The sequence below is a fragment of the Pasteurella canis genome (assembly GCF_900454865.1).
Classification (GTDB): Bacteria; Pseudomonadota; Gammaproteobacteria; order Enterobacterales; family Pasteurellaceae; genus Pasteurella; species Pasteurella canis.
Map to the genome: position 1 here is coordinate 346,028 of NZ_UGTV01000015.1, position 57,671 is coordinate 403,698.

The 57,671-nt window shown below is 36.9% G+C and carries 46 protein-coding genes, 3 tRNA genes and 3 rRNA genes (2 of these 52 running past the window's edge); 34 read left to right on the forward strand and 18 right to left on the reverse strand.

Annotation, left to right across the window (positions count from 1 at the left end):
• From DYE19_RS02310 to rrf, 5 genes are all read left to right on the forward strand, one after another.
• Positions 1-945 (forward strand): 16S ribosomal RNA (locus DYE19_RS02310); it begins 597 nt to the left of the window's first position.
• Between the two features lie 81 nt (positions 946-1,026).
• A tRNA-Ile gene (locus DYE19_RS02315) sits at positions 1,027-1,103 on the forward strand.
• A 56-nt stretch (positions 1,104-1,159) separates the two neighbouring features.
• Positions 1,160-1,235: transfer RNA gene (locus DYE19_RS02320), tRNA-Ala, on the forward strand.
• A 385-nt stretch (positions 1,236-1,620) separates the two neighbouring features.
• Positions 1,621-4,518, forward strand: a 23S ribosomal RNA gene (locus tag DYE19_RS02325).
• 171 nt (positions 4,519-4,689) lie between these two features.
• A 5S ribosomal RNA gene (rrf, locus tag DYE19_RS02330) occupies positions 4,690-4,805 on the forward strand.
• The 16S, 23S and 5S rRNA genes sit together here with 2 tRNA genes alongside, the layout of an rRNA operon.
• 589 nt (positions 4,806-5,394) lie before the next feature.
• Here the strand turns inward: rrf and DYE19_RS02335 are convergent.
• A tRNA-Leu gene (locus DYE19_RS02335) sits at positions 5,395-5,479 on the reverse strand.
• Positions 5,480-5,817: 338 nt separating this feature from the next.
• On the opposite strand from DYE19_RS02335, the gene hutX reads away from it, so the two are divergent.
• The 4 genes from hutX to rpsO all read left to right on the forward strand — a co-directional run bounded on the left by hutX (position 5,818) and on the right by rpsO (position 10,318).
• Positions 5,818-6,309 (forward strand): heme utilization cystosolic carrier protein HutX, encoded by a 492-nt coding sequence (hutX, locus tag DYE19_RS02340; protein WP_115322248.1) that lies wholly within the window; start codon positions 5,818-5,820, stop codon positions 6,307-6,309.
• 22 nt (positions 6,310-6,331) lie between these two features.
• Positions 6,332-6,850, forward strand: coding sequence for a heme utilization protein HutZ (gene hutZ, locus DYE19_RS02345; protein WP_049213874.1), 519 nt, complete (start codon positions 6,332-6,334; stop codon positions 6,848-6,850).
• 54 nt (positions 6,851-6,904) lie between these two features.
• Positions 6,905-9,871 carry a TonB-dependent hemoglobin/transferrin/lactoferrin family receptor gene (locus DYE19_RS02350; RefSeq protein WP_115322478.1) on the forward strand — a complete coding sequence of 989 codons (2,967 nt, stop codon included), beginning with the start codon at positions 6,905-6,907 and terminating at the stop codon, positions 9,869-9,871.
• Between the two features lie 177 nt (positions 9,872-10,048).
• Positions 10,049-10,318, forward strand: coding sequence for a 30S ribosomal protein S15 (gene rpsO, locus DYE19_RS02355; RefSeq protein WP_021035622.1), 270 nt, complete (start codon positions 10,049-10,051; stop codon positions 10,316-10,318).
• Positions 10,319-10,453: 135 nt separating this feature from the next.
• On the opposite strand, the gene apbC is transcribed toward rpsO, so the two are convergent.
• Positions 10,454-11,566, reverse strand: a complete 1,113-nt coding sequence (gene apbC, locus DYE19_RS02360; protein WP_115322479.1) for an iron-sulfur cluster carrier protein ApbC — start codon at positions 11,564-11,566, stop codon at positions 10,454-10,456.
• 181 nt (positions 11,567-11,747) lie between these two features.
• Between apbC and metG the strand changes: the two genes are divergently transcribed.
• From metG to tnpA, 5 genes are all read left to right on the forward strand, one after another.
• Entirely contained in the window at positions 11,748-13,790 is a 2,043-nt protein-coding gene (gene metG, locus DYE19_RS02365) for a methionine--tRNA ligase (protein ID WP_115322480.1), read from the forward strand.
• A gap of 133 nt (positions 13,791-13,923) precedes the next feature.
• Positions 13,924-16,077, forward strand: coding sequence for a bifunctional 23S rRNA (guanine(2069)-N(7))-methyltransferase RlmK/23S rRNA (guanine(2445)-N(2))-methyltransferase RlmL (rlmKL, locus tag DYE19_RS02370; protein ID WP_115322481.1), 2,154 nt, complete (start codon positions 13,924-13,926; stop codon positions 16,075-16,077).
• A 166-nt stretch (positions 16,078-16,243) separates the two neighbouring features.
• The gene (locus DYE19_RS02375; RefSeq protein WP_115322482.1) at positions 16,244-18,100 is read left to right on the forward strand and encodes an ATP-binding protein; all 1,857 of its coding nucleotides are present in this window, start codon (positions 16,244-16,246) and stop codon (positions 18,098-18,100) included.
• 151 nt (positions 18,101-18,251) lie between these two features.
• Positions 18,252-18,842 carry an HI_1492 family protein gene (locus DYE19_RS02380; RefSeq protein WP_049213880.1) on the forward strand — a complete coding sequence of 197 codons (591 nt, stop codon included), beginning with the start codon at positions 18,252-18,254 and terminating at the stop codon, positions 18,840-18,842.
• A 176-nt stretch (positions 18,843-19,018) separates the two neighbouring features.
• On the forward strand, positions 19,019-19,483 hold the full coding sequence (gene tnpA, locus DYE19_RS02385; RefSeq protein WP_005738721.1) for an IS200/IS605 family transposase: 465 nt from the start codon (positions 19,019-19,021) through the stop codon (positions 19,481-19,483).
• 141 nt (positions 19,484-19,624) lie between these two features.
• On the opposite strand, the gene suhB is transcribed toward tnpA, so the two are convergent.
• Positions 19,625-20,428: an inositol-1-monophosphatase gene (gene suhB / locus DYE19_RS02390; RefSeq protein WP_049213881.1), complete on the reverse strand. Its 804-nt coding sequence runs from the start codon at positions 20,426-20,428 to the stop codon at positions 19,625-19,627.
• 346 nt (positions 20,429-20,774) lie between these two features.
• Between suhB and trmJ the strand changes: the two genes are divergently transcribed.
• The 8 genes from trmJ (at position 20,775) to fdx (ending at position 27,143) form a co-directional block, all read left to right on the forward strand.
• The gene (trmJ, locus tag DYE19_RS02395) at positions 20,775-21,491 is read left to right on the forward strand and encodes a tRNA (cytosine(32)/uridine(32)-2'-O)-methyltransferase TrmJ (protein WP_115322483.1); all 717 of its coding nucleotides are present in this window, start codon (positions 20,775-20,777) and stop codon (positions 21,489-21,491) included.
• A 75-nt stretch (positions 21,492-21,566) separates the two neighbouring features.
• Entirely contained in the window at positions 21,567-22,031 is a 465-nt protein-coding gene (gene iscR, locus DYE19_RS02400; protein ID WP_049213883.1) for a Fe-S cluster assembly transcriptional regulator IscR, read from the forward strand.
• 53 nt (positions 22,032-22,084) lie between these two features.
• Positions 22,085-23,299: an IscS subfamily cysteine desulfurase gene (locus DYE19_RS02405; RefSeq protein ID WP_049213884.1), complete on the forward strand. Its 1,215-nt coding sequence runs from the start codon at positions 22,085-22,087 to the stop codon at positions 23,297-23,299.
• Between the two features lie 143 nt (positions 23,300-23,442).
• Complete coding sequence (gene iscU / locus DYE19_RS02410) at positions 23,443-23,829, forward strand: Fe-S cluster assembly scaffold IscU (RefSeq protein WP_049213885.1); 387 nt, start codon at positions 23,443-23,445, stop codon at positions 23,827-23,829.
• Positions 23,830-23,893: 64 nt separating this feature from the next.
• Positions 23,894-24,217: an iron-sulfur cluster assembly protein IscA gene (gene iscA, locus DYE19_RS02415; RefSeq protein WP_049213886.1), complete on the forward strand. Its 324-nt coding sequence runs from the start codon at positions 23,894-23,896 to the stop codon at positions 24,215-24,217.
• Positions 24,218-24,260: 43 nt separating this feature from the next.
• A complete protein-coding gene (gene hscB / locus DYE19_RS02420; protein WP_115322484.1) occupies positions 24,261-24,779 on the forward strand; it encodes a Fe-S protein assembly co-chaperone HscB in 519 nt (172 codons plus the stop codon).
• A 147-nt stretch (positions 24,780-24,926) separates the two neighbouring features.
• Positions 24,927-26,786: a Fe-S protein assembly chaperone HscA gene (hscA, locus tag DYE19_RS02425; protein WP_115322485.1), complete on the forward strand. Its 1,860-nt coding sequence runs from the start codon at positions 24,927-24,929 to the stop codon at positions 26,784-26,786.
• Between the two features lie 21 nt (positions 26,787-26,807).
• Complete coding sequence (gene fdx / locus DYE19_RS02430) at positions 26,808-27,143, forward strand: ISC system 2Fe-2S type ferredoxin (RefSeq protein WP_049213889.1); 336 nt, start codon at positions 26,808-26,810, stop codon at positions 27,141-27,143.
• Positions 27,144-27,206: 63 nt separating this feature from the next.
• Here the strand turns inward: fdx and mtgA are convergent, their stop codons facing one another.
• The 7 genes from mtgA to DYE19_RS02465 all read right to left on the reverse strand — a co-directional run bounded on the left by mtgA (position 27,207) and on the right by DYE19_RS02465 (position 32,560).
• Positions 27,207-27,944 (reverse strand): monofunctional biosynthetic peptidoglycan transglycosylase, encoded by a 738-nt coding sequence (gene mtgA / locus DYE19_RS02435; protein WP_115322486.1) that lies wholly within the window; start codon positions 27,942-27,944, stop codon positions 27,207-27,209.
• Complete coding sequence (gene trpR / locus DYE19_RS02440; protein WP_049213891.1) at positions 27,922-28,230, reverse strand: trp operon repressor; 309 nt, start codon at positions 28,228-28,230, stop codon at positions 27,922-27,924. Before trpR ends, mtgA begins: the two co-directional genes overlap by 23 nt.
• A 28-nt stretch (positions 28,231-28,258) precedes the next feature.
• Positions 28,259-30,319 carry a transglycosylase SLT domain-containing protein gene (locus DYE19_RS02445; RefSeq protein ID WP_115322487.1) on the reverse strand — a complete coding sequence of 687 codons (2,061 nt, stop codon included), beginning with the start codon at positions 30,317-30,319 and terminating at the stop codon, positions 28,259-28,261.
• A gap of 147 nt (positions 30,320-30,466) precedes the next feature.
• On the reverse strand, positions 30,467-30,763 hold the full coding sequence (locus DYE19_RS02450; protein ID WP_115323564.1) for a YciI family protein: 297 nt from the start codon (positions 30,761-30,763) through the stop codon (positions 30,467-30,469).
• 19 nt (positions 30,764-30,782) lie between these two features.
• Entirely contained in the window at positions 30,783-31,235 is a 453-nt protein-coding gene (gene yciA / locus DYE19_RS02455) for an acyl-CoA thioester hydrolase YciA (protein WP_049213893.1), read from the reverse strand.
• Between the two features lie 2 nt (positions 31,236-31,237).
• The gene (locus tag DYE19_RS02460) at positions 31,238-31,792 is read right to left on the reverse strand and encodes a septation protein A (protein WP_115322488.1); all 555 of its coding nucleotides are present in this window, start codon (positions 31,790-31,792) and stop codon (positions 31,238-31,240) included.
• Between the two features lie 6 nt (positions 31,793-31,798).
• On the reverse strand, positions 31,799-32,560 hold the full coding sequence (locus DYE19_RS02465; protein WP_115322489.1) for a hypothetical protein: 762 nt from the start codon (positions 32,558-32,560) through the stop codon (positions 31,799-31,801).
• A 282-nt stretch (positions 32,561-32,842) separates the two neighbouring features.
• Here DYE19_RS02465 and DYE19_RS02470 point away from each other — a divergent pair, with 282 nt between their 5' ends.
• Positions 32,843-33,457 carry an OmpW family outer membrane protein gene (locus tag DYE19_RS02470; RefSeq protein ID WP_115322490.1) on the forward strand — a complete coding sequence of 205 codons (615 nt, stop codon included), beginning with the start codon at positions 32,843-32,845 and terminating at the stop codon, positions 33,455-33,457.
• A 64-nt stretch (positions 33,458-33,521) separates the two neighbouring features.
• On the opposite strand, the gene recN is transcribed toward DYE19_RS02470, so the two are convergent.
• A complete protein-coding gene (gene recN, locus DYE19_RS02475; protein ID WP_115322491.1) occupies positions 33,522-35,198 on the reverse strand; it encodes a DNA repair protein RecN in 1,677 nt (558 codons plus the stop codon).
• A gap of 85 nt (positions 35,199-35,283) precedes the next feature.
• Positions 35,284-36,201, reverse strand: coding sequence for an NAD(+) kinase (locus DYE19_RS02480; RefSeq protein ID WP_115323565.1), 918 nt, complete (start codon positions 36,199-36,201; stop codon positions 35,284-35,286).
• Positions 36,202-36,365: 164 nt separating this feature from the next.
• On the opposite strand from DYE19_RS02480, the gene grpE reads away from it, so the two are divergent.
• Both grpE and DYE19_RS02490 read left to right on the forward strand, forming a co-directional pair.
• On the forward strand, positions 36,366-36,941 hold the full coding sequence (gene grpE, locus DYE19_RS02485; protein ID WP_049213898.1) for a nucleotide exchange factor GrpE: 576 nt from the start codon (positions 36,366-36,368) through the stop codon (positions 36,939-36,941).
• 187 nt (positions 36,942-37,128) lie between these two features.
• Positions 37,129-38,454, forward strand: coding sequence for an L-cystine transporter (locus DYE19_RS02490; RefSeq protein ID WP_115322492.1), 1,326 nt, complete (start codon positions 37,129-37,131; stop codon positions 38,452-38,454).
• A 72-nt stretch (positions 38,455-38,526) separates the two neighbouring features.
• On the opposite strand, the gene DYE19_RS02495 is transcribed toward DYE19_RS02490, so the two are convergent.
• Together DYE19_RS02495 and mnmC are read right to left on the reverse strand one after the other, a co-directional pair.
• A complete protein-coding gene (locus tag DYE19_RS02495) occupies positions 38,527-41,511 on the reverse strand; it encodes a TonB-dependent receptor domain-containing protein (protein ID WP_115322493.1) in 2,985 nt (994 codons plus the stop codon).
• Between the two features lie 180 nt (positions 41,512-41,691).
• Positions 41,692-43,704 (reverse strand): bifunctional tRNA (5-methylaminomethyl-2-thiouridine)(34)-methyltransferase MnmC2/FAD-dependent 5-carboxymethylaminomethyl-2-thiouridine(34) oxidoreductase MnmC1, encoded by a 2,013-nt coding sequence (gene mnmC / locus DYE19_RS02500; RefSeq protein ID WP_115322494.1) that lies wholly within the window; start codon positions 43,702-43,704, stop codon positions 41,692-41,694.
• Between the two features lie 151 nt (positions 43,705-43,855).
• On the opposite strand from mnmC, the gene fabB reads away from it, so the two are divergent.
• Positions 43,856-45,076, forward strand: coding sequence for a beta-ketoacyl-ACP synthase I (gene fabB, locus DYE19_RS02505; RefSeq protein ID WP_049213902.1), 1,221 nt, complete (start codon positions 43,856-43,858; stop codon positions 45,074-45,076).
• 87 nt (positions 45,077-45,163) lie between these two features.
• On the opposite strand, the gene cmoB is transcribed toward fabB, so the two are convergent.
• On the reverse strand, positions 45,164-46,129 hold the full coding sequence (gene cmoB / locus DYE19_RS02510; protein WP_115322495.1) for a tRNA 5-methoxyuridine(34)/uridine 5-oxyacetic acid(34) synthase CmoB: 966 nt from the start codon (positions 46,127-46,129) through the stop codon (positions 45,164-45,166).
• Positions 46,126-47,640, reverse strand: a complete 1,515-nt coding sequence (gene putP, locus DYE19_RS02515) for a sodium/proline symporter PutP (RefSeq protein ID WP_115322496.1) — start codon at positions 47,638-47,640, stop codon at positions 46,126-46,128. Before putP ends, cmoB begins: the two co-directional genes overlap by 4 nt.
• A 152-nt stretch (positions 47,641-47,792) precedes the next feature.
• On the opposite strand from putP, the gene rng reads away from it, so the two are divergent.
• From rng to DYE19_RS02530, 3 genes are all read left to right on the forward strand, one after another.
• Positions 47,793-49,268, forward strand: a complete 1,476-nt coding sequence (rng, locus tag DYE19_RS02520; RefSeq protein ID WP_115322497.1) for a ribonuclease G — start codon at positions 47,793-47,795, stop codon at positions 49,266-49,268.
• A gap of 181 nt (positions 49,269-49,449) precedes the next feature.
• Positions 49,450-50,898: a metalloprotease TldD gene (tldD, locus tag DYE19_RS02525; RefSeq protein ID WP_115322498.1), complete on the forward strand. Its 1,449-nt coding sequence runs from the start codon at positions 49,450-49,452 to the stop codon at positions 50,896-50,898.
• 123 nt (positions 50,899-51,021) lie between these two features.
• Entirely contained in the window at positions 51,022-52,218 is a 1,197-nt protein-coding gene (locus DYE19_RS02530) for an aspartate aminotransferase family protein (RefSeq protein WP_115322499.1), read from the forward strand.
• A 149-nt stretch (positions 52,219-52,367) separates the two neighbouring features.
• Here the strand turns inward: DYE19_RS02530 and DYE19_RS02535 are convergent, their stop codons facing one another.
• Together DYE19_RS02535 and ispB are read right to left on the reverse strand one after the other, a co-directional pair.
• Positions 52,368-53,066, reverse strand: coding sequence for an epoxyqueuosine reductase QueH (locus DYE19_RS02535; protein WP_049213908.1), 699 nt, complete (start codon positions 53,064-53,066; stop codon positions 52,368-52,370).
• Between the two features lie 325 nt (positions 53,067-53,391).
• Entirely contained in the window at positions 53,392-54,363 is a 972-nt protein-coding gene (gene ispB, locus DYE19_RS02540; protein ID WP_115323566.1) for an octaprenyl diphosphate synthase, read from the reverse strand.
• Between the two features lie 234 nt (positions 54,364-54,597).
• On the opposite strand from ispB, the gene rplU reads away from it, so the two are divergent.
• The 5 genes from rplU to cgtA all read left to right on the forward strand — a co-directional run.
• A complete protein-coding gene (rplU, locus tag DYE19_RS02545) occupies positions 54,598-54,909 on the forward strand; it encodes a 50S ribosomal protein L21 (RefSeq protein WP_115322500.1) in 312 nt (103 codons plus the stop codon).
• A gap of 20 nt (positions 54,910-54,929) precedes the next feature.
• Positions 54,930-55,187: a 50S ribosomal protein L27 gene (gene rpmA, locus DYE19_RS02550; RefSeq protein WP_049213910.1), complete on the forward strand. Its 258-nt coding sequence runs from the start codon at positions 54,930-54,932 to the stop codon at positions 55,185-55,187.
• Between the two features lie 63 nt (positions 55,188-55,250).
• Entirely contained in the window at positions 55,251-56,183 is a 933-nt protein-coding gene (locus tag DYE19_RS02555; protein ID WP_115322501.1) for a DMT family transporter, read from the forward strand.
• Position 56,184: 1 nt separating this feature from the next.
• Positions 56,185-57,102: a DMT family transporter gene (locus DYE19_RS02560; protein ID WP_115322502.1), complete on the forward strand. Its 918-nt coding sequence runs from the start codon at positions 56,185-56,187 to the stop codon at positions 57,100-57,102.
• 8 nt (positions 57,103-57,110) lie between these two features.
• Positions 57,111-57,671 carry the 5' end (the start) of an Obg family GTPase CgtA gene (cgtA, locus tag DYE19_RS02565; protein WP_115322503.1) on the forward strand. It continues 612 nt past the right edge of the window, so 561 of the gene's 1,173 nt are visible here — the first part of the coding sequence; it begins with the start codon at positions 57,111-57,113; the stop codon falls past the right edge of the window.

Below are 57,671 nucleotides of genomic sequence, written 5' to 3' on the forward strand. Positions count from 1 at the left end.
AGTGAGATGTGAAATCCCCGAGCTTAACTTGGGAACTGCATTTCAGACTGGGAGTCTAGAGTACTTTAGGGAGGGGTAGAATTCCACGTGTAGCGGTGAAATGCGTAGAGATGTGGAGGAATACCGAAGGCGAAGGCAGCCCCTTGGGAATGTACTGACGCTCATGTGCGAAAGCGTGGGGAGCAAACAGGATTAGATACCCTGGTAGTCCACGCTGTAAACGCTGTCGATTTGGGGATTGGACTTTATGTTTGGTGCCCGAAGCTAACGTGATAAATCGACCGCCTGGGGAGTACGGCCGCAAGGTTAAAACTCAAATGAATTGACGGGGGCCCGCACAAGCGGTGGAGCATGTGGTTTAATTCGATGCAACGCGAAGAACCTTACCTACTCTTGACATCCTAAGAAGAGCTCAGAGATGAGCTTGTGCCTTCGGGAACTTAGAGACAGGTGCTGCATGGCTGTCGTCAGCTCGTGTTGTGAAATGTTGGGTTAAGTCCCGCAACGAGCGCAACCCTTATCCTTTGTTGCCAGCGATTTGGTCGGGAACTCAAAGGAGACTGCCAGTGACAAACTGGAGGAAGGTGGGGATGACGTCAAGTCATCATGGCCCTTACGAGTAGGGCTACACACGTGCTACAATGGTGCATACAGAGGGCGGCGAGACGGCGACGTTGAGCGAATCTCAGAAAGTGCATCTAAGTCCGGATTGGAGTCTGCAACTCGACTCCATGAAGTCGGAATCGCTAGTAATCGCAAATCAGAATGTTGCGGTGAATACGTTCCCGGGCCTTGTACACACCGCCCGTCACACCATGGGAGTGGGTTGTACCAGAAGTGGATAGCTTAACGGAAACGAGGGCGTTCACCACGGTATGATTCATGACTGGGGTGAAGTCGTAACAAGGTAACCGTAGGGGAACCTGCGGTTGGATCACCTCCTTACCTAAAATGGGACGACAGCAAGTGTTCACACAGATTGTTTGATGAATTGTGTAAATTAGAGAAGTAACCTAAAATCCTGTTGGGTCTGTAGCTCAGGTGGTTAGAGCGCACCCCTGATAAGGGTGAGGTCGGTGGTTCAAGTCCACTCAGACCCACCACTCAATGATGAGTGATAAGCAAATGGGATTCTAGTTGATAGTATTATGATGTAAATGGGGATATAGCTCAGCTGGGAGAGCGCCTGCCTTGCACGCAGGAGGTCAGCGGTTCGATCCCGCTTATCTCCACCAAAAATCATCATTGCTAAATATTTTTGGTTAAGTTTTATTAAGCTTTCAAATAATTAATAACTTAATTATTTGATAAGTTGTTAGTTACTTAATCAATTAAAATATTTAGCAATGATGATAGTAAAACAACTGATATAAAGATGATGTAATGAGTTTTATATTAGGTTGTTTATTTTTGTCTATTAGTTCTTTAAAAAATTGGAAACAAGCTGAAAAACTGAAGAGACTTTCAAGTTTATTGCTTTGTATTTAGAAGTAAGTAATGTAAATATAAAGTGATGAATAACATGAAGTCTGAGTAGAAAAAATCTTGACTGAGAAAAGGCAGTCAAGTGTTTAGTAGTTAATAGCAACATTAAGTATAGAAAAGTACTTGAGGTTGTATAGTTAAGTGACTAAGCGTACACGGTGGATGCCTAGGCAATCAGAGGCGAAGAAGGACGTGCTAATCTGCGAAAAGCTTGGATGAGTTGATAAGAAGCGTTTAATCCAAGATGTCCGAATGGGGAAACCCAGTAGATGAAGAATCTACTATCATTATCTGAATAAATAGGATAATGAGGCGAACCGGGAGAACTGAAACATCTAAGTACCCCGAGGAAAAGAAATCAACCGAGATTCTGTAAGTAGCGGCGAGCGAAAGCGGAGGAGCCAGTAAGTGATAACAACAGAGACAGAGGAATTGGCTGGGAAGCCAAATCACAGAGGGTGATAATCCCGTACTCGAAGTCCAGGTTGTGGTACTAAGTTTACGATAAGTAAGGCGGGACACGAGAAATCCTGTTTGAAGATGGGGGGACCATCCTCCAAGGCTAAATACTCCTGATTGACCGATAGTGAACCAGTACTGTGAAGGAAAGGCGAAAAGAACCCCTGTGAGGGGAGTGAAATAGAACCTGAAACCGTGTACGTACAAGCAGTGGGAGCCCGAAAGGGTGACTGCGTACCTTTTGTATAATGGGTCAGCGACTTATATTTTGTAGCGAGGTTAACTGAATAAGGGAGCCGAAGGGAAACCGAGTCTTAACTGGGCGTTTTAGTTGCAAGGTATAGACCCGAAACCCGGTGATCTAGCCATGGGCAGGTTGAAGGTTGGGTAACACTAACTGGAGGACCGAACCGACTAATGTTGAAAAATTAGCGGATGACTTGTGGCTGGGGGTGAAAGGCCAATCAAACCGGGAGATAGCTGGTTCTCCCCGAAATCTATTTAGGTAGAGCCTTGAGCGGACACCTTCGGGGGTAGAGCACTGTTTCGGCTAGGGGTCCATCCCGGATTACCAACCCGATGCAAACTGCGAATACCGAAGAGTGATACTCAGGAGACACACGGCGGGTGCTAACGTTCGTCGTGGAGAGGGAAACAACCCAGACCGCCAGCTAAGGTCCCAAAGTCTATATTAAGTGGGAAACGAAGTGGGAAGGCTTAGACAGCTAGGATGTTGGCTTAGAAGCAGCCATCATTTAAAGAAAGCGTAATAGCTCACTAGTCGAGTCGGCCTGCGCGGAAGATGTAACGGGGCTAAATATAGCACCGAAGCTGCGGCATCAGAATTTTATTCTGTTGGGTAGGGGAGCGTTGTGTAAGCGGATGAAGGTGAATCGAGAGGTTTGCTGGACGTATCACAAGTGCGAATGCTGACATAAGTAACGATAAAACGAGTGAAAAACTCGTTCGCCGGAAGACCAAGGGTTCCTGTCCAACGTTAATCGGGGCAGGGTGAGTCGGCCCCTAAGGCGAGGCTGAAAAGCGTAGTCGATGGGAAACGGGTTAATATTCCCGTACTTGGATAAACTGCGATGTGGGGACGGAGAAGGTTAGGTTATCGACCTGTTGGATGGTCGTTTAAGGTGGTAGGTGGAGAGATTAGGCAAATCCGGTCTCTTATACAACACTGAGAGCTGATGACGAGGTGCTACGGCACTGAAGTAACTGATACCACACTTCCAGGAAAAGCCACTAAGCTTCAGGTTTATCTAAACCGTACTGAAAACCGACACAGGTGGTCAGGTAGAGAATACTCAGGCGCTTGAGAGAACTCGGGTGAAGGAACTAGGCAAAATAGCACCGTAACTTCGGGAGAAGGTGCGCCGGCGTAGATTGTAAATCCTCGCGATTGAAGGTTGAACCGGTCGAAGATACCAGCTGGCTGCAACTGTTTATTAAAAACACAGCACTCTGCAAACACGAAAGTGGACGTATAGGGTGTGATGCCTGCCCGGTGCTGGAAGGTTAATTGATGGTGTTATCGAAAGAGAAGCTCCTGATCGAAGCCCCAGTAAACGGCGGCCGTAACTATAACGGTCCTAAGGTAGCGAAATTCCTTGTCGGGTAAGTTCCGACCTGCACGAATGGCATAATGATGGCCAGGCTGTCTCCACCCGAGACTCAGTGAAATTGAAATCGCCGTGAAGATGCGGTGTACCCGCGGCTAGACGGAAAGACCCCGTGAACCTTTACTATAGCTTGACACTGAACATTGAATTTTGATGTGTAGGATAGGTGGGAGCCTTTGAAGATGACACGCCAGTGTTGTTGGAGGCGTCCTTGAAATACCACCCTTTAACGTTTGATGTTCTAACGAAGTGCCTGAAACGGGTACTCGGACAGTGTCTGGTGGGTAGTTTGACTGGGGCGGTCTCCTCCCAAAGCGTAACGGAGGAGCACGAAGGTTTGCTAATGACGGTCGGACATCGTCAGGTTAGTGCAATGGTATAAGCAAGCTTAACTGCGAGACAGACAAGTCGAGCAGGTGCGAAAGCAGGTCATAGTGATCCGGTGGTTCTGAATGGAAGGGCCATCGCTCAACGGATAAAAGGTACTCCGGGGATAACAGGCTGATACCGCCCAAGAGTTCATATCGACGGCGGTGTTTGGCACCTCGATGTCGGCTCATCACATCCTGGGGCTGAAGTAGGTCCCAAGGGTATGGCTGTTCGCCATTTAAAGTGGTACGCGAGCTGGGTTTAGAACGTCGTGAGACAGTTCGGTCCCTATCTGCCGTGGGCGTTGGATGATTGAAAGGGGCTGCTCCTAGTACGAGAGGACCGGAGTGGACGCATCACTGGTGTTCCAGTTGTCTCGCCAGAGGCATTGCTGGGTAGCTAAATGCGGAAGAGATAAGTGCTGAAAGCATCTAAGCACGAAACTTGCCTTAAGATGAGTCATCCCTGACTTAGAGTCAGTAAGGGTTGTTGTAGACTACGACGTAGATAGGTCTGGTGTGTAAGCGTTGCGAGACGTTGAGCTAACAGATACTAATTGCCCGAGAGGCTTAACTATACAACGCTCAAGTATTTTTAATACAAGACGACATGTTTCTGACTGTAGGGGTTGGAGAGAAAGGATAGTAGTTCAGCTTGTTGACAATTGAGAATCTTATACTGTACTGGATGAGGGTAGAGTATGAAGATGTGAAGAACGAGATGAGAGTAAATCATCAAACAGGATTATCTTGGCGGCGATAGTGCAGTGGACCCACCTAATTCCATGCCGAACTTAGAAGTGAAACGCTGTAACGCCGATGGTAGTGTGGGGCTTCCCCATGTGAGAGTAGGACACCGCCAGGTAGAAATGAGAGGCCCTAGGTAGAGATACCTGGGGTTTTTTGTTATGGGAAGGAGGGTGAGATAAAGTGGCAGCGGAAAAAATCTAGCTGGAATAAAATCAGATAAAGCTAAAGCAGACAAGACTAAGCAAACCAAATCAAACTAAAACAAAGCTCAGCCTCTTTTTACTTCAGCTTACTTCATTTTATATCTCTTTATATCTCTTCGTTTGTCATTTTACATCCTTTAGTTTAAGTTTATCTTTTCTTCTTTTTCTCTTTACTTTCTTGAGTCATCCCTGACTTAGAATCCGTAAGGGTCGTTGTTAGACTACGTTAGTTTCACTTTATTTCAATTATAAATGTATCAGTGAAGAAGCTTGTTTCAACTCTACACCATCTCAACCAATGTCTATTCAAATAGCCTTTCACTTTAGTCTAACTAATTACATACATATGAACGCTAATATGTAGATAAAATAGTGTGTACTGAGAGGTGAAGTGAGTATTATGGAGGCTTTGGTAAGATATAGAAGAAAAATATTTTATATATAAAAAAGTCACACTTTAAAAAAAAAGAGTGACTTTTTTATTTTGAAACTATTTATCAATGGTGCCTAGGGTCGGACTCGAACCGACACACCCGAAGGCGGTTGATTTTGAATCAACTGCGTCTACCAATTTCGCCACCCAGGCAGCAACGGTGAATAGTCTTCAAAAGTTGTTGGACATTATACCTATTCAATGGTTGGTTACAAGTAAAAAATTATAGTGTGAGTATTAATTGTACTTATTTTCACCGTTTCTATTTTCCATATTGATATTTGAACGTGTTGTAACTCAAATACCTATAAAAAATGGGTGATTGTGCCTCGATTTTTTATCCTAACTCTTCGATATTTATCATATTTTTTTCAAAAAGATGTAAGTTTTTTTTGAAAAAAGTGCCAATCACAAATATAATTAATAATTATTATCAATACTATTATTGAGTGGTTTTTTATAATAGTTTTTTTATTGAGGATCAAAAAACAATGACTCTTAAACAACAAGTTGCAGACTATATTACAGAAAATCCAATGGCAATTACATTGGATATGGCAGCGCATTTTAATCAGCCAGAAGGTAAGATTTTGTGTGCTTTGCCTGATGCTTTTGTACGCATTTTTGCTGGAATAAGAACAGAAGAAATTTTGAGTGAAGTGAGTAAATGGGGGACTTTTACGACTATCATCGAAAAAGAAGGTTCTATTTTTGAAATCAAAGATCGTTTTCCAACAGGCATGATTGGGCGAGGTTATTACAATTTAAATATGAAAGGGGATGAAGGCGCATTACATGGACATTTAAAGTTAGATAATATCGATAAAATTGCTTTTGTTAGTTTACCTTTTCGTGGTAAAGAAAGTTATAACATCGCATTTATCGCTAATAATGGACAAACTATTTTTAAAATTTATTTAGGACGTGATGAAGAGCGTCAATTATTTCCAGAACAAGTAGAAAAATTTAAACAATTTATTTAAGCAGTAAAACTAAGGAAAAACAATGATTACAAATCGTCAAGAAGTATTACAAAATCGTTTAGGACCAGAGATTCAAGAGTTAAAAGCACAGTGTAAAACCATTATGTTAGCAACAGTAGGAGAAGATGGTAATCCTAATGTAAGTTATGCCCCTTTTGCTATTACTAATGGAGAATATCAAGTCTTCATTTCAACAATCGCACGTCATGCTCGGAATTTACAAGAAGTACCAAAAGTTTCATTAATGTTAATTGAGGATGAAAGCAAAAGTCGTCAAATTTTTGCACGTCGTCGACTTTCTTTTGATGCAACTGTGCGAATTATTGAACGTGAAACAGATGAATGGAAAGAGAGTATTGCAGCATTAAAAACAAGGCAAGGTAATTTGATTGATGAGTTATCAAAAATGAAAGATTTTCATTTATTTAGTTTTAAGCCAACTCAAGGTTTATTTGTTAAAGGCTTTGGTCAAGCTTTCCAAGTGAGTAATGATGATCTAGTTAGTTTTGTTCATTTAGACGAAGGTCATTTAGACGGTTAGAAAACTTTTAGCATTATTATTTTAGGGTATATCCATTTATTTCAGGAAAATATTATGACAATTATAGCAAATAAAAAAGTCAAGCTTTCATTGATTACTTTAGCTGTATTTAGTTATTGTGGTTCCGTTTTAGCTGATGAAGAAACTGAGTCATTAGATACCATTACTGTAACTTCTCAACAAGATGCTATAGATATAAAAGAGAAAAAAATTGGTGAGACAGTAAAAACTTCTTCAGTTTTAACGCGTCAGCAAGTTCAAGATAGTCGTGATTTAGTTCGTTATGAGACAGGTGTCAGTGTTGTTGAAGCTGGTCGTTTCGGGTCAAGTGGCTATGCTATTCGTGGTGTTGATGAAAACCGTGTTGCGATTACTGTAGACGGTTTACACCAAGCAGAGACACTCTCTTCACAAGGTTTCAAAGAGCTTTTTGAGGGTTATGGCAATTTTAATAATACAAGAAATAGTGTTGAGGTTGAAACATTAAAAGTTGCGAAGATTGCAAAAGGCGCAGATTCAGTCAAAGTAGGTAGTGGCTCTCTTGGTGGTGCAGTGTTATTTGAGACAAAAGATGCCAGAGACTTTTTAACGGAGAAAGATTGGCATCTTGGCTATAAAACAGGTTATAGTACAGCAGATGATCAAGGGTTGAATGGAGTTACTGTAGCAGGTCGTTATAAATACTTTGATGTATTATTTATGCATACAAAACGCCATGGGCATGAGCTAGAAAATTATGATTATAAATATGCTATGGACATCCAAGGAAAAGAAAGAGAAAAAACAGATCCATATACGATTACTAAAGATAGTACTTTAGTAAAATTCTCTTTTTCTCCAACCGATAACCATCGTTTTACAGTTGCTTCGGACTTATATCAAACTCATACACGTGGTCATGATCGTTCTTATTCCCTACAGCCACAATCTAATTATTTAACTTATGATGAAAAAGAATCTCGTCATTCAAATGATAGAGTGAAACGTAAAAATTTATCATTTACTTATGAGAATTATACAGCGATACCATTTTGGGATACTTTGAAACTGACTTATTCTCAACAAAAAATCACGACCAGAGCGAGAACAGAAGATTACTGTGATGGTAATGAGAAATGTGATTCTTATAAGAATTCGCTAGGATTACAACTAAAAGATGGGCAAATTGTTGATCGCGAGGGCAATCCTATCTGGTTGGATCTAAAAGATGGTACTCATCAAATTTTAGATAAAAATGGTAATCCTTTTGTTGCTGATAAAGGAACAAATAATGCTGCTTTTATCGGTAAACGATTAAGTACATCTGATTTTTGGTTAGATTGTTCTATTTTTAATTGTGAGAAACCTGTAACAACTTATAAATATCGTTATTCATCTGATAAACCTGAAAAAGTAGATGTCATGTTAAATAAATTCATGGATGTTAATGGTAAAAAATTTGCTACTTACGACATGGGATGGGAGCGTCATCATATTATTTTACCTAATTCTCTGGGATATCGTCCTTTTGATTATAAAGAGCGTGATTTGAATACAAACACAAAACAAGTTAATTTAGACCTAACTAAAACTTTTTCTGTATTTGAGATTGAAAATAGTATCTCTTATGGTGGTATTTATTCAAAAACACGCAAAGAAATGATAAATAAGGCGGGTTATAATGGAACTAATCCAACTTGGTGGGCAGAAAGAACATTAGGACAAAACTTTTCAGGCCAATTAAGAGACTGTAAAACAAGTTCATCCTTTAACGGTCTTCTTTGTCCTCGTCATGAACCTAAAACCTCTTTCCTAATTCCTGTGGAGACAACAACCAAGTCATTATATTTTGCAGATACAGTTCAGTTACATGATATATTAAGTGTGGATTTAGGTTATCGTTATGATGCTATTAACTATCAACCAGAATATATTCCAGGTATAACACCTAAGATTGCAGATGATATGGTTAAAGGTTTATTTATACCTTTACATAAAATTGAACCTTGGGCTCCTAGCCCTTATTCTCCTAAATATAATGGAAGTACAGATCCTAAATACCTTGCTGATTTGGCTGAATGGAAAGCTAAAAAAGCAGAAAATGATCAGAATGCAGAAAAAAATATTGCTTATATCGCACAAGAAAAGAAATTTAAAAAGCATTCTTATTCTTTAGGTGCGACTTTTGATCCACTAGATTTTGTAAGACTTCAAGTAAAATATTCAAAAGGCTTTAGAGCACCTACCTCAGATGAATTGTATTTTACGTTTAAGCATCCTGACTTTACGATTTTACCGAATCCAAATATGAAGCCAGAAGAAGCAAAAAACCAAGAAATTGCTTTGACTTTCCACCATGATTGGGGCTTTTTCAGTACAAGTGTATTTCAAACTAAATATCGCCACTTTATTGATTTAGCTTATCTAGGATCACGAAATTTATCTAATTCTGTAGGTGGTCAGGCACAAGCAAGGGATTTCCAAGTCTATCAGAATGTAAACGTAGATCGCGCAAAAGTGAAAGGCGTTGAGATTAATTCTCGCTTGAATATTGGTTATTTCTTTGAGAAGTTAGATGGTTTTAATTTAAGTTATAAATTTACTTATCAAAGAGGACGTTTAGATGGTAATAGACCAATGAATGCAATTCAACCAAAAACCTCTGTTATTGGATTAGGGTATGATCATAAAGAGCAGAGATTTGGTGCAGACTTATATGTAACCCATATTAGTGCGAAGAAAGCTAAAGATACTTATAATATGTTTTATAAGGAACAAGGTTATAAAGACAGTGCAATTAGATGGCGTAGTGATGACTATACGTTGGTTGATTTTGTTACTTATGTAAAACCAGTTAAAAATGTGACTTTACAGTTTGGTGTATATAACTTGACTGACCGTAAATATTTAACTTGGGAGTCTGCTCGTTCAATTAAGCCATTTGGGACAAGTAACTTGATTAATCAAAAAACAGGTGCAGGTATTAATCGTTTTTATTCACCAGGTAGAAACTATAAATTGAGTGCAGAAATTACGTTTTAATTAAACTAGAGAAAGCCTGTTTAGCAGGCTTTCTTTTTTGCTCAAAGTTTGCGGTGAGTTTTTATAAAGATTTTATTGCTTTTATCCTCATCAATGCTAAAATTCACACTCCTTGTCGTGGCTGAATTAGAGATCGGCTAGCGATGTATGTTTAACTTAACTTTTAGGAGTTATCAAATGTCTCTAAGTACAGAAAAAAAAGCAGCAATCGTTGCTGAGTTTGGTCGTGATGCAAAAGATACTGGTTCATCAGAAGTGCAAATCGCTTTATTAACTGCACAAATCAACCATTTACAAGCTCACTTTGCTGAACATAAAAAAGATCACCACGGTCGTCGTGGTTTATTGCGTATGGTTTCTCGTCGTCGTAAACTTTTAGATTATTTAAAACGTACTAATCTTGAGCTTTACACTTCAACTATCGCTCGTTTAGGTTTACGTCGCTAATCTCGATTAGGATATATACCCTAAAAAAGCCCTCAATATTGAGGGCTTTTTTGTTATCTTGTATTAATAAAAGTTTTATAAAAGTCACCGCACTTTTCTGGAGTTAAATGTAAGTGCGGTCGATTTTAGCAAATTTTATTTCACTTCCTTAAACATGATTTCACTTGGAATTACTGAACCTTGCCAGTAAAGTTCTGAGGCAACTTTTTCTGCAAGTTGGATAAAAGATTGTGCAATTTCACTTTCTGGCGTAACCGAAACAGTTGGCGTACCTTTGTCAAGATCTTCACGTAAGCGAATATGTAATGGTTGTTGACCTAACACTTTAACATTGTATTTTTCTGCAATTTTTTCTGCGCCGCCTGTGCCAAAAATAGCTTCGTGGTGACCGCAGTTACTACAAATGTGCATTGACATATTTTCGATAATGCCGAGTACTGGTACAGATACACGTTCAAACATTGCAACACCTTTAATTGCATCAAGTAATGCGATATCTTGTGGTGTAGTGACAACAACAGCACCCGTGACAGGAATTTGCTGTGAAAGTGTTAATTGGATATCTCCAGTCCCAGGAGGCATATCAATCACTAAATAATCTAAATCTGGCCATAAAGTTTCTTGTAGTAATTGACTTAATGCGCTACTTGCCATAGGACCACGCCAAATCGTCGCACTGTCCGCCTCCATTAAGAAACCAATGGAGTTAGCAAATAAGCCATGTGCTTGGATTGGTGTGATATGTTTGTTATCAGGTGAGGTTGGACGTTGATCTGCAACGCCTAACATATGCGGAATTGATGGACCATAAATATCGGCATCTAAAATACCCACTCGAGCACCTTGTTTTTGCAGTGCAATTGCTAAGTTTACAGAGACGGTTGATTTTCCGACACCACCTTTACCTGAAGTCACCGCAATAATATTCTTCACACCTTTGACAGCAGGATGATTATTCGCACGTTTTAATGTCGCAATCTGATAATTTAATTGCCATTTAATTTCTTGGCTTTCGCTTGCTTTAAGTAATGATTCTGTCAGTGCTGATTTAAGTTGCTCAAATCCAGTATTCCATGCAAATGGCATTTGGATTTCGATACGTAATGTATTGCCGCCTTTTTCAATTTTTTTGATAGAGTTTAACGCCACTAAATCTTTTTGTAAGCTTGGATGTTGAAATTGTTTAAATATATTTTGAATCGCCTCTTTTTGACTATCATTTAAACTATCTGAAAATAAAATTCCCATTGATTTTATCCTGTTATTTTTCTGGCTCATTCAAGCCTTAGTTAATCACTCAACAATATTTAACCACGAACCTCTGCAACTGTTAAGCAGAAATGTGGAAAAGAACAGTTAAACTGGAAAAAATACCGTTGATAAGGTAACATAAGCGCCAATTTTTGAGTAAAAAATATAGGAATAATCAATGGCAAATTCAGCGCGAAATATTTTAGTTACTTGCGCCTTACCTTATGCTAATGGCGCAATTCATCTAGGGCATTTACTTGAGCATATACAAGCTGATATTTGGGTTCGTTTTCAGCGTATGCGGGGAAATAATGTACATTTTATCTGTGCCGACGACGCACATGGTACACCGATTATGCTGAATGCGGATAAATTAGGTATTACACCTGAAGAGTTAATTGCACGCTCAAAAGCAGATCATGTGGCTGATTTTGAGGGATTTAATATTAGTTATGATAATTATCATTCAACGCATAGTCCTGAAAATGAAGCGCTAACTGCGGAAATGTATAAAAAGTTACGTACTAATGGTTTCATTAAAAGCCGCACGATTTCACAATTATTTGACCCAGAAAAAGGGATGTTCTTGCCAGATCGTTTCGTGAAAGGCACTTGCCCTAAATGTAAGGCTGAAGATCAATATGGTGATAATTGTGAGGTTTGCTCTTCGACTTATAGCCCAACAGAATTGATCAATCCACGTTCTGTGGTATCAGGCGCTACACCTGTTTTAAAAGACTCAGAGCATTTTTTCTTTGATTTACCTGCATTTGAAGGCATGTTAAAAGAATGGATAAAATCGGGTTCATTACAACCAGAAATTGCTAATAAGATGCAAGAATGGTTTGAGTCGGGTTTACAACAGTGGGATATTTCTCGTGACGCACCTTATTTTGGTTTTAAAATTCCAGATACAGAAGACAAGTATTTCTATGTTTGGTTAGATGCGCCGATTGGCTATATGGCATCGTTTAAAAACCTATGCAATAAGCGCGGTCTAAATTTTGATGATTTCTGGAAAAAAGACAGCACTGCCGAGCTTTATCATTTTATCGGGAAAGACATCGTTTATTTCCATAGCCTGTTTTGGCCAGCTATGTTAGAAGGTTGTGATTTACGCAAACCTACTAACGTATTTGCGCATGGTTATGTCACCGTAAATGGTGTGAAAATGTCAAAATCTCGTGGTACATTTATCCAAGCATCCACTTATTTACGCCATTTAGCGCCTGAATATTTACGTTATTACTACGCTGCAAAATTAAACAACCGCATTGAAGATTTAGACTTAAATCTTGAAGATTTCGTACAACGTTTAAATGCTGATGTTGTGAATAAATTTGTTAATTTAGCTTCCCGTAGTGCTGGTTTTATTACAAAACGTTTTGACGGTAAATTAGCTGCAGAGATCGCTGAACCAGAATTATTAGCAGAATTTGTTGAAAAATCTGCACAAATTGCCACTTATTATGAAGAACGTGAGTTCAGTAAAGTGGTGCGTGAAGTGATGTTATTAGCGGATAAAGCAAATAAATACATCGACGATAAAGCACCTTGGGTGATTGCGAAAGAAGAAGGTCGTGATGCAGAATTACAAGCAGTTTGTTCAATGGCGTTGCAATTATTCCGCGTGTTAGCAATCTACTTGAAGCCAGTTATTCCACAAATTATTGAACGTGCAGAAGCGTTTTTACAAGATGAGTTGAGTTGGAAAAGCCTAAATAAACCATTATTAAATCATCAAATTTTGCCGTTCAAAGCTTTGGCACAGCGTTTAGACTCAAAACATATTGAGGCAATTGTGAGTGAAACGAAAGCACAATTTGAATCCCAACAAGCCGCAGAGAAAGCCAAGACAACTAAAGAACATACTACAATTGAACCAATAGCAGACATAATTACAATTGATGATTTTGCTAAGTTAGATTTACGTGTAGCTAAAGTGATTAAATGTGAAGCTGTACCAGAGTCGAATAAATTATTGCGTTTCGAATTAGATTTAGGCGATCATACTCGTCAGGTCTTCTCGGGTATTAAAGCAGCTTATCAAAAACCAGAAGAACTCGAAGGGCGTTTTGTTATCGTGATTGCAAACCTTGCCGCGCGTAAAATGAAATTTGGTTTATCTGAAGGTATGATTTTAAGTGCAGGTACGGGTGGTAGCGATTTATTTTTACTGGATGTTGATTCAGGTGCAAAAGCAGGGATGCAAGTGAAATAGTTTCCTTGATTCGTTTGTTGTCTATAAAGTGCGGTAGAAATTTTAACAGTTTCGGCCGCACTTTGTTTTTAGTTCTCTTTTCATGTTTAAAACCTGTTATAATTCTACATCACTTTATGAGTAGAGATTACCTATGAAACAACTTTTTGCCACCACTGCACGTGGATTTGAAGAATTATTAAAAAATGAGCTGACTGAACTAGGCGCAATTGAATGCCAAATTACGCAGGGTGGTGTACACTTTTATGCTGATGATGAAGCACTATATCGTGTATTACTTTGGACACGCTTAGCCTCCCGTGTGCTATTACCAATTGTTGAAAGTAAAATTTACAGTGATTTAGATTTATATTCGGCGGTAACTAACCAAAATTGGTTGGATTATTTTGATGAAAAAATAAGTTTTTTAGTCGATTTTAATGGCACTAACCGAGAGATTCGTCATACTCAATTTGGTGCAATGCGTGTGAAAGATGGAATTGTGGATTATTTTGAACGTCTCGGAAAAGCTCGTCCAAATGTAGATAAAGATCATCCCGATATTCGTATTCATGCTTATTTAAATCGTGAAGATTTGGTTCTTTCTTTAGATTTAAGTGGAGAGGCGTTACATATGCGTGGCTATCGTGAAGATACAGGTAAAGCACCTTTACGTGAGACATTAGCTGCGGCAATTGTGTTACGTTCTGGTTGGCAAATTGGTACACCATTAATAGACCCTATGTGTGGTTCAGGTACGTTGCTTATTGAAGCTGCACAAATGCAAGCAAAAATTGCACCGCAGTTATATCGCTTACATTGGGGCTTTGATTCTTGGAAAGGGCATAATCAAAGTGCTTGGGGTAAAGTCAAAGGTGAAGCGTTGGCATTAGCAGAACAAGAATTCAACCGAGAACACAAAGCAAATTTTTATGGCTTTGATTTAGACCACCGAGTATTACAAAAAGCAAAACGCAATGCACAAAATGCAGGTGTCGCTCATTTAATCCAATGGCAGCAAGGTGATGTGGTAGGATTAAAAAATCCATTTACAGAGGAAAAAGGGACAGTAATTTGTAACCCACCTTATGGTGAGCGTTTAGGCACAACTCCAGCATTAATTGCGTTATATTCCGTATTTGGTCAGCGTTTAAAAGAGCAATTTTCCGCCTGGAATGTGTCTGTATTTAGTGCAGAACCTGCATTATTAGACTGCTTACGTTTGCGTTCACACCGTCAATTTAAAGCCAAAAATGGCCCGCTAGAGTGTGTACAAAAAAATTACTACATCAGTGCTCGCTCGGCATCTGAATCACAAAAAAGTGCGGTAGAAAATGCGTTAGAATTTAATCACACTTCTGCGGCACCTGTTGCGCTCGATTTTGCTAACCGTCTGCAAAAAAACATCAAAAAAGTCGAAAAATGGGCAAATCAGCAAGGTCTGAATGCTTATCGCCTCTATGATGCTGATCTGCCAGAATATAACTTAGCGGTAGATCGCTACGATGATCATATTGTCGTACAAGAATATGCAGCACCTAAAAATATTGATGAAAATAAAGCACGGCAGCGTTTATTAGATGCTGTGACCGCGACATTACAAGTCACTGGTGTTGAAACAAATAAATTAATTTTAAAAGTACGTCAAAAACAAAAAGGCACGAATCAATATGAGAAATTAGCTAATAAAGGTGAATATTTCTATGTAAATGAATATGGTGCAAAATTATGGGTGAATTTAACTGATTATCTTGATACAGGATTATTTCTTGATCATCGTTTAACCCGCAAAATGTTAGGGGAAATGGCAGAAGGGAAAGATTTCTTGAATTTATTTGCGTATACAGGCTCTGCGACGGTTCATGCAGCATTAGGTGGTGCAAAGTCAACAACAACTGTAGATATGTCAAATACGTATTTAAATTGGGCTGAACAAAATTTATTGTTAAATGACTTACAAGGTAAACAGCATAAATTAATTCAAGCAGATTGCTTACAATGGCTTGCCGATTGTGACCGTCAATTTGATCTTATTTTTATTGATCCTCCCACATTTTCTAACTCAAAACGTATGGAGGAGAGTTGGGATGTTCAACGTGATCATATTAAATTGATGGCACATTTGAAACGTATTTTACGTACAAATGGAACTATTGTTTTTTCTAATAATAAACGTGGATTTAAAATGGATTTTATGGGTCTAGCTAATCTAGGTTTAAGTGCGGTCGAAATTTCAGCAAAAACATTACCACTCGATTTTGAGCGTAATAAACATATTCATAATTGTTGGCTGATCAATTTAGCTTAAATAAGCATTATCTTTTTATTTATAGCACCCTATTAACTTAGCTAATGGGGTGCTTTTTTATATAGAATAAAATATTGAATTTGAGAAATAGTTCACTTCTGCGGCTATTGACTTGATGATACAATAAGCACCGTAAATAAAATTAAGATGAAGTAAATCAATTAATATGAAAAATATCAGATATTTTACCCAAAAATATGTGGATTGGGTGATTCGTTTAGGGCGTGTAAAATTTTCTATTCTTGGGCTTATTGTATTGGCTATTTTAGCTTTATGTACTCAAGCTTTACTTAGTTTTTTCATTATTGGAGAAGTTTATTGGAGCGACTTAATTCGATCTATTACTTTTGGTTTAATTTCTGCACCGTTCGTTATTTATTTTTTTACTGTTTTAGTTGAGAAATTAGAGCATTCTCGGCAAGGATTATCTCAATTAGTCAATAATTTACGTAATGAAGTCTCTGAAAGAGTGATTGCTGAGAAAAAATTATCTATTGCACTTGATAATATTGAGAAAACAAGCCGTGATAAAACTCGTTTAATGGCAACTATTAGTCATGAATTACGCACACCATTAAATGGTATTATTGGTTTAAGTCGTATTTTATTAGATGAGGAGTTGACGGAACAGCAGCGTAATTATCTGAAAACAATCAATGTTAGTGCTATTTCCTTAGGACATATTTTTAGCGATATTATCGATCTTGAAAAAATTGATGCTCGTAAAATCGAATTAAATTTGAAAGAGGTTGAATTAAATAGTTTTTTAAATGATATCAGTAATTTTGCTAGTCTAATGACTCAACAGAAGAAGTTAGGTTTCCAGTTGATCAGTGATAATGAACTGCCTAATTGGTTGATGCTAGATTATGCTCGCTTAAGTCAGATTTTGTGGAATTTGATTAGTAATGCAGTGAAGTTCACAGAAACAGGTAAAGTTAGCTTAAATGTAAGTCGAGTTTCTGCTCATCAAATCGCCTTTAGTGTGACAGATACTGGGATTGGTATTCCACCTCATGAGTTACCACACATATTCGAAATGTATTATCAAGTACAATCTAGTAAGCATACGTTATTAGGGAGTGGAATTGGATTAGCTGTTTCAAAAACCATTGCTCAATTAATGGGTGGGGATTTATACGTTACAAGCGAAATAGGTAAGGGATCTTGTTTTACTTTAATTCTACCTATTAATGAAGTGGAAAAACCAATAGCAGCTAAAAATCAGATTCCAACAACCTTAAAGATTTTATTAGTTGAAGATATTGAAGTGAATATTGTTGTAGCAAGATCAGTATTAGAGAAATTAGGTTATGCTGTTGATGTCGCGATGACAGGACAGCAGGCTATAGAAAAATTTGAGCAAGGATATTACGATCTATTGCTTTTAGATATTCAATTGCCAGATATGTCTGGCTTTGATGTGGCACAGCATCTCCGCTTAGGCTATGAAAAGGGGGATTATGATTTTCTCCCTCCGTTGATTGCATTAACTGCTAATGTGATGCATAACAAAAAAGAATATCAAGAAAATGGGATGGACGATGTATTACGTAAGCCACTTTCTTTAGATGAGCTTACAGCGTGTTTAATGGAATATTTTGGCGATGAGGCTACTCTTAAGCTAGATGTACCAATAAATAATAAAGATGATGTTATAGCATCTCATTTCGATATGAAAATGTTAAATGAGCTACTTGAGATGCTTGGGGTGAGCTTTGCACAGAATAATTTACTGTTGTTTAAAGAAACGATGCCTGACTATATTAATGAATTATTACGAGCATTTTCAGCCTACCAAAAAGATCCAACAAAGAAAGCAGAAGTACTTTCTGTTGCACATAAGATTAAGGGAGCGACTGCTTCTGTAGGATTGAAGCGGTTACAACAGATTGCAGCACAAGCACAAGATCCAATGCAGGAAGAATGGACATTAAAAATTGAAGAATGGGTTGAACAATTGGCTACTCTTTGGTTATCTGATGTAGAAGAATTAGAACAATATTTAAGTTGTTTACAGTAAATTTAACAAAATATATTCGTCTTTCTTTAAGCAATATGCTTTTTATTGACATATATTTAACTAGCAAGAAAAACAGCATATTAACCATTTTAATTATATGGGAATGAATGCTATTCTATTGCACAATTATGAATTATTTTAAGGACTCACTATGAAAGTATTCGCTGTATTATCAGTATTTCTAATGCCTTTAGTTGTACCAAGTTCTCCTATTGATGGTTATAAAGAACTTAAATTTGGCATGACGATCGAACAGGCAAGAGAAACAAAACTCTGTGAAACAGATTGGCGTTTACCAGAGGCAGATGATTGGAGACGAGTTGTGCGTGGATACTGGATTTGTGATAAATTCCGTTTCGATGATAGTTATGCATTAGCTCGATTACGTTTTATTGGTGGGCAATTAAAAGTAATTGAGTTACGTATGCCTGAATACCCAAAATATCCAGCAGAATTACTGTTACATGTTTTACAAGAAAAATATGGTAAACCCACACATGTTGAACAGCGAGACTTAATTGAAGAAGATTTGTTGCAAGGCAAGATAAAACGACGTAAGAAAAATGAGACTGCTTTTTTAGATACACATCAATTTGCTAAAGGAACAGTTGCCTTGACGATGTTAACATATAATGATATTCCACAACCTGCAGAAATCATTTATTCTGCACCTGAGTTATTACTGCTTGAGAAAAAGTTAGAGGAGCGACCACAACGTCGAACATTATTAAGAGATTTATAAAGTAAAATACCCCAAGAGCTTGGGGTATTTTTTTATTTATAGCTAGACAAAGTCTAGCTATAAAAACCATACGCTTTGCGTATGGAACAGAAAAGCTTAAGCGGTGAGCAGAACAAAACATCCTCCTATAATGAACAAGGCTGACAACCAAAATTCAACATATAGGAGGATAAGTCATGGCAAGTAAATCCAATGACGATTCAAGTCTATCACACACAAGATGGAACTGTAAGTACCACATAGTCTTTATCCCTAAGTATAGGAGAAAAGCAATTTATGGAAAATTGCGAGTTGATATAGGAGGGATACTAAGACAATTATGTCACTACAAGAATGTAGAGATAATAGAGGCATATGCAATGAAAGATCATATCCATATGCTGTTAAGGATACCTCCAAAACTGGCCGTTTCAAGTTTTATGGGGTATTTAAAAGGTAAGTCATCGCTAATGATATTTGAAAGACATGCAAATTTAAAATATAAGTATGGGAATCGAAATTTTTGGGCGAAAGGCTATTATGTAAGTACAGTAGGTTTAAATACAAAAATTGTAGAGGAATATATCCGAAATCAGGAAAAGGAAGATATGATTCAGGATAATTTATCGAAGAAAGAATATATGGACCCTTTTAAGGGGTAGGCAACAGAGTTATTGAACGGTTGTCAGACCTCACATGCCCCTTGAGGGGCATGTGAAGTACTAGGCCCTTATAGGGTGGCTTAAAAACCGCCCGTTTTACGGGCGGATTGTTATTTATAATGTACTATATATGTATTACCTTTATTTTTTTAATATATCACCTAAACAAGGCTGAATTTTATTTAACATTTCTTTCATCACTCGTGGTGGTGCAGCAACAACATGACCAGCTGTTAAATAATGATGTCCAGCATGGAGATCGCAAACCAAGCCACCTGCTTCACGTACAATTAGGTCACCTGCTGCAATATCCCAAGCCTTAATATCCATTTCAAAGTAAGCATCAAGGCGATTTGCTGCGACATAACACAAATCTAATGCGGCGGAACCAGTGCGACGAAAATCCGCCGCTTCAGTGATCAAGCTGTTCATCACAGCAAATTGAGTTGGCATTAAACGAGTTTGTTTAAATGGGAAACCTGTGGCGATTACTGCTCCTGAGAGTTCACATTTACTATCAACACGCAAGCGCATATCATTAACTTTAGCACCTTCACCACGAACAGCAGTAAATAGCTCGTTACGAATTGGATCATAAACTACACCGACTTCAGTGCGACCTTTAACTCGAATAGCAATAGAAATAGAAAAATGAGGTAAACCTTTTACAAAGTTTGTTGTACCATCTAGCGGATCAATCACCCATTGTACATCGCTATCTTTTCCTTCTAATGCACCACTTTCTTCTGTGATAATTGTATGATCAGGATAAGATTTTTTGATTACTTCAATAATAGCTTGCTCAGATGCTTTATCAATATTTGTGACATAATCATTTTTATTTTTCAGTGTTGTTTGAATATCATCACGGCGCTCATAACTTTTAGCAATTACATTGCCCGCTTTTCGTGCTGCACGAATTGCGATATTTAACATTGGATTCATTGTTTCCACCAGATTTTAAAGAACATAAAAAAGAGCTTCTATTATAGGCAATTTTAGCTAAGATAGCGAGAAGAATTTGAATTAACTTGAGCCCCGCATGTTTATCAAAATTTATGTTTAAACAATAGTTATGATATTCCATAAATATTTTTATCATCTTGAATGTACTTCAGTAGGAAATGAAAAGAAATAGTCATGTGTAATTTACTGACATAAAAATAGTGAAGATAACATGGGATTTGCACCAGTTTTTTTATGTATATTCTAATAAAAAAACGTCAAATTCCTGACTAAAAATAGTGGTTATTATGTTAGAATAACGCCTCTTTAAATGGATATATAGTATATGTTAGAAAATATTCGAATTGTTCTAGTAGAAACCTCACATAGCGGTAATATTGGTTCAGCAGCGAGAGCAATGAAAACCATGGGATTACAGTCTTTATATCTTGTAGCACCTAAGCAGCTTATTGATGATCAAGCAATTGCGCTTGCAGCGGGGGCTGAGGATGTTGTTAAAAAGGCAATAACTGTTACTAGTTTTGATGAGGCTATTGCAGATTGTTCTTTAGTTATTGGGACGAGTGCGAGATTACGTCATTTACAAAGTACGTTAATTGAACCGCGTGAATGTGGTGTAAAAGCGATTACACACAGTATCAATAGTCAAGTAGCTATTGTTTTTGGACGTGAACGGATTGGCTTAACTAATGAAGAACTATTGAAATGTCATTATCACCTAACCATTCCTGCTAATCCAGAATATTCTTCACTAAATTTAGCAATGGCAGTACAACTTGTATGTTATGAACTACGTATGGCGTTTTTATCAAAAAAAGAGAAAACTCTACCACTTTCAACAATAGAAAATATCTATCCAAATAGCGCAGAAATGGAACATTTTTTTATGCATATAGAACAACTTTATACAGAGTTAGGTTTTATTAAAAATCAAGGAGTTATGTCTAAATTAAGGCGGTTTTATCTACGTTCTGGTTTAGAAAAAAATGAGCTAAATATTTTGCAAGGCATGCTTTCTGCTGTAAAAAAACAGCTTAAATAGCTTTTTTGAATAGTTGACTAATTTAGTATGATATGTAAATATTCAAAAATTGTTGATTAATTAAAGGAAACAAAGATGAAATTAACCTCTAAAGGACGCTATGCGGTAACTGCGATTCTTGATATTGCGTTACATTCAAACAGAGGCCCTGTGAGTTTATCTGATATTTCTGAAAGACAGCATATTTCGCTCTCATATTTAGAGCAATTATTTGCGAAGTTGCGTCGACACGGATTAGTGAAAAGTGTCCGTGGTCCTGGTGGGGGATATCAATTAGGACTATCGACTGATAAAATTTCAGTAGGTATGGTTATCAATGCAGTAAATGAGAACATTGATGTAACTCGTTGTTTAGGGCGAGGGGATTGTCAAGACGGTGCTGAATGTTTGACTCATGCACTGTGGAAAGAATTAAGCCAGCGTATTGAAGACTTTTTAAATGAAATTACGCTTGCAGAATTAGTTCAACAAAATCGTCAAAAATGCTCAACAATAGAGTTCCATGGGGATTTTGATAATTTAATTATATTAGATAATTAAGCCGCCTGTTCATGAGTGGTCATAAAAATGAATTTTTTAGGAGTGAGAAAGAAATGAAATTACCTATTTATCTTGATTACGCAGCAACTTGTCCAGTAGATGAACGTGTTGCTAAAAAAATGATGGAGTATTTAACTGTTGAAGGAAACTTCGGCAACCCAGCATCTCGTTCACATAAATTTGGCTGGCAAGCAGAAGAAGCAGTAGATATTGCGCGTAATCATATTGCTGACTTAATCGGTGCAGATTCGCGTGAGATCGTTTTTACTTCAGGCGCAACTGAGTCTGATAACTTAGCTATTAAAGGTGCGGCTCATTTTTATCAAACTAAAGGTAAACATATTATTACTTGTAAAACTGAACATAAAGCAGTTTTAGATACTTGTCGTCAGCTTGAACGTGAAGGATTTGAAGTGACTTATTTAAGTCCAAAATCTGATGGTTTAGTTGATCTCGAAGAGCTAGAAAATACGATGCGTGATGATACTATTTTAGTTTCTATTATGCATGTAAATAATGAAATTGGTGTTATTCAAGATATTGCTGCAATAGGTGAGCTTTGCCGTGCACGTAAAATTTTGTTCCATGTTGATGCAACTCAGAGTGTAGGTAAATTACCGATTAATTTGGCAGAGCTAAAAGTCGATTTAATGTCAATGTCAAGTCATAAGTTATATGGACCAAAAGGAATTGGTGCACTATATGTAAGTCGTAAACCTCGCGTGCGTTTAGAAGCGATTATTCATGGTGGTGGTCACGAGCGTGGTATGCGTTCAGGCACATTACCTGTGCATCAAATTGTAGGTATGGGTGAAGCTTATCGTATTTGTAAAGAAGAAATGGCAACTGAGATGCCTCGCTTAAAAGCACTACGTGATCGCCTCTATAATGGCTTAAAAGATATTGAAGAAACTTATGTAAATGGTTCGATGGAGAAGCGTTTAGATAGTAACTTAAATATTAGTTTTAACTATGTTGAAGGTGAATCACTCATGATGGCATTACGTGATATTGCGGTTTCTTCAGGTTCTGCTTGTACTTCCGCAAGTTTAGAGCCTTCTTATGTTTTACGTGCTTTAGGCTTAAATGATGAACTGGCACACAGTTCAATTCGTTTTACGTTGGGACGTTATACAACAGAAGAAGAGATCGATTACACTATTAACTTAGTTAAAAATGCAGTAGAGAAGTTACGTGAGTTATCGCCTCTTTGGGATATGTATAAAGAAGGGATCGATTTAAATACAATTGAGTGGACTCACCATTAATTACTAAAAATAAGTGTTTATAAACATAATTATGAATAGAAAGAATAAAAAGTGCGGTTACTTCTGACTCATTTTAAGCAATTACATATTGCAAGAGTCAATAGAAACACTTGAAATTCTCAAAAAACTGAAAGGAATACAAAATGGCATATAGCGAAAAAGTGATTGATCATTATGAGAATCCACGTAATGTAGGATCTTTAGATAAAAAAGATTCTAATGTTGGTACTGGTATGGTGGGGGCTCCTGCTTGCGGTGATGTAATGCAGCTTCAAATTAAAGTGAATGATGAAGGTATCATTGAAGACGCGAAATTTAAGACTTATGGCTGTGGTTCCGCAATTGCCTCAAGCTCATTAATTACAGAATGGGTAAAAGGTAAATCATTAGATGAAGCACAATCGATTAAAAATAGTCAAATTGCTGAAGAGTTGGAGTTACCCCCAGTAAAAGTACATTGTTCAATTCTTGCAGAAGATGCGATTAAAGCAGCGATTGCTGATTATAAAGCAAAAAAAGATGCTAAATAATTAGAATGAAGTGGGGCAAATTTGCCCCATTAGTATTAAAGAGTAATATGGAGTAGATAACTTAATGGGTATTTCTCTCACTGAAGCGGCAGCAGATCGCGTAAGAACTTTTCTGGCTAATCGAGGTAAAGGGATAGGTTTGCGTTTGGGGATTAAAACCTCTGGCTGTTCAGGATTAGCTTATGTGTTAGAGTTTGTAGATGAATTACATGAAGACGATAACATATTTGAACAGTATGGCGTAAAAATTATTGTTGATACTAAAAGCTTAGTTTATCTTGATGGCACAGAGCTAGATTTTGCGAAAGAGGGATTAAATGAAGGCTTTAAATTTAATAATCCTAATGTTAAAGAGCAGTGTGGCTGTGGTGAAAGTTTCCACGTTTAGATGCTAAATATATTTTTCATTTTATTCTTGATTTGAGTTAAAGATGGATCCATTTAAGATTTTTGATTTACCCGTTGATTTTCATATTGATCAAACTACATTATCAAGTCGCTATCTTGCTTTGCAAAAATCGTTGCATCCCGATAATTACACTACACATTCCCCACAAGAACAACGTCTTGCAATACAAAAATCTGCAGAAGTGAATGATGCATTACAGATATTAAAAGATCCGATTTTGCGCGCTGATAGTATTATTGCTATCCATACAGGTGAACAAGAAAATAGAGAAGAAAAAAGTAACCAGGATATGGCATTTTTAATGCAGCAAATGCAATGGCGTGAGTGTTTAGAAGAAATTGAGTGTGAGCGCAATACTGATAGGCTACTGGACTTTTCAGCAGAAATTGAACAAGTACAAAAAGTGATACTAATGGAGTTATCTACTGCATTGACACAACGTCAGTGGATACAGGCTAAAGCAATTAATGATAAATTACGCTTTATTAAAAAACTCTTAGTTGAAATTGAACGTGTAGAAGAGTCACTATTAGATATTTAAGTTGAGTACTATTTTCTCTGATTACATTTGGGGAAACTCAAACATGATTAGGCAAAAGATGTTACCCACTTAGATGAGTAGATTATTAAATAAAAAGAATAAAACAGGCTATAATAAAAATAATATTATTTGAACAAGAGATAAATGATGGCATTACTTCAAATTGCAGAACCTGGCCAAAGTGCGGCACCGCATCAACATAAATTAGCTGTTGGTATTGATCTGGGAACCACAAATTCTTTAATTGCGACGGTACGCAGTGGCACAGTTGATATTTTATTAGATGAAAAAGAACGCCCATTAGTGCCATCAGTTGTGCATTTTCAACAAGATAATGTAATTGTTGGTTATGAAGCGAGTGAATTAGCCAGTCAGGCACCGAATAATACGATTATTTCAGTTAAACGTTTAATTGGTCGTAGTTTGGAGGATGTAAAACAACGTTACCCAAATTTACCTTATCAATTTGAAGCAAGTGAAAATGGTTTACCTCTGATTCAAACCGCGAAAGGATTAGTGAGTCCAGTAGAAGTATCTGCTGAAATTTTAAAAAAACTGACCGCACTTGCTGAACAACGCTTAGCGGGTAAACTTTCTGGCGCAGTAATTACCGTACCGGCTTATTTTGACGATGCTCAGCGTCAAAGTACGAAAGATGCGGCAAAACTTGCTGGTATTAATGTGTTGCGTTTATTAAATGAACCAACAGCTGCCGCAATTGCTTATGGATTAGATAGTGGGCAAGAGGGAGTGATTGCAGTTTATGATCTTGGTGGGGGGACTTTTGATATTTCAATTTTGCGTTTATCTAAAGGAGTATTTGAGGTCCTTGCAACGGGAGGAGATACATCGCTTGGTGGTGATGATTTCGATCACCAACTTATGGATTGGATCATACAACAATCTGGGCTGCAGCCACAGACTGCACAGCAACATCAGTTATTAGCCGAATTAGCTACTCAAACTAAAATTGCTTTAACTAATCACATTGAAGTTGAAATTACTTATCAAAATTGGCAAGGGTATATTCATCGTGAGCAATTTAATCAACTTATTGAGCCATTAGTTAAGCGTTCTTTGTTCGCTTGTCGTCGAGCGCTAAAAGACGCAAATGTCAGTATTGATGAGGTATGTGAAGTCGTAATGGTTGGTGGTTCCACACGTGTCCCTTTTGTACGTGAGCAAGTCGCAAACTTTTTCCAGCAACAACCATTAACGTCTATTGATCCAGACAAAGTAGTCGCTTTAGGTGCGGGGATTCAAGCAGATATTTTAGTCGGTAATAAGCCAGATACAGAAATGTTATTACTGGATGTTATTCCGCTTTCATTAGGTATTGAAACAATGGGTGGGTTAGTGGAGAAAATTATTCCACGCAATACCACCATACCTGTTGCACGTGCACAAGAGTTCACGACGTTTAAAGATGGTCAAACAGCTATGTCAGTACATGTTGTGCAAGGCGAACGTGAGATGGTGAATGACTGCCGATCGCTTGCGCGCTTTAGTTTACGTGGTATACCTGCGATGACAGCTGGTGCGGCACATGTTCGTGTAACATATCAAGTTGATGCAGATGGTTTATTAAGTGTTACCGCGATGGAGAAATCTACAGGGGTACAATCATCTATTCAAGTTAAACCTTCTTATGGACTAACAGATGATGAGATTACGAATATGCTGAAAGCGTCTATGTTGAATGCAAAAGAAGATATTCAAGTACGTTTATTAGCAGAACAACGTGTTGAAGCTGAACGTGTATTAGAAAGTATAGGTTCTGCATTAAGTTATGACCAAGATTTATTGAATGATGAAGAGTTAATCGCAGTTAAAAATGCGATAACTTCTTTAGAAAGATTGCAAATAGAAGGGGATACACAAGCAATTAAGCAAGGGATAAAAGCCCTTGACTTAGCAACCCAAGAGTTTGCTTCACGTAGAATGGATAAATCAATTCGCTCAGCATTAGCTGGGAAAGCTGTTGATGATATTGTTAATCAGAAATAATATAAAGAAATAGGATAGAAAATGCCAAAAGTCGTTTTTTTACCCCATGATGATCTTTGCCCAGAAGGCTTGGCTTTAGATGTGGCAGAAGGGGAGAACTTATTAGATGTTGCACTTGATGCAGGAATTGATATTGAGCATGCATGTGATAAGTCTTGTGCATGTACTACTTGCCATGTCATTATCCGCGAAGGATTTGATAGCTTGAATGAAAGTAGTGAAGATGAGGATGATATGTTAGATAAGGCTTGGGGCCTTGAAGTAGACAGTCGTTTGAGCTGCCAATGTTTAGTCGGAAAAGAAGATCTCGTTGTAGAAATTCCAAAATACACTATTAATCATGCTCGTGAAGAGTAGGCAAAAGGCTCAACTGGTGTTGAGCCTTTATTTATTAAAACTTTGTCAAAACAGACCGCACTTTTAATCTAATTTTTGTAAATAATTTTTCCCTAATAATTTCATTTGTCGCAAAATTCTCATTTGTTTACGCTTAACATAAGCACTAGGTTTGTCTGCTTTAAAGATGATTGGGTTGGGGAGGACTGCGGCAAGTAAGGCTGCCTCGGCTTGAGTAAGCTGTTTAGCAGATTTAGCAAAGTAATGTTGGCTTGCGGCTTCTACACCAAAAATACCTTGTCCAAATTCCGCAATATTTAAATAAACTTCAAGGATTCGCTTTTTTGGCCAAAGCGTTTCTAATAGGAATGTAGTAGGCACTTCAATACCTTTACGTAGCCAGCTTTGTCCATGCCATAAATATAAATTTTTAGCCGTTTGTTGGCTAATAGTTGAACCTCCGCGAATTGTTCTACTAGATATATTGTGTTGTAGTGCCGTTTGAATTGCATGCCAGTCAAAACCATTATGGAGAGGGAAACGCTGATCCTCACTTGCAATCACAGCAAGCTGCATTTCCCAAGCAATATTATCCAAATTAATCCATTGATAGTTCAGTGGATAATCAATATTACCTTGCAGTAAATTCTCTAATTTCTTTTGCACCATATAAGATGAAAAAGGAATAGGAACCACTCGAAATAATAATGTACTTATTACGAGAATAAACAGGAAAAACGCAAAAATGCGGTAAATAATCGCTTTAGCTCGATGCCAACAGCTTAAGAAAGGAAAATATTTAATCTTTTTTTGCTTGCTCATCTAATTGTGCTTTAACCCAAGCCATAAATTCTGGAGGCATTGTTTTAATCATATTGGAACCACGTGTGATAGTGGCTGCACTGGTATTGAGATTTTGTTGGATTTCACGTTGTGGTATATTTTTATCCAATAATTGTGCGACGATCTGTAAGCGTAAACCAACAGAGTCACGTTCGTCAGGGGTAAGTAATAATGTGAGAATATCTTGTTCCTTGCCTTGTTCAAATGCAATACGTAACATTTCAACAAAAGCATGCCACTGTTCTAGGTCACGACTGAGATACATAATTTTCCCTCCTTTTTAGACTGTTAAACTAGTATAATCGATTATACTCTTCTGTGCTAAATTTTTGCTGTGAGTGTTGTTGCAAAATTTGATAATAGAGATCGTAAGTTAACACATTTTGTACATAGCCACGTGTCTCATAAAAAGGAATACTGGCAATAAATTCTGCCATAGTGAGCTGACTATTTGCTTTAGCCAACCAACGATCCACTCGACTTACCCCTGCATTATATGCTGCGGCAATTAAAATCCGATTGTTTCCATATTTTTCATACAGCTCTTGTAGATGGGCTGTGCCAAGCATAATATTGTCAAAAGGATCAAATAGTTGGCTTTCATGAGAATAAGGTAACTCCGATTTTTGAGCTGTTTGTTTTGCTGTTGTCGGTAATAATTGCATTAAACCACGTGCATTAGCATGAGAGGATACATTATGTTTCCAAGCACTTTCTTGTCGAGCGATAGCCATAGCAAAAGTACGATCGATATTTTTATTTTTTAAGTGTAAATCAAACCAATCAAGATAAGCATTTGGTAGTCGAAGAGCAATATGTCCCCAAGCTTTTGCCTGAATTGTAGCTTCAACAGCAAGATCAAACCACTCTTGTGTATCAGCATAATGGGCAAGTGCGAGCTTTTGTTCAAAAGATGCTTGCTCTAATAATCTTTTCCACTCTAAATTCATGTTGACTAAATCATTAAACCAACGTAGTTCAGCAATACGATTTAACGTTTCGTGAAAAGCAGCCTGTATCTTTTGTTTAGGGTTTGGGGTGAATGTTTGCATCTTAGGCTGGTATTCAATCCCAAGTTCAGCACTGGCTAACATAGGATAAAAACCTCGTTGTTGAGCAAGGGATATCAATATCTTTTTAGCTTGAGCCTGTGTGTTTTTATCTGTTGTTAACACCTTTGCTTGCCAGTATCGCCATTCTTCTTTGTTTTTAGCTGTATCAGATAGTAATGCTAGCCATGGGGTGATGTCTGTTTTCTCTCGAATCGCAGTACGAATTCTGCGTTCAGTTAACGTATCATCTCTCAATTCAATGAGAGTTTTATCACGCCATTCTTGGATAGATGAATTATCGCTATCAAATAAATGGCTCATTAAGTGTTTTTTCCATTGATTTTTTTGCGATAAGTTAAGCTCAAGTCCATTCGCCCAAATTTCATAGGGAGAAAATGGGTTTTGATTGTCTTGTATTGTGCTTTCTTTCAGGGTTTTGATAAAGTTTGGGAAATGGTTTAATACAATACGTTTCGCTAGCGTATCTTGTGCAGAGATATTGAGTGGATAAAATACAGTACTTGGGTTTTGTAGTTGTTGTGGTACTTGTGCTAGCTGCGTTAGTGCAATTAACCATTGTTTGAGTTCTTGGTCTTTTGCTTGTTGTTGTAAATGAACCAGTAAGCCTTGATTTTTTTGTTCAAAAGCTAGAACAGCGCGCGTTTTAAGCTCCTCATCACTTAGATAGCCTTTTTCAATCCATGTTGTTAAAACAGGATCACATTGTTTAGGTAGGCTAGCACCAGTTAACCATAATTGTGTCACTTTTTTTTGCCAATTTTCTATTGAAAGTGCGGTCGATTTTGGCAAAGTTTCATATTCTGCTTGTAGGATGATACAACGGGAAGCTATATCTTGTGGTAGTTTTATGGCATTATCCACAATACTTTGCCAATCTGACTTTATTTGAGCTTGTTGTAGCCATTTCTTTTTTAATTCTGTGGCAAAAGGCAACATTGAGTACCGTTTTTGGTAAGCATCAATTTGCTCTAAGGTTAATTTATCTTGTGTAGCATTTAAATATTGGTATTGAGCATAGGGATAGAGTGAATAATCCTCAATTCGTCTTAATAATTCATTCACAACAGCTAATGTAGCATCACTTTGTGAGCGACTGAGTAATTGCTGGATTTTTTGATAGGCTTGGCGTGCTTTTTGTTGTTGCGAAACTGTCTGAGAGTATTGTTCCAATAAGGTATTTTCTTTGATTTGGTCTAAATGTTGAGGAGTCTGAGTTTCAGCCCATGTAGAAACTGAAAGTAGCGAAAATAAACAACTGAGTGTTAACACGTAGAATTTCATGAAAGTCTCTAAAAATTATTTATCGTTAATTATCATATAGCAGCTTAGACCGTCTTTTGGGCTAAAAGTGCAGGAGATGGTTTTCTTTGCTTTATACAAAATAGGCGAAATTGAATTTCGCCCAAGTATGTAATGAAAAGAGATAAGTTAGAATACGCGTTTGAAAGGTTTGACCGTCACTTCAGCATAAACACCAGCTTCAATATAAGGATCTTGACTTGCCCACTGTTTGGCATCTTCCAAACTAGCAAACTTTGCAATCACAGTTGAGCCAGTAAAACCTGCATCGCCTGGATTTTCATCATCAATGGCTGGATTAGGACCTGCAACTAATAAGCGATCTTCTGTTTGAAGTTGAGTTAAACGAGCAAGATGTTTGTCACGTACAGCTAAACGTTGTGCTAATGTATTTGGTTTATCTTGTGCAAAAATGACGTAGTACATCATAATTTTTCCTCATTTATTAATTAAGTTGAGATAAAGCTTTCTCTAATTCAGGATTATTTTCTCTAGGTACTGGACGCGGTCGTCCATCTTTATCAACAGCGACAAAAGTAAACACAGCTTCAGTCACACAATAACGCTCACCGATAGGTTCACTTGACACCTTCTTGACCCAAACTTCCATTTTTATTTTTATTGATGAACGACCAATGCTCAGACATTTACCATAACAACAGACGACATCACCTACTGCAATAGGGCGTATAAATGTCATACTATCTACAGCAATAGTCACTACGCGACCATGAGCAATTTCTTTAGCTAAAATTGCACCGCCCATATCCATTTGTGACATAATCCAGCCACCAAAAATATCGCCATTAGCATTCGTATCAGAAGGCATTGCCAGTGTACGTAATAAAAGAGTACCTCTTATATCGCAGTTTTTTGATGTGTCATTAAGCGTGTGCATAATCATTCCTTATTATTTTTATTTACTTGTGGAAGATAACGATAAATGTAAATTCCCGTAATAACTGTAGCGATTAATGTCATCCCAAGAATACCAAAGGTTTTAAAATCAACCCAAAGATCGTCGGAGAGATATTGGCTAATGTAAATATTAATTAACATACATAAAATAAAAAATGCTGCCCAGCCAAGGTTGAGGTTGTGCCAAACACGCTCTGGTAATTCAAGCGCTTGATCTTTACTTAACATTAATTGAATTAAGTTTTTGTTAAAACCATATCGACTAATAAGTAGTACTAAGGCAAAAATAGCATAGACGATTGTGACTTTCCATTTTAAATACTCAAGTTGGTTAAAGTAAGCAGTTAATGCACCAAAGAATACGACGGCGACGCCCATAATCAGTTGTTGTTTCTCTACTTTGCCATATTTTATTTTAAGAATAAGTAATTGGATAACTGTAGCAATCATTAATGTTAATGCTGCTTCACGGATACCAACCAGTTTATAAACAGCGAAAAATAAAATAAGTGGAATAAATTCAAGTAATTGTTTCATAGCAAACTACACCTTTTGCATAAAAATAGTGTAAAAACGATAAGTAAAAATGAGTGAAAATACTGTTAAAAATGAAGTCATGACATCAATAATGATTTCAAAGATGAAATTTATACTGAAAGCCGAAATATGGCGGATTAATAACGGTAAAAGAAAATGAATAATTAAGCAGTATAAAAATAATGGTGCGGTACGTTTAATTCCCGCTTTCCATGTGGTTTGAAGTGCTTGGTTTATTGTTACATCACGAATTAAATAATGCACTGAAGTAAGACAGAAACGAATAAATAAATAAATACCTAATCCTGCGAATAGCAAAGAAAAATTTGAGGGTTGAGTTTTGTTCATGATTAAAGAGAAGAAGATCTCAGAAACACCAATAAGGATAGGCATTAATAAAATAATATTGATCAAAATAACACCAATAAAACGCTTGGACACAGTAGTAATAGTCGTATTTAGCGAAAAGTGTTGGTTTTGGCTTACTTGATGAATCGAAATCAAGCACCAAGATGCGATGAATAAGTAAAGTAATTGATAAGCAATTAAAAGTATCGCAATGTTAGGACTGACAGTACCTATACCAAGCACTTGGGCTAATTCATCACTACTATTTGTCGTAATTTCCGTTGTGGGAAATAGGTTAAGCATAAGAGTAATAAATAAATTGCTCAAAAAGAAAGCGACTATAAATGTTAAAGTAAATTGACGCTGGTTTTGAATAAAATTCCAGCTATCTTGAAAAATTTTTGTGAAATTTATAGGCATTGATTAAGACCCAAATTTAAGCTCAAAAAAGTGAAAAGATTATACCGCTTTTTGTCATAAAATTCATAAAAAACTATGATTTTGATTTGTATCATTTTTTGCGTTTTTTTAAACAAACCTAAGAATGCGTTAAATTTATATTTATTTTTTAACAAGTTTTTAAAAAATTGATAAAGATCAGAAAGTGTATACCTGTAAAGTGCTATTCTTCTTTTGTCTAAAAAAAGACATGATTTTTTTATGGTTATATTATCCAATGATATAGACAGATGAGGTATTTTTATGAAAAAAGCGATATGTGCATTAAGTATAGTTGCATCATTAGTTGCTGGTTCGGCAGTCGCGCATGAAGCTGGTAGTGTTATTGTTCGTGGTGGCCCAATTATGGTTGTTCCAAAAGCATCCACTAATAGTGATACATTCAAGTTTGATGTGAATTCAAATGCACAGTTAGGCTTAACTGCCACTTATATGGCAACAGAGAATATTGGTATTGAGCTTTTAGCCGCAACGCCATTTAGTCATGAAATTACATTAGGTAATAAACTTGTTGGTAAGACAAAACATCTACCACCAAGTCTTTACGCTCAATACTATTTTTTAAATAAAGATGCGAGTGCTCGCCCTTATGTAGGTGCTGGTGTGAATTACACAACATTTTTTAGTGAAAAAGCAATATTAGATGGTGTTACTGATCTGAAGCTAAAAGATTCTTGGGGAATGGCGTTTAATGCGGGTGTTGATATTAAATTAGCAGATAATTTATTTTTAAATACTTCTGTGTGGTATGCAAAGATTAAATCAAAAGCAACCTTTAAATTAGGTAGTGATGAACATAAAGTTGATGTGAAATTAGATCCAACAGTCTTCTTCTTAGGATTAGGTTATCGCTTTTAATCTGTTTTTTCAGTTTTTAAAAATGGGCAATAAACTTGCCCATTTTTTATTCGTTATCGCTATATTAAGAGACTAAATCAAGCATTTCTTGTGCGTTAGCTAATGTAGTATTTGTTACCTTACTGCCACCTAATAATTTAGCTAGGGCCTTTACTCGTTGTTGTGGAGAAAGTGCAGTCATTTTTGTTTCAGTTTTGTTTTCTACAATTTGTTTTTCAACAATAAAATGTTGATGACCATGACAAGCCACTTGTGGAAGATGTGTTACACAAATTATTTGACTATGTTGTCCTAATTTACGTAGTAATTTCCCAACAATACTGGCAGTTGCACCGCTTATCCCCACATCAACCTCATCAAAAATTAAAGTAGGAATAGCTGATTTATCGGAGGTTAATACTTGAATCGCTAGGGATATACGAGAAAGCTCACCCCCAGAGGCAATTTTAGTTAATGGCTGTGCTATTTGACCTAAATTACTACGCAGCATGAAAGCTAGGTGATCTGCACCATTCGAGCCGATTTTATTGTAATCTGTGGTTAGTTCGATGAAAAACTCACCATTTTCCATGGCAAGCTGCCTGATTGAGCGGGTGACATGTTCAGCAAGTTTCATTGCACCTGTTTTTCGACTTTGATGTAATGCTAATGCTGTTGTGTGCATTTTGTTATAGGCTGCTTTTTCTTGAGCAATTAATAACGCTTCACTTTCAGAAAAATCGATTAACTGAGCTAACTCTTGTTTTAAACAGCGATGTAACTCAACTAAGTTTTCTGGTTTCACATGGTGTTTGCGTGCTAATTGTAAAGCATGCCCTAAACGTTGTTCTATTTCATAAAGTGATGCTGGGTCTTGTTCTATATCAGTAGCCAATTGTTGTACTTCATGTGTTGCTTCTTGCACTTGAATGAGGGCTTCTTGCAATAAATTAGATATATTGTTATACCGAGAGTCTAATTCACACAGTTCGTCTAAATATTGTGTTGCTCGATAGAGTAGAGAATCAATACTCACTGTTTCATTTTCACTTAATAATTGTAGAGTTGATTGTGAAAGTGTGGTTAATTGCTCACTGTTGGAGAGACGTTTTTGTTCTTCTTCCAATGTGAGATATTCATCAGGACGTAAATTAAATTCATCCAACTCCGCAACTTGATATTGTAAAAGCTGCTTTTTGGCTTCACTTTCAGCAACTTTTTGCTGAAAAGTTTGTACTTGGTGTTGTAGTGTTTTCCATGCTTGATATTCTTCTTGCATTTGTGCCAGTAAATTTCCATGAGAGCAAAAATTATCGAGTAATTGTAGTTGATAGTCAGGTTTGAGTAATAATTGAGAAGCATGTTGACCATTAATCTGGATTAAATATTGCCCTAGTTCTTTCAGCTGGGTGGCTGAAACAGGAATACTATTGATAAAAGCTTTTGAACGTCCATCATGGTTGATAATACGACGTAAAATACATTCATTAGGATTCTCGGCATCTTGTAATTCTTGTATTTGTAGCCATTGGAAAGCAGGACTGTTTTGCTCAAGGATAAATGTTGCACAAATATCAGCTCGTTCTTGTCCCTCTCGTAACATACTGATTTCTGTTCGTTGACCAAGACAAACACTTAATGCGTCAATTGCAATGGATTTTCCTGCACCAGTTTCTCCAGTGATGACAGACATCCCTTTAGTCAGTTCAATATTAAGATGACGAACAATAGCAAAATTATTAATTGTCAGTTGAATGAGCATAGTAATTCCTCGTTTACTGTATATTTATCAGTTTATAACTGTTTTTATATACAGTAAAGCGATTTTTAATAATTTTGAGTGTTTTTTATACTAGATTTCTGAGCCAACCTAATTTTGAACTCAGTACTTTGTAATAGTTATAGTTTTTTAGATGCAGTAATCTGAGTTTATGCTGGCTTTTTTGAATATGTACAATGTCATCTGGAGAGAATTCCAAAGCAATTTGACTGTCGCAACCTACTTCTAATTGTGCTGTGTTATATTCGGCAAAACGGATAGAGATTTTACTATCGCCATCAATGACTAAGGGACGTGAGGAGAGGGTATGTGGGAACATTGGCACTAATGCAATTGCATTGAGCTGAGGAGTTAAAATAGGACCTCCAGCAGAAAGAGAATAAGCGGTTGAACCTGTTGGCGTAGAAATAATTAAGCCATCAGAACGTTGTGAAAAGGCAAATTTATCATCAATATAAACATGAAAATCGATCATATGTGCAATTTTGGCAGGGTGAATAACCGCTTCATTGACAGCATTCGCCTTAGCAATAATTTTTCCATCACGTTCTACGCTGGCTTCTAAGATAAAGCGTTCTTCCACAAAAAATTCACCTTGTTCTAAACAAGCTTGCAACTGTGCATAAGCATTTTTAGGGTCAATATCTGTTAAGAAGCCTAAATTACCTCGATTAATACCGATTAATGCAATGTCATATTTGGCAAGGATGCGTGCACGTCCTAACATATTGCCATCACCACCAATCACAATTCCTAACTGCGCGTTTTGTCCAATATCTTCAATTGAGGCTAAATAATCTTCGCTTAAGCCAAGTTGCTCGCCGATTGGACGCTCTACTAATACTTGATAACCTTTTTCAATGAGCCACTGAAAAAGATTTTTATGCATTTGTAAAGTCAAATCATGGCGAGGTTTACCTAATAATCCAATGGTTTGAAAGGAGGATTGTAGTGCTTTAATATCCACTGCATTTTGGTATGTCATTGCTTGTTCCATTTGATGAAAAAATTTAACCGCACTTGAATTCAAAAAATCAGCCATTATATTACACACAAAACCTTTTATTTGTCAGCAAGTATCTATATATGTGTTAACTTTTATATTTTTTGCTAGAATTAGTCAAAATTTTGTTATTAACGGAGAATGTAATGTCTGCAAAAGAGCAACAAATTGAAAATGAAGAAATGATTCAAGAAGAAGTTGAATTAGAACAACCTGTTGAAGAGGTAGTAGGGGAAGATCCTTTAGAGGAAGCAATTGCTCGTGTTCAAGAATTGGAAGCTCAGTTAGAACAAACAATGAAGAAAGAGCAAGATTTATTATTACGTACACGAGCTGAAATTGATAACATTCGTCGTCGTACAGAACAAGATGTAGAGAAAGCACATAAGTTTGCATTAGAAAAATTTTCTAAAGATATTCTCAATACTATTGATAATTTAGAACGTGCTTTAGCAACACCAGCAAATTTAGAGGATGAAAGTGTAAAAGCTCTGTTTGATGGTGTTGAGCTGACTTTGAAAGAACTTATTTCCACAGTGGCTCGTTTCGGTGTTGAACCTGTTGGTATTGTTGGTGAAGTGTTTAATCCCGAATTACATCAAGCAATTTCCATGCAGCCGATGGAAGGATTTGAAGCAAACCAAATTACAGTAGTATTACAAAAAGGTTATTTATTAAATGGTCGTGTTATTCGTCCAGCAATGGTAATGGTTGCTGCATAGATACGAGATATTTTATAAAAAAAGACCGCACTTTATTTGCTTAAAGCGAAAGTGCGGTCTTTTTATTTTGATTTTGAGATGTTTCATATAATAAAAGATTATAAACCATAGCCAAAAAGTAGTTGTAGTTTATTAAAAATTCTCATTTAATCATATGCAGTTTTTTTATTCGTATTGAGAGCAAATTATGAGCGTGATAAATCTGATTATTTTTGTCGCATTACTTGTGTTATTAGCATGGATTTTTAAACGTACCCAAAAACTAGGGACAACAGTATTTATCGGATTAGTATTAGGTTTAGTTTGTGGTGCGTTATTGCAGCAATTAGCCGATCAAGATGCCGTTAAAAGTACTTTAGATTGGATTAACTTAGTTGGTAGTGGTTATGTGCGTTTACTGCAAATGATTGTAATGCCATTAGTCTTTATTTCAATTCTCTCAGCAATTACTCGTTTAAATCAGGCAAGTGCTTTGGGGAAAATTAGTTTCAGTGTAATTTCTGTGTTATTAATCACGACTGCAATTGCTGCAGCAATTGGGATTGCTATGGCTTATATATTCGAACTAAGTGCAGAGGGATTAGTGGCAGGAGAGCGTGAATTAGCGGCTCAAACCCGTGTTGAAGGTCGAGTAGAAAAAGTGAGTAGTTTGACTATTCCTGCTATGTTATTGTCTTTTATCCCTAAAAATCCATTTTTAGAATTAACGGGTGCAAATCCTACTTCTATTATTAGTGTTGTGTTATTTTCAGCATTGCTCGGTGTTGCGGCACTCAGTTTAAGTAAAGAAGATCAGGCATTGGGCGAGCGTATTGCACAAGGTGTAGAAACATTGAATAAATTAATTATGCGTTTAGTGCGTATGGTCATTCGTTTAACGCCTTATGGTGTATTTGCACTCATGATTAAAATGGCTACAACATCAAAATGGGCAGATATTGTTAATTTGGGTTCATTTATTATTGCCTCCTATTTAGCTATTTTATTCATGTTTCTGGTACACGCACTTATATTGGTCCTTTTTAAAGTAAACCCTGTGAATTATTTTAAAAAGGTCTTACCCACATTAAGTTTTGCGTTTACTTCTCGTTCTAGTGCCGCCACATTGCCACTCAATATTGAAACACAAACAAATAAATTAGGTAATAATAGTGTGATTGCGAATTTTGCCGCAACTTTTGGTGCAACAATCGGACAAAATGGCTGTGCGGGTATCTATCCTGCAATGTTAGCCGTTATGGTTGCGCCAACAGTTGGAATTGATCCTTTCAGTTTTACTTATTTAGCTACATTGATTTTAGTTGTGACGATTTCATCACTAGGTATTGCGGGTGTGGGTGGTGGTGCGACCTTTGCTGCCATTGTGGTGCTTTCAACGTTGAATCTACCACTTGCGTTAGTAGGGCTATTGATCTCTATTGAGCCTTTAATTGATATGGGACGTACCGCACTTAACGTGAATGGCTCAATGGTCGCTGGTACAGTGACTAATCAATTGTTAAGCAAAAAATAATGCTTCAATAGTGTATTATCAATAAAAAAAGAGATAGCATATATAGCTATCTCTTTTTAGGTTTAGCCAGTATTAGAAGGTTAATTCAGCGGATAATCTAAAATTTCGACCAGGCGCATAAAAACGTTTGATTCCTGCTCCTGTATTTTGATCAATGAGATTAATCGTGCCAATTGAACGAATTGAACGAGCTGAGTCCCAAGTAATATATTTTTTATTCGTCATATTATATAAACCAGCAGTCAACATTAGATTCTTAAACGGTTTAGCATAAATAATCGTATCGATTGTCATGTAGTGATGATTACGCCATGCTAATGTATTATCAGTTACGCTTTTCCCTTGAATTAAAGCCCCATTTTTCTTTTGATCCTCCCAATACATGTTATAAGTTTGATGCCGTTTTTTCTCCGCAACATCGGTAATGAAGAAGTCAATTCCGTATTTGTCATCTTCAGTTGCATAGCCAATGTTATATATTGCGGTAGTGGGTTGAATGGCATTCATTGGGATCTTGCTTTCAATTTTGCCTTTTTGATGCGTCAGTTTATAACCTATTCTGAAGCCAGCTAACTTGTGATAAAGCGTTTTTAATTCTAAGCGAGCATTTATTTCAAGTCCTGTTACTTTAGCCTTATCTCTATTATGATTTTGGTAGAATGGATAGCTGATTGAGCTGCCTTCATCAACTGCACGTTGTCCAACATAAACTAGATCAATAAAATGATCATAATCAGTTTGGAATGCACTTAAAGTAATAAAACTTTGATTTTTATATATTGTCATTGCTACTTCTTTTGTTTTAGCAATTTCAGGCTTTAAATTGACATTCGGCGTAATTGAGAAACTTGGGTGCTTAAATGTCATGAACATTTCATCGGAAGTTGGCGCCCTAAATCCATTTGAATATTTAAATTGGACACGCATCCAATTTAATGGATCGATGTTTAACCCGAAATTGTAAGAATGATGTTTGTATGCTTTGTTTTGCAACATCATTGCAAGGTTTTGTGCGACATTTTTATTCATACATTCGGTGTTATAGCCACATTTTGCTCCAATACCGTAAGCGTTCTCAGGTAATGGAATAAAGATACCCGCAATTAGCCCTTTGGGTACAGGTACATTAGGATTGTAACTTGGTCGATGTTCTACTTTGTCATAGCGGTAATTGAGATCTAAGTTTAGCCAATTGGTTAGCCTAATATTGTCCCCCAAATAAAGAGCTTGGTTTTTGGTTTCTACTGGAATTAGGTAACTATAACGTCCATTAACATTTTCTCTTAAATTACCTGTACAAGAGCCAGTTGGCCAGTAATCTGGACGCGGTTCATATTGTATAGGATAAGTGCCACTAATACTTTTATTACAGAAGAACGCATCAGCCCACCATTGAACATTGCCACCTTTATAACCATCTTTATTGACCATGCTTTTGTGTGTTTTATTATAGAGACCGCCATATTTTAGTTGATGTGCCATTCCCCAAGTTGAGAACTCTTTACCAAAATCTAAATTGATTTGTTTGGTGTCCGTGTTGAGATCGCGATCGTTATAATCATTACGGCTATAACCTGCGGAGAAAGGTAAAATAAATTTAACTTCCTCATATTGTTTTCCTCCCCAATTGTTAGCTTGAGATTTGAGCTCAATTTCACCGTATTGTCGACCATCAGCAAGCGTTTTAAGGGTAATCTCTCTTTCTTCAAATTTGTAGACGTCTTCGGATTTTTCATTTTTTTTGACAAAGACTTTAAATTTTTTCTTACAGTTAATTTTAGAGCAATCAATTAATGTTGTCTGTGGTGAATACTCTCGGTAATCAAATCCTGAAATGACTTCACCTTTAGAATTTTTATATTTGACTTCTTTGCCCCAAGTACCCTCTATTACTTCTGCGGTAATTTCACCACCTTGTTTATCGGCAATTTTATTGACACCAGTACTGCTATCAAGCGCTAAGCCTTGCTCATTTAATACAGAAACACATTTTGGTCCACTGCAATACTCATCTGTTCTTGCCTTATTTTTAATTTTTTGTGAGGAAACGGAGACTTTAAAATGATCCCAAAGGGCTGTTTGTGTAAAGTTTTCATAAGCAAACTGGATATTCTTGCGATGAGAGCTATCGTTCGTTTTTCTTTCTCCATAGATTTCAGTATTCACATAGCTACTTGGTCTTAATGTATAAGATAAATCTTCTCCACGCGATCTTAGTTTAGAATCATCTAATGCGACAGTAAAACGATGTTCTTCATGGGGCTGGAAACCAAATTTAATTAAGGTGCTATCTCGAGTTATATCATAAGGATCTGTTTTTTCACGTGTTTTTCCAACAGCTGATTTATCTTTTTCTTGGTTTGTATAGATATCATAAAAATAGTTTTCGATTTCATGACCTTCACGGCGTGTATTGATGAATAACAGATCAAACCATTTATATTTTCCTGCTAAAGTGACAGAGGTGATATCTTCGTTATTCATACTTTGATAGCCACGTTTGACACCAATATGGTAATTTTTATTAAGGAGATAATCGCGAGCATCTTTAGTTTCAAATATGACAGAACCGCCTAGTGCTCCACTACCTGATTTAATTGAGTCCGCGCCTTTAGTAATAGTCGCGACTTTAACATTCTCTATTTCTATGCCATTACGTGTATTATTAAAATTACCATAGCCTTCAAATAGTTCTTTAAATCCTTGTGAGCTTAATGTTTCAGCCTGACGTAAGCCATCAATCATAATGCCAACACGATTTTCATCAACGCCTCGTACCGCATAGCCACTAGCACCAGTACGTCCTGTTTCAACAACAGTAATCCCTGTTTCATAGCGGACTAAATCTCGACTATCAGAGACTTGTTGTTTATGTATTGTTTGTGAGTTAATTTGGCTTTCGCCTACTTTGTTTTCTTGGATATTCATGTGTTCGGTATTTCCACCAGAAACAACAATCGTATCAAGTTGTTCGATATGTTCTACTTCTTCTGCAAGGGAAGGGGGGCTTAATGTTAAAGCGGCTAGTATTAATGCATACTGCTTATTTAATTGCATAGATACCTCTTTTACTACTAATAAAATTGATTATGAAAATCATTTTCAATTATAGAGGCGATGTTTAGAAATGAAAAGGGCAACTTGTAGGATATTCGCCCAAATGGGTAAATTAAGTTAACTATTTAAATTTATTGATGATTTTATAGTATAAATGTCATTCAAATTGGCTAAATTTTATTATTTTTTGACAATAGTTCCTTTTAATAGTTTACGGATCCAACTCCGATTAGCTTGAAGTTGATGCATAATATCTTGACTCAAAGGTAAAGGCTCCTGATAAATGAGTGAAGCAAGGGTTTCTCCTAACAAAGGAGCAGAAGTGAGTCCTCTTGAGCCTAAAGCGGCGATTAAGAATAAGTTATCAAAATTGGCTGCATTTTTTATCGATTGTTTACGGCGGCGCAGATTGTAAAGATGTTGGTAATCATCTAATTGTTGCTCAAATTTTGGTACATTTCCTAACATAGGAATACGATCGCGTACTGCACAGCGAATACCAACACGCGCTTGATTGCCTGATGTATCAATTTCTTTTGTCCAGTTGACGTTGAGGTTAGTTTGAATTTTTTGCTGGTTTTCTCGTTGTTCAGCCAAACTAAATTCTCGTGAATCACAATCACGTACATGACTTGCACCAATGCAATGAGTATGGCTTTGTGCCATAGGAGTGAGATAACCATCATAACATACAACCGTTTTTAGCTGTTTTAAATGTTCAGTCGTCGGGATCTCACTCACTTGCCCACGTACAGGATATAAAGGCAAATGTGCTGTTTGAGTAAACTCAGTAATTTTATGCCCGTTTGCTAAGATCACAACTTGATGTTTATATTGTTCTCCTTGTGCATTTGTTAGTTGCCAACCATTTTCTTGCTGTTCAAGTGCGGTCACTTTTTGCTGGGTTTTAATTTCAAGTCCGCATTCAACTAAATAGGCAAACATGTTTTGGACAAATTGGCGCGGTGCAAGCCAAGCACCTTGTGGAATAAATCCACCAGAACAGGCTAAAGGCAGTCCAACTTTTTCACTCAATTGTACTGGTGAAAGGGGGGAATATAAGCTTTGAGGCCATTGATAGTGTGAAATTTTCTCTAATTTGACCGCACTTTTATGGTCATAGCTACAAAGTGCTACGCCACAGAACGAATGCTCAAAAGGAATCCCTTGCAGGATTGCCTGTTGTAAACGTTGTTGTCCATAAGCAAAGGCATGAATATAAAAGCGAATATTAATCAAATCATCATCACTGAGTTGTGGATAGAATGCACCTTGTTTATTACCTGACGCATTGAGAGCAATATCTTCGTCTTCACAATAAAGTGTCACTTTAGCTTGACGCTCTAATAAAGATAAGGCACAGAATAATGAAGCAATGCCGCCGCCAATAATGGCGATATTTGGTTGTGGAGTAACCTGAGCAGGTTGTGCTAGATACCAAGGGAAGTGAATAGGAGCTTGGCTAGAATTAGGTTTGTTACCTTGTAAGCATTCGCGTTTTTTTCCATAGCCCTTGCGCTTTTTAACTTCAAAACCTACTTGTTCTAAGCCTTTTCGTACGGTACTTGCTGCAGTAAAAGTAGCAAACGTGCCTTGTTCTTTGCTGTAGCGATACATATGTCGATAGAGTGTATCATTCCACATTTGTGGATTTTTGCTCGGAGAAAATCCATCAAGAAACCAGGCATCTATTTTGTTACACATATAATCACCAAGTTGAGGGAGATTATCGATGAGATCGCCAAACCAAAGATCCAATGTGGTTTCGGCAAAATGGAAGCGATAACAACCCTCAATAGGTTCAAGCCAATATTGCTGTAATTGTTGAGCTAATTGTGTAAATTCAGGGTAAGTTTGATGGGCAAGCTTGAGTTGTTCAAGTGGAATAGGATATTTTTCAAAAGAAATAAAGAATAAGCGTTTAAGTGGTGCATTTGGATATTGTTGACGAAATTCACGAAATAATATTGTTACTGCAAAAAAATTAAGACCCGTACCAAATCCTGTTTCAGCAATGACAAAATGTTCAGATGGATAGTTTTGCCAACGTTGCCACAATTGATTGCCTTGTTGAAAGACATAGCGACTTTCAGCAAGTCCGTCTTGGTTAGAAAAGTAGATATCGTCAAATTCAGCAGAAACAGGCGTGTGATCTTGGTTGAAATGGACTTCTGCAAATTGAATTTTCTTCATGACTTTTTATTCCTTTATAGACAAGCTGAATCGTACTATAATAACGAAATTTTCTGTACTGGTCGAATGATCGAATTACTACTTGAAATCTTGTAGTTTGGAGGCTATTTTATCGACCATATTTTCATTTCTGAACAAAAAGGAATACTCTATGAAAAGAGCGGTTATTACTGGTTTTGGTATTATTTCGAGTATTGGTAACAATAAAGACGAAGTATTAGCGTCATTAAAAGCAGGTAAATCAGGTATTGAAGTAGTGCCTGAGTTTGTAGAAGTTGGCATGCGTAGTCATGTCGCTGGTACTATTAAGTTAAATCCAAGCGAATTAATCGATCGTAAAATTTATCGTTTCATGGGGGATGCCGCAGCTTATGCTTATCTTTCTATGAAAGAAGCGATTGAAGACGCGGGTTTAACGGAAGAACAAGTTTCAAATGATCGCACAGGATTAGTTATTGGTGCGGGAACAGGCTCTGCGCATAATCAACTTATTGCTTGTGATGCGGTGCGTGGTCCACGTGGTGTTAAAGCAGTCGGGCCTTATGCTGTGACAAAAACGATGGCATCTAGTGTATCTGCTTGTTTAGCAACACCATATAAAATTCGTGGTGTAAACTATAGTATCAGTTCAGCTTGTGCGACATCAGCACACTGTATTGGTCATGCACTTGAGTTAATTCAGCTGGGTAAACAAGATATTGTCTTTGCTGGTGGCGCAGAAGAACTGTCTTGGGAGTGTGCAACAGAATTTGATGCAATGGGCGCAGTATCTACTAAATATAATGAAACACCAGAAAAAGCATCACGTGCTTATGATGCAAATCGTGATGGATTTGTCATTGCTGGGGGTGGTGCAGTTGTAGTTGTTGAAGAACTAGAACATGCACTTGCACGTGGAGCGAAAATTTATGCAGAAATCGTTGGTTATGGTGCGACTTCTGATGGCTATGATATGGTGGCGCCAAGTGGTGAAGGTGCTGAGCGTTGTATGAAGCAAGCAATGGCAACAGTAGATACACCTATTGATTATATTAATGTGCATGGTACTTCCACACCAGTTGGTGATGTGAAAGAGTTAGGGGCAATTAAAAATGTTTTTGGTGATAAGGTGCCTGCGATTTCATCAACTAAGTCAATGACAGGTCACTCTTTAGGTGCTGCTGGTGCTCATGAGGCAATTTATACTTTATTAATGTTAGATAATGACTTTATTGCGCCGAGTATCAATATTGACACTTTAGATGAACAGGCTGAGGGTTGTAATATCGTTACTGAAACAGTTGAGAATGCAGGCTTGCAAACAGTGATGTCGAACAGTTTTGGCTTCGGTGGAACAAACGCAGCGTTAATTTTTAAAAAATATCATGGCTAATAACATAAAGGCGGATAATATATTCGCCTTTATTTTTGTATTCAAAAAGCTGACGGGGCGTCAGCTTTTTTGTCGTACCTATCCTTATTATTTATTAGCAAGAATGACAGCCCGAGTAGGAGCTTGGTAGCCTTCTATTGTTTTAGTGTGATCATTAGGATCTAAGAAATCAGCTAAAGATTCATTTTCTAACCAATCTGTTTTACGTTGTTCTGCTAATGTAGTTAGCGCAACATCAACACAACGAACATTTTTGAAACCTACTTTTTCTAACCAGTGAATTAAGGCTGGGACAGAAGGAATAAAGTAAACATTTTTCATTTTGGCGTAGCGATCAGCAGGGACAAGGACGGTATTGATATCGCCATCGACAACTAATGTTTCGAGTACGAGTTCGCCGCCTTGTATAAGCTGACTTTTTAGTTGTGTTAAATGATCTAATGGTGATTTGCGATGGTAAAGGACGCCCATTGAGAATACTGTGTCAAAAGCAGCAAGAGGTTGCATTTCTTCAATACCTAAAGGAATGAGATTTACTCGACGATCATTGTTAAGTAATTTACGTACTGCTTCAAATTGACATAAAAATAACTCGGTTGGATCAATGCCTACGACCATTCTTGCCCCTTCGCCTAACATCCGCCACATATGATAGCCACTGCCACAACCGACATCTAGAATCGTGCGTCCTTGCAGCGGAGCAAGGTGAGGTAAAACACGCTCCCATTTGAAATCAGAGCGCCATTCACAATCAATATGTATACCATACAAATGATATGGACCTTTGCGCCAAGGCATTAATTGTTTTAGATGATAGACAAGGCGTTGTTGCTCTCCTTGTGATAAAGGTGAAATTTGCTCAGATTTGACCGCACTTTTTAGATCAATATGATCAGCATGTAAGTGTGGTAAGAAATCAACCACTTTTGCCCATTTGGCATAATCACCATGAGTTTGTTTTTCCCATTGTTTTAATTGTAAGGGTAAAGTTTCTAGCCATGCAGATAACGGTGTTGTGGCAATTTGTTGATAAAAAGGACGAAAATCAATCATAGTGCATTTTTATAAGCTGTTTTTGCTTGTTCAAACCTGTCAGTAACTTGTTGTTCAGGTGCCTTTGAAAGGAAAGATACAACGATAATAACTAAACTAGCGAGTAAAAAGCCTGGCACCATTTCATACAGCTGATGTAATTGAGACTTTTCAGGTGTCCAAGACTTCCAACCAAAAACGACAATCGCTCCAGTTAACATACCACATAATGCAGCACTGGATGTCATGCGTTTCCAAAAAAGGGAAAAGAGTAAAACTGGACCAAAGGCACAACCAAAACCAGCCCAAGCAAACTCAACAAGTTTCAGAACTTTACTGTGTTCATCTTGTGCAATCCAAATTGCAATCGCGGCAATAGTGAGAACCATCGCTCGACCTAGCCAAACTAATTCTTTATCAGAGGCCTTAGGACGGATAAAGCCCTTATAGAAATCTTCTGTGATCGCACTAGAAGAAATTAACAATTGTGCGCTTAATGTACTCATAACTGCCGCTAAAATAGCAGATAATAAAACACCTGCTATCCAAGGATTAAAAAGTAATTTTGCAAGTTCGATAAAGACTTGTTCAGATTCTTTATTTACTAAACTTGCAACTTGTGGATTAGCGTAGAAGTAAGCAATACCAAAGAAACCAATACCGATTGCACCTAACAAGCAAAGTACCATCCATGTCATACTGATTTTGCGAGCGTTATTGAGTGATTTGACCGAATCTGCCGCCATAAAACGTGCAAGAATATGAGGTTGACCAAAATAACCTAATCCCCAAGCAGCCAAACTTAATAAGCCAAGTGGTGTTGTACTACTGAAAACATCTGTGAAATCCTTTTGCATTACGCTTTCTGCTTGCTGAAGAGCTAAAGTGAAATTATCTAGTCCTCCCAGATGAAGTAATACAAAAATCGGTGTTAAAATTAAAGCGAAAATCATTAAAGTTGCTTGAATTGTATCAGTCCAACTAACGGCTAGAAAACCACCAATGAACGTATAAGCAATAGTTGCTAATGCGCCATACCAAAGTGCGGTTGAATATTCAACAGAAAATAAATTTTGAAAAAGTTTGGCACCTGCAACAACACCTGAAGCACAATAAATTGTGAAAAAAATAAGAATAATACTAGCAGAAACAATTTTTAATGTGTTATTTGATGTGCCAAAGCGGCTATGGAAGTATTCTGGTAGTGTTAATGCATTATTGTTAAATTCAGTATAAATTCGAAGTCGACCAGCGACAAATAACCAGTTTAAATAAGCACCAATTGTTAACCCAATTGCTATCCAGCCTTCAATTAAACCTGATACATAAATCGCACCAGGTAAGCCCATTAATAACCAACCAGACATATCCGATGCACCAGCTGACATTGCGGTAACAAAGCTACCTAATCGACGACCACCTAAAATATAATCAGACAAATTATTAGTATAGTGATAAGCGAATATGCCAATCAATAACATACCGACAATGTAAATAGTAAATGTAATTATTGTTGGATCTAATCCAAACATTCTAACCTCACAAAGATGCTAAAAATATTATTTTTATGTGCCAAAATTTGAGAAAGCTCACATTTTACCTTATTTGACACTATTATTCTATTTTCCTTTTCGTTAGACTAATGAGCAATTTATTTTTAAAAATTATCAAGTTAGGTAAAGTTATGGATTCTGTTGAATTATTAGTCAACGTTACCCCCAACGAGACTCGTATTGCTTTAGTCGATATGGGTATTTTGAAAGAAGTCCATATTGAACGACAAGCTAAACGTGGAATTGTTGGTAATATTTATAAAGGTCGCGTGACACGAGTATTGCCTGGTATGCAATCTGCTTTTGTTGATATTGGCTTAGAGAAAGCGGCTTTTTTGCATGCGTCCGACATTGTTTCACATACAGAATGTGTCGAGGAGAGTGAACAAAAACAATTTGTAGTTAAAGATATTGCTGAACTTGTTCGGGAAGGACAAGATATTGTTGTGCAAGTTGTAAAAGATCCTCTTGGTACTAAAGGAGCTCGTTTAACTACGGACATTACGTTGCCTTCTCGTTATCTTGTGTTTATGCCAGAGAATAGCCATGTTGGTGTGTCTCAACGTATTGAGAGCGAAGAGGAACGAGCAAGACTAAAAGAGTTAGTGCTGCCATTTTGTGATGAGCTTGGTGGCTTTATTATCCGCACTGCAGCAGAAGGTACAACAGAAGAAGAACTGAAGCAAGATGCTGATTTTTTAAAACGTTTATGGCGTAAAGTCTTAGAACGGCGCACTAAATATCCAACTAAGTCTATGTTATACGGTGAATTAGCCTTAACACAGCGTATTTTACGTGATTTTATTGGTGCGGGTTTAGAGAAAATTAGAATTGATTCTAAATTGTGTTTTAGTGAAGTAAAGCAATTTACCGAAGAATTTATGCCAACATTAGTGGATAAGTTAGTACTTTATTCAGGTAATCAGCCTTTATTTGATGTTTATGGTGTCGAAACTGCAATTCAGACAGCATTAAATAAGAGAGTTAATTTAAAATCGGGTGGTTATTTAATTATTGAGCAGACTGAGGCGATGACCACGATTGACATTAATACTGGCGCATTTGTAGGGCATCGTAATCTTGAGGAGACGATTTTTAATACAAATATTGAGGCGACAAAAGCGATTGCCCAACAACTACAACTACGTAATCTCGGTGGAATTATCATTATTGATTTTATTGATATGCAAACAGATGAACACCGTCATCGTGTTTTAGAATCGTTACAAGAAGCCCTTGCAAAAGACCGAGTGAAAACAAATGTTAATGGTTTCACACAGTTAGGTTTAGTCGAAATGACACGTAAACGTACTCGAGAAAGTCTTGAGCACGTTTTATGTGGTGATTGTCCTTCTTGTCAAGGACGTGGGCGAGTGAAAACAGTAGAAACCGTTTGCTACGAAATTATGCGTGAGATTATCCGAGTACATCATTTATTCTCGAGTGAACAATTTTTAGTATATGCGTCAAGAGCGGTAGCTGATTATTTAATTAATGAAGAATCACATGGGTTGTTGGCTGAATTAGAAGTGTTTATTGGTAAACAAGTACAAATTAAGACAGAAGTTTATTATAACCAAGAACAATTTGATGTTGTCGTTATGTAATTAATCCTGTAGTTTATTAAAAATAATCTTTGAGAGGTAAAAAGATGGACTAAGGTTCATCTTTTATTGCTTTAAACTATCCCATACACAATATTAACATGAGTATTACTTCCTTTCATCATGACCAAAAATAACATAAAATACACCGCACTTTTTCTATTATTAATGAACATATAAATTTATGATTAAAACAGTCAGTAACACATTACTCGCGCCAACTAACCTTTCATTAAATGACTTGCAAAACACATTTGATTTATTATCACATCGTCATATTGATTATGCAGATTTTTATTTTCAGTTAAGCCAAGATGAAAATTGGGTATTAGAAGATGGCATTATTAAAGAAGGTGGATTTCATATCGACCGTGGTGTGGGAGTCAGAGCAGTAAGTGGTGAAAAAACAGGTTTTGCTTACTCTGATCAAATTAATTTAGCAAGTTTGCAACAATGTGCTGATGCAGTGAAAGGTATTGCGCAATTAAAACAAGGTAACATTATTGTGCCGAGTGTTTTTAATCCTGTTAAGCCTATTTTACGTTATCAGGCAATTAATCCATTAGAGAGTTTAAGTAAAGAGAAAAAAATTGAACTCTTACATTTAGTTGATCGTATTGCTCGTAGTGAGGACTCACGCGTAGTACAAGTTTCTGCAAGTTTAAGCTCTGTTTATGAGGAGGTTTTAATTGTTGCAACGGATGGTACTTTAGCCGCAGATATTCGTCCTTTAGTCCGTTTATCGATAGCTGTATTAGTAGAGCAAGATGGTAAACGTGAGCGTGGTAGCGCGGGTGTAGGCGGGCGCTTCAGCTTAGATTGGTTTTTAGAAAGTGAACAAGGTGAAATCAGAGCAGTTTATTTTGCTAAAGAAGCCGTACGTCAGGCTTTAGTTAATTTGAATGCGATAGAAGCACCTGCGGGGATGATGCCTGTTGTATTAGGTGCTGGTTGGCCTGGGGTTTTATTGCATGAAGCAGTAGGACATGGCTTAGAAGGGGATTTTAATCGTAAAGAAAGCTCTTTGTTTACAGGTAAAATTGGAGAGCTTGTTACTTCACCATTATGTACAATTGTTGATGATGGTACATTACAAAACCGCCGAGGTTCTATGACAGTGGATGATGAGGGAGTGCCAGGTCAATATAATGTATTGATTAAAGATGGCATTTTAAAAGGCTATATGCAAGATAAAATGAATGCACGTTTAATGGGGGTAGCACCAACAGGGAATGGTCGCCGCGAATCTTATGCACATTTGCCGATGCCACGTATGACGAATACTTATATGTTAGCAGGACAAAGTCAGTTTGATGATTTGATTGCTTCTGTAGAGCGTGGGATTTTTGCATCGCATTTTGGTGGAGGTCAGGTAGATATAACGTCTGGTAAATTTGTTTTCTCTACATCAGAGGCATATTTAATTGAAAAAGGGAAAATTACTCAGCCAGTAAAAGGGGCCACTTTAATTGGTAGTGGTATTGAAGTAATGCAAAATATCTCTATGGTGGCGGATCAAGTTGAAATTGATCATGGAGTGGGTGTTTGTGGTAAAGAAGGACAGAGTATCCCAGTTGGTGTTGGCCAACCTGCATTGAAAATTGAGAAAATTACAGTGGGTGGAACCAATTAATATAAAAAATCCAGATGTACTATCTGGATTTTTTATATGTTAATATGAATAATTATTCAAATATATTGACTAAATATTTTTACTAAACTATGCTTTAGAAAAATAAGCAGGAAGGGTAATATAATGACACAACATACGCGTGAAATATTTAATCAAGTCATGATCCAAAACTATATACCTGCGGATTTTATCCCAGTTAGAGGCAAAGGCTGCCGAATTTGGGATCAATCAGGTAAAGAATATATTGATTTTACGAGTGGTATTGCGGTAAATAGTTTAGGACATTGCCCTGATGAGGTCGTAGAGGTATTACAGCGGCAAGGACAAATATTATGGCATTCTAGTAATTGGTTTACGAGTGAGCCGACATTAGCTTTAGCGAGCAAATTAGTCGAAAAAACTTTTGCAGATCGGGTTATGTTTGTTAACTCAGGCGCAGAAGCAAATGAAGCAGCATTGAAATTAGCTCGTCGCTATGCTGTCGATCGTTTTGGTTACCAGAAAAGTAAAATTATCTCATTTAAACAAAGTTTTCACGGTCGTACTTTTTTTACAGTAAGTGTTGGTGGACAAGCCAAATACTCGGATGGTTTTGGTCCTAAACCTGCAGATATTATTCATCTACCTTTTAATGATTTGGATGCAGTAAAAGCAGTGATTGATGATCAGACTTGTGCTGTCATTGTTGAGCTTATTCAAGGCGAAAGTGGTGTCATTCCAGCGAATAGCGATTTCTTACTGGGATTACGTGAGTTATGCTCTCAGCATAATGTGCTATTGATATTCGATGAAGTTCAAACTGGCGTTGGGCGTACAGGGTATTTTTATGCATATATGAAATATGGTGTTGTACCTGATATTTTGACTTCAGCGAAAGCATTAGGTAATGGGTTTCCAATTGGTGCAATGCTAACGACTGATACTATAGCAAAAAGTTTTGCACCAGGTGTACATGGTACAACGTTTGGCGGAAATCCACTGGCTTGTGCAGTGGCGAGCAAAGTCATTGATATTATTTCTCAGCCTACATTTTTAGATAATGTGAAACAAATTTCTGCGCGTTTAGTCGAGGCGTTAGAGAAAATTAATCAGCAATATCAACTGTTTAAGGATATTCGTGGAGAAGGGCTATTAATTGGGGCAGAGTTAGTTGAAAAATATCAAGGACAAGCAAGTGAGTTTGTAAAAAAAGCAGCAGATAATGGTTTAATGATCTTAGTTGCGGGTCCGAATGTATTGCGTTTCGCTCCAGCCTTGAATATTACAGAACAGGAATTAGCGTTAGGGATTGCAAGATTAGCTGACAGTTTGAGATGCTAATAAAATAAATAGAGAGGAAAGTGCGGTCGATATTGACAACATTTATTATTATTTTTGTTGTTAATAAAAAACCACCTTTGCTTAAAAGGTGGTTATCAAGTTAAAAAGTAGAAACCCAGATAATGAATATTTAGCAGATTTCAGTTTGGTTAATCAGCAGAATAGTAGAGCTTGCCAATTTCGATCTTTTGGCGTCCATTAGCTTCACGCCATCTATTTGTGTCACGTAATGAGTAAACACAACCGCAATATTCTTGTTGGTAGAAGCGCTCACGTTTACTAATTTCAATCATCCGTTGTGAGCCACCTCCTTTACGCCAGTTATAATCCCAATAAATTACATCATCATATTTTTCTGCAGCACGGTGCCCGCACCCGTTGATTTGGTTCATATCTTTCCAACGAGAAATACCTAGACAACTTGTGAATACAGGAAAACCATTGTTATGAGCGTATTCAGCTGCTTTTTCAAAACGCATATCAAAGCACATAGTACAACGAATACCCCGTTCAGGCTCATCCTCCATTCCTTTTGCACGATCAAACCAGTTTTGACGATCATAGTCTGCATCAATAAATGGGATTCCCCATTTTTCAGCAAAACGAATATTTTCCTCTTTGCGAATTAAATATTCCTTTAACGGGTGAATATTCGGGTTATAGAAGTAAATCGTAAATTCGATGCCTGAAGCATGAATAGCTTCCATGACTTCGCCAGAGCAAGGTGCGCAGCAAGAGTGCAATAACAATTTGTTATGTCCATTAGGTAATTCTAATTTGGGACGAACGAAAGGTGCGTTTGGATCTTTACCTTTACGTGTTTTTTTCGTTAGAGTTTGATTAGTCATTTTTTATAATTCAATTATTGTATATTGTTTTTAGAAATAGGATGAAAATTATCTTCTCTTAGATGTCAATCAGTCGAGAAATCAGCATAAATATCATTCAGTAAATTATCAAATATTTAAGATAAAAGGTTATTTTAAATAATCATCAGGTTATCAGTTTCGATGTGTTATAAACAGTAATATATGACAAAAATGTTTTACTAAAATTAGCTATAATCTGAAATATAGCTATCCGTCATAACCTGAATATCAAAACTAAAACGGTGACATTTGTCAGATATCAAATAAAGTCAAAAAAATGCTGTGATGAAATATTGCCCTTATTTTAATAATTTCGGTCTACTGATAAATATGCCAATGAAATTAATGCTTGTTTATATTCGCTATCAGGTAAAATCATAATAGAGTCAACGGCTTTTTGCGCTTCTTCTTTCGCACGTAACATCGCATAATCTAAAGAGTTGTGTTCAGCCATAATTGCTAATACATCGTTTAAAATATCGCGTTTGCCACCTTCTTTAATCGCATTGCGAATTAATAGAGCTTGAGAGTCAGAAGCATTATGCATCGCATGTAATAAAGGTAATGTTGGTTTACCTTCAGCCAAATCATCTCCTACATTTTTTCCTAGTTCTTGTGCATTGGCACTATAGTCTAAAATATCATCGACTAACTGAAATGCAGTACCTAAATAGCGACCGTAATTTTGTAATGCTTTCTCTTGTTGTTCTGTTGCTTGAGCAAGGATAGCAGCACAATGAGTTGCAGCCTCAAATAAGCGAGCAGTTTTCCCATAGATAACATTCATGTAGTTTTCTTCGGTGGTGTCTGGGTCATTCACATTCATTAATTGTTGAACTTCCCCTTCTGCAATCACATTAGTGGCATCAGACATAATTTTAAGAATGCGTAGAGAATCCAATTGTGTCATTAATTGGAATGCTCTTGTATAAATAAAATCACCCACTAATACGCTAGCTGCATTACCAAATTCCGCATTAGCTGTTGGATTACCTCGACGTAATTGTGACTCATCGACGACATCGTCATGTAATAATGTAGCTGTATGGATAAATTCAATAAATGTTGCACAAGTGACAGGGAGTTCGCCGTGACAATCCAAAGCACGTGCTGCGAGGATTGCTATCATCGGACGGATACGTTTGCCACCACTTTGAATAATGTAATAGCCAAGCTGATTAATCAACGCAACATCAGATTTTAGCTGTGCTAAAATCGTTTCATTTATTTTTTGCATATCGCTGTGTATTAAGCGCTGAATTGCATCAATACTCATTAAATTATGTTGATTTATCATTGTAATAATTGATTTAAGACCAAATGTGAGGAGATTGTACCGAATTTTCTGTCATTTCTGAAATCAAATCACTCAAATTCATAATTTTTTTATTTTATTGTAAATAAGCGCTTGCTCTTGAGTTATTTTTTGCGTAGAATTTGCGACCTATTTATATGAATTTTTGCAGTGCTAAATGAACAAAACATTACGGCACTATATAGCGGAGTATATATGTACGCAGTTTTTCAAAGTGGCGGTAAACAACACCGAGTAAGCGAAGGTCAAGTAGTTCGTTTAGAAAAACTTGAAGTAGCAACTGGTGAAACAGTTGAGTTCAACTCAGTGTTAATGATCGTTAACGGTGAAGATGTTAAAATTGGTGCACCATTAGTTAATGGTAGTAAAGTAGTGGCAGAAGTTGTTGCACACGGTCGTGGCGAAAAAATAAAAATCGTTAAGTTCCGTCGTCGTAAACATAGCCGTAAACAACAAGGTCATCGTCAGTGGTTCACAGAAGTGAAAATCACTGGGATTCAAGCATAATTTCAGGGGAGATCAAGTAGATGGCAACTAAAAAAGCTGGTGGTTCAACTCGTAACGGTCGTGATTCTGAAGCTAAACGCCTTGGTGTTAAACGTTTTGGTGGTGAATCTGTATTAGCAGGTAGCATCATTGTTCGTCAGCGTGGTACTAAATTCCATGCTGGTACAAACGTTGGTATGGGGCGTGACCACACTTTATTCGCAACTGCTGATGGTAAAGTTAAGTTTGAAGTGAAAGGCGATAAAAATCGTAAATACGTTAGTATTATTACTGAGTAATTTCAAATTCCTAAATAAAAAACGCCTCGCACAAGTTGCGGGGCTTTTTTGTAGGAGTATTTTATGAATCAACAGCCTTTACTCGGATTCTTTTTTGCATTTATCGCCGCTTGTATGTGGGGGTCGTTACCAATAGCTTTACAACAAGTGCTAAAGGTTATGGATGCGCAGACTATTGTGTGGTTCCGATTTGCTGTGGCAGCAGTAGGTTTGTTTTTTATTTTAAAAATCACTAAAACATTGCCTAATTTAGCGATATTGCACTTTCAGCATTGGCTATTGATTCTTTTAGGTATTATTGGTTTGTCCGCAAATTTTTTCTTGTATAATGTAGCGTTACAATATATACCTCCAACGACAAGCCAAGTATTTAGCCCCTTTACCTCTTTCGGTATGATATTAACAGGTGTGTGGTTATTTAAAGAGCATTTTGCATTTCATCAAAAGATAGGTTTGTTACTATTAATTTTAGGATTAATCTTTTTCTTTAATGAGCGATTTTCTGATTTTTTACATTTCAGTCTGTATTTAAAAGGCATCATTATTTGTATTAGTGCGAGCTTAGTTTGGGTTGCTTATGGTATTTGCCAAAAACTAATGTCTAAGCGTTTAGCAGCTCAGCAAGTTTTATTACCGATTTATATTGGTTGTAGCATTGTTTTTTTACCTGTATCAACAATATCGCAAGTCACAAATTTAAATATAATACAAATTGCTTGTTTGATTTATTGTTGTTTGAATACTTTGATCGCTTATGGCGCTTACGCTGAAGCATTGAATCATTGGGATGTTGCTAAAGTGAGTGCAATAGTGACACAAATTCCGATACTAACATTAATATTTTCAGAGATTTCACAGTGGCTCGCACCAGAACATTTTATGCATGAAGACTTAAATTGGATAAGCTATATGGGTGCTTTGCTTGTTGTTTCGGGAGCGTTATTTTCTGCAATAGGGCACCGAATTTTAGAAAAAATCACAAATAGGCAGCAATAAGATGAAGCAACAGAAACCGTTAATGGGATTTTTATTTGCATTAATTACTGTAATGGCATGGGGTTCTTTGCCAATTGCATTGCAACGAGTCGTAGCTGTGATGACACCAGAGACAATTGTGTGGTATCGTTTTTTAGTCGCAGCATTAGGTTTATTTATTATTTTAGGTTTAACTAACAAATTACCTAAGATCTCACAATTTTTACCACGATATCGTCTCTTGGCTATTATTGGTGTGATTGGTTTAGCTGGTAATTTTGTATTATTTAATACATCTTTAAAATATATAGAACCTTCAATGGCACAAATTTTTGCACAGTTATCTTCTTTTACGATGATGATTTTTGGAGTCTTCTTCTTTAAAGAGAAATTACGTTTAAATCAAAAAATAGGTTTAATACTACTAGTCATTGGGTTAATTTTATTTTTTAATGATCGTTTTGGACTTTTTTTTAGTGTAAATGCTTATTCAACGGGTATCTTTTTAGCCGCATCTGCTGCATTAATTTGGAGTATTTATGGCATTGCACAAAAATTAATGCTACGTGAATTTAATTCACAACAAATTTTATTTGTCATTTACCTTGGTTGTATGTTTGTTTTTACTCCATTTGCTGAGGTTAATCAAATTAGTGCATTAGACGGTTGGACATTATTTTGTTTTATTTATTGTTGTTTAAATACGTTAGTGGGTTATGGTGCTTATGCAGAGGCACTTAATCGCTGGGATGTATCTAAAGTCAGTGTTGTAATTACGTTAATGCCTTTATTTACAATTTTATTTTCTTATTTATTGTATTTCTTTTATCCTCAAAGTTTTACAAAGCCAGATTTAAACTCGATCAGTTATATTGGTGCATTTGTTGTGGTATTAGGTGCAATTACTTCTGCAATTGGTCATAAATTTATTAAGCGTTAGGAGAACATATGAAATTTATTGATGAGGCGCTAATCCGCGTTGAAGCTGGTGATGGTGGTAACGGCTGTGTGAGCTTCCGACGTGAAAAATATATTCCCAAAGGTGGTCCCGATGGTGGTGATGGTGGCGACGGTGGTGATGTTTATTTAATTGCAGATGAGAACTTAAATACATTAATTGACTATCGTTTTGAAAAACGTTTTGCGGCAGGACGTGGTGAAAATGGACGTAGTGCAGGTTGTACAGGTCATCGTGGTAATGATATTACATTGCGAGTACCAGTAGGGACACGTGCGATTGATAATGATACTAAAGAAGTGTTAGGGGATTTAACAAAGCATGGTGCTAAAATGTTGGTGGCGAAAGGTGGATATCATGGTTTAGGCAACACACGTTTTAAATCCTCAGTTAATCGTGCACCGCGCCAAAAAACGAATGGGACACCTGGTGAGAAACGCGATCTCCAGTTAGAGTTAATGCTACTTGCTGATGTTGGGATGCTTGGTTTACCTAATGCGGGTAAATCGACTTTTATTCGTGCTGTTTCTGCTGCTAAACCTAAAGTTGCT

Excerpts from the sequence above, each read along its gene's own strand:
- hutX (WP_115322248.1), top strand. The coding sequence starts at position 5,818 with ATGACTCTTAAACAACAAGTTGCAGACTATATTACAGAAAATCCAATG.
- hutZ (WP_049213874.1), top strand. The coding sequence starts at position 6,332 with ATGATTACAAATCGTCAAGAAGTATTACAAAATCGTTTAGGACCAGAG.
- DYE19_RS02350 (WP_115322478.1), top strand. The coding sequence starts at position 6,905 with ATGACAATTATAGCAAATAAAAAAGTCAAGCTTTCATTGATTACTTTA.
- rpsO (WP_021035622.1), top strand. The coding sequence starts at position 10,049 with ATGTCTCTAAGTACAGAAAAAAAAGCAGCAATCGTTGCTGAGTTTGGT.
- apbC (WP_115322479.1), bottom strand. The coding sequence starts at position 11,566 with ATGGGAATTTTATTTTCAGATAGTTTAAATGATAGTCAAAAAGAGGCG.
- metG (WP_115322480.1), top strand. The coding sequence starts at position 11,748 with ATGGCAAATTCAGCGCGAAATATTTTAGTTACTTGCGCCTTACCTTAT.
- rlmKL (WP_115322481.1), top strand. The coding sequence starts at position 13,924 with ATGAAACAACTTTTTGCCACCACTGCACGTGGATTTGAAGAATTATTA.
- DYE19_RS02375 (WP_115322482.1), top strand. The coding sequence starts at position 16,244 with ATGAAAAATATCAGATATTTTACCCAAAAATATGTGGATTGGGTGATT.
- DYE19_RS02380 (WP_049213880.1), top strand. The coding sequence starts at position 18,252 with ATGAAAGTATTCGCTGTATTATCAGTATTTCTAATGCCTTTAGTTGTA.
- tnpA (WP_005738721.1), top strand. The coding sequence starts at position 19,019 with ATGGCAAGTAAATCCAATGACGATTCAAGTCTATCACACACAAGATGG.
- suhB (WP_049213881.1), bottom strand. The coding sequence starts at position 20,428 with ATGAATCCAATGTTAAATATCGCAATTCGTGCAGCACGAAAAGCGGGC.
- trmJ (WP_115322483.1), top strand. The coding sequence starts at position 20,775 with ATGTTAGAAAATATTCGAATTGTTCTAGTAGAAACCTCACATAGCGGT.
- iscR (WP_049213883.1), top strand. The coding sequence starts at position 21,567 with ATGAAATTAACCTCTAAAGGACGCTATGCGGTAACTGCGATTCTTGAT.
- DYE19_RS02405 (WP_049213884.1), top strand. The coding sequence starts at position 22,085 with ATGAAATTACCTATTTATCTTGATTACGCAGCAACTTGTCCAGTAGAT.
- iscU (WP_049213885.1), top strand. The coding sequence starts at position 23,443 with ATGGCATATAGCGAAAAAGTGATTGATCATTATGAGAATCCACGTAAT.
- iscA (WP_049213886.1), top strand. The coding sequence starts at position 23,894 with ATGGGTATTTCTCTCACTGAAGCGGCAGCAGATCGCGTAAGAACTTTT.
- hscB (WP_115322484.1), top strand. The coding sequence starts at position 24,261 with ATGGATCCATTTAAGATTTTTGATTTACCCGTTGATTTTCATATTGAT.
- hscA (WP_115322485.1), top strand. The coding sequence starts at position 24,927 with ATGGCATTACTTCAAATTGCAGAACCTGGCCAAAGTGCGGCACCGCAT.
- fdx (WP_049213889.1), top strand. The coding sequence starts at position 26,808 with ATGCCAAAAGTCGTTTTTTTACCCCATGATGATCTTTGCCCAGAAGGC.
- mtgA (WP_115322486.1), bottom strand. The coding sequence starts at position 27,944 with ATGAGCAAGCAAAAAAAGATTAAATATTTTCCTTTCTTAAGCTGTTGG.
- trpR (WP_049213891.1), bottom strand. The coding sequence starts at position 28,230 with ATGTATCTCAGTCGTGACCTAGAACAGTGGCATGCTTTTGTTGAAATG.
- DYE19_RS02445 (WP_115322487.1), bottom strand. The coding sequence starts at position 30,319 with ATGAAATTCTACGTGTTAACACTCAGTTGTTTATTTTCGCTACTTTCA.
- DYE19_RS02450 (WP_115323564.1), bottom strand. The coding sequence starts at position 30,763 with ATGTACTACGTCATTTTTGCACAAGATAAACCAAATACATTAGCACAA.
- yciA (WP_049213893.1), bottom strand. The coding sequence starts at position 31,235 with ATGCACACGCTTAATGACACATCAAAAAACTGCGATATAAGAGGTACT.
- DYE19_RS02460 (WP_115322488.1), bottom strand. The coding sequence starts at position 31,792 with ATGAAACAATTACTTGAATTTATTCCACTTATTTTATTTTTCGCTGTT.
- DYE19_RS02465 (WP_115322489.1), bottom strand. The coding sequence starts at position 32,560 with ATGCCTATAAATTTCACAAAAATTTTTCAAGATAGCTGGAATTTTATT.
- DYE19_RS02470 (WP_115322490.1), top strand. The coding sequence starts at position 32,843 with ATGAAAAAAGCGATATGTGCATTAAGTATAGTTGCATCATTAGTTGCT.
- recN (WP_115322491.1), bottom strand. The coding sequence starts at position 35,198 with ATGCTCATTCAACTGACAATTAATAATTTTGCTATTGTTCGTCATCTT.
- DYE19_RS02480 (WP_115323565.1), bottom strand. The coding sequence starts at position 36,201 with ATGACATACCAAAATGCAGTGGATATTAAAGCACTACAATCCTCCTTT.
- grpE (WP_049213898.1), top strand. The coding sequence starts at position 36,366 with ATGTCTGCAAAAGAGCAACAAATTGAAAATGAAGAAATGATTCAAGAA.
- DYE19_RS02490 (WP_115322492.1), top strand. The coding sequence starts at position 37,129 with ATGAGCGTGATAAATCTGATTATTTTTGTCGCATTACTTGTGTTATTA.
- DYE19_RS02495 (WP_115322493.1), bottom strand. The coding sequence starts at position 41,511 with ATGCAATTAAATAAGCAGTATGCATTAATACTAGCCGCTTTAACATTA.
- mnmC (WP_115322494.1), bottom strand. The coding sequence starts at position 43,704 with ATGAAGAAAATTCAATTTGCAGAAGTCCATTTCAACCAAGATCACACG.
- fabB (WP_049213902.1), top strand. The coding sequence starts at position 43,856 with ATGAAAAGAGCGGTTATTACTGGTTTTGGTATTATTTCGAGTATTGGT.
- cmoB (WP_115322495.1), bottom strand. The coding sequence starts at position 46,129 with ATGATTGATTTTCGTCCTTTTTATCAACAAATTGCCACAACACCGTTA.
- putP (WP_115322496.1), bottom strand. The coding sequence starts at position 47,640 with ATGTTTGGATTAGATCCAACAATAATTACATTTACTATTTACATTGTC.
- rng (WP_115322497.1), top strand. The coding sequence starts at position 47,793 with ATGGATTCTGTTGAATTATTAGTCAACGTTACCCCCAACGAGACTCGT.
- tldD (WP_115322498.1), top strand. The coding sequence starts at position 49,450 with ATGATTAAAACAGTCAGTAACACATTACTCGCGCCAACTAACCTTTCA.
- DYE19_RS02530 (WP_115322499.1), top strand. The coding sequence starts at position 51,022 with ATGACACAACATACGCGTGAAATATTTAATCAAGTCATGATCCAAAAC.
- DYE19_RS02535 (WP_049213908.1), bottom strand. The coding sequence starts at position 53,066 with ATGACTAATCAAACTCTAACGAAAAAAACACGTAAAGGTAAAGATCCA.
- ispB (WP_115323566.1), bottom strand. The coding sequence starts at position 54,363 with ATGAGTATTGATGCAATTCAGCGCTTAATACACAGCGATATGCAAAAA.
- rplU (WP_115322500.1), top strand. The coding sequence starts at position 54,598 with ATGTACGCAGTTTTTCAAAGTGGCGGTAAACAACACCGAGTAAGCGAA.
- rpmA (WP_049213910.1), top strand. The coding sequence starts at position 54,930 with ATGGCAACTAAAAAAGCTGGTGGTTCAACTCGTAACGGTCGTGATTCT.
- DYE19_RS02555 (WP_115322501.1), top strand. The coding sequence starts at position 55,251 with ATGAATCAACAGCCTTTACTCGGATTCTTTTTTGCATTTATCGCCGCT.
- DYE19_RS02560 (WP_115322502.1), top strand. The coding sequence starts at position 56,185 with ATGAAGCAACAGAAACCGTTAATGGGATTTTTATTTGCATTAATTACT.